The sequence below is a fragment of the Enhygromyxa salina genome, assembly GCF_000737335.2.
Classification (GTDB): domain Bacteria; phylum Myxococcota_A; class Polyangia; order Nannocystales; family Nannocystaceae; genus Plesiocystis; species Plesiocystis salina_C.
In genome coordinates this window covers 1-57,671 of the sequence record NZ_JMCC02000025.1, presented here as the reverse complement: position 1 = coordinate 57,671, position 57,671 = coordinate 1, and the positions used below count along the sequence as shown (strand labels likewise).

The window sequence follows — 57,671 nt, the reverse complement described above, 5'->3', positions numbered from 1 at the left end:
CGAGGATCAGGTGACGGCTGGGCTCGTGCCGGCGCAGCCGGTGCAGCAACAGGGTCTGGCCGGGCTGGGTGGCCTCGGCGTAGGACAGCGCCGTCGCGGCCGCGTCGGCCTCGATCTCGGTCAGCGCGAGCCCGGTCCCCCCTTCTTCATACAGATGCCGCACCCGCGCGATCAACCTGCGTGGCTCGACGGCGCCGTCGAGCGATTCGCGGGTCGCGAGCGGTGGACAGTCGGGTCCAAGCTCGGCCCGCAACCACGCGTGGGTGGCCGGCGGCGCCAAGATCTCGCGGGGGCTCAGGCGCGCGAGCTCGGCCCGCAGATCGTCGAGGCGTTTGCAGCCCATCACCACGAACTCGCTCGACGAGATGTCGAGGGCCGCCAGCGCGACCGCGAGCGGCTCCGCAGCGGCCTTGGTCTTGGTCTTGGTCTTCGCCGCAGCTGGCGGGGCGCTGTCATCATCGAGCAGACTGGCGCCGCGCGGGCCCGGGATCAGCGACACCAAGTAGTTCGGCTCGCCGCCGCGCAGGTGCTCTTCGTCGAGCAGCGCCCCTGGCGTGACCACCCGAACCACCTCGCGCCGGACGATGTTTGGCCCCTTGCGCTTGCGCGCCTCCTCGGGCGACTCCATCTGCTCGACGATCGCAACCTTGAAGCCACGCTCGACCAAGGTCCGCAGGTACCCACCGATCGCGTGGTAGGGCACGCCCGCCATCGGCACCGGATCTTCGGCGTTCTTGTCGCGGCTGGTGACGACGATGTCGAGCACCGGACCCACCGTCACCGCGTCCTCGAAGAACATCTCGTAGAAGTCCCCCATTCGGAACATCACGATGGCGTCGGGATAGCGGCCCTTGATCGCGAGGAACTGCCGCATCACCGGGCTATCTGCGCTGTTGTGTGGGGCCGGCACGGCGCCCGCGTTGTAGCTTAAAAGCCAACGGGCCCCGTAGGGCCCGTCTCACCAGTTGTTTTTTCCGCGCCTACAGGCTGACGACGTAGGCGATGACCTTCTCGGCCTTCTCGAACGCCTGCTTGGCCTCGAGCGCCTCATCCCACGTGTCGAAGGCCCCAAGCCGGACGCGGTGCCAGCTGCGACCCCGCACGTCGTGGCTCTCGATCCGCACTTCGTGTCCGTTGTGGCGCAGCGTCGCGGCGAGCTTGTCGGCGTCTTCTTGCCGGGAGAACGCCTTCATCTGCAGGGTAAAGCGGCGCGGCCCCTCGGGCTCTGCGCTGGTGCTCGCGCTGGCGCTGGCGTCCTTGGGCTGAGCCGCCTCGGGGGTCGCGTGTGCCAAGGCCTGCTGTTGCTCGGCGATCTTGGCGTCGACCTCGTCGCTCTCGGCCCTGCGCTGCTCGGCGCGGGCCGTGGCAGCAGCGGTGGCGCTGGCTTGGTCTGCGGCCTCGGCTCGCTCGGCCCGGACCTCGGTCTCGTCACGCGGGGGCACCGCAGGATCGCGCGTCGGAGGGATCGCCTCCGCGTCGGACTCGGAGAGCCCGCGCTGGAACGCGAAGCGCTCGTCCTCGGGCGTCTCTTCTTCCTCGAGCAGCGCGAGCGAGTCCTGCCCGCCGATCGCGGCGACCTCTTGGCCCGGCTCCCACTGGATCCGACGGCCGGTCATGACCCCGAGGGCGAACACGAAGCACCCGATCACGGACAGGCCAAAGAACAGGAAGAAGATCTGGCGGTTGTCGAGCGACAGCTCGACCTTGTCCTTCCATTTGTGCATTTCACGCATGTCGTCGCTCCTCATCGTTTCATGGGGCCCTCTACGAGCCCCGAGAGATCTCCTATCGGCCTATGACATTTCGGGACCAAGCACGAAAAACCGGCGAAAGCGGTCGGATGGATCTTGGGGCCGGCCCCGCGAGCGCACAGAAGGACGCGCCCTTGGCAGCGTGCCGAGATCAGTTCGCTGCCCTCGGTGAACCGATCTAGGAAGGTGTCCGCAAGCGGGCGAGAAGCCCTCGCCCGAGCTGAAAACAGCTCGAAGCGCCGCGACTCACTGCATGATTCGCATGGAGGCCGCGGGGTCCCGCAACGGCGGCAGGCTCGACTGCTCGGGCACCTCGCCGTTTGGATCGGTCCCGACCCGAATGATCTCGCGGGTCGCCGGATACTCGAGCTCCCAGCTCTCCTCAGTCTCGACCGCGCCGCCGCGATAGAGCTTGCGGACCCGCTCGATCTTGAAGCCACGCATGCCTCGCTGGGCCACCACTTCGGCGCCCGTGCGCAGGCGCGGGTCGCTGCGGTACACGGTCTCGTACGGCTTGGCCTCGACCAGCGAGCGCTCGAACGCGACCTGGTGGGGCCGCTGCGGACCCAGGATCTCGCCGTGGACCTGGCCTTGGCTGACCGTCATGTGGATCACGACCGGGAACTCGAAGGGGTTGCGCAAGACCAGGTCGATGGTGTCCCACACGACCGTCGCGTCGAGGCCCATGTCGACGTAGCCGCTCGGCCGACTGTGCGGCCGCGCGTGCACGACCTCGAGTCCGGCGAAGAAGCCAGCGCCAAACACCGTGCTCGCGATCTGACAGATCCCGCCACCGACCGAGTCGACGATCTGCCCGCCCGAGATGCCCGGCGCCCACCGGTAGCCGTTCTCGGCGCTGCGCTCACCCACGACTTCGTTGAACGAGAACCGCTCGCCGGGCATCAGCACGTGGCCATCGAGCGCCGCCGCGCCAACCTTCAGGTTGAAGGTGCGATCGGCCGAGCTCGCCTCCATCGAGTAGGGCGTGGAGAAGGTGCCGAGCACGACGCCGACGTCGAGACCGTCGAGGCCCACGTCGGCGAGCTTGGCCGCGAGCGGATCGGCGACCGGAGGTTTGTGGGCGACCGCGAGCTCGATGTGATCGAGCCCGGAGGCCAAGCCGATCGCCACGCTCGACAGTGAGTCGTAGGGCAACAGCGCGGTGCCGCGCGCGGCTGGCAGGACCTTGCGTGCCTCGAGGTCCAAGCGCGTGGGCACCGACATCGTGTCGACGGCTGGTGCGAGCTCGAGCAGCTCGGCGAGCGCGTCGCGGGCGTCGAAGCGCATGCCGATCCGCAGATCGGCCGCGCCCGCCCGCGCGCGGGCCCGCGCGCGGAGGTCGGCGATCAGATCGCCGCTGTGTCCATAGTCCAGCGCCTGATCCACGACCGCCGCAGGATCGGGGACCGCCCCGAGCGCCCGCGCCGTCGTCGTGGTCGTGACCGATCCAGCCGCCAAGGTCATGCTGCGATCGAGCGACCGCTCGCCTGCCGCGGCTGCGATCGCTTCGATCTCCTCGCGGCCGAGCCCGCCGATCTCGTCGCCCGCGAGCAACAGCCCCGGCACGGTTCGATCGCTGGTCTGGCTGCTCTCCCAGGCACCCGCGAGCACCGCCGCCGTCGCCACGCCCGCGGCGAGCATCGTGATCGACTCGGCGCCCGCCAACACGGCCCACCAGCCCCGACGCCGCCGCTGTTGCGGCGTCAGCTCGGGCTCGGGTTCAGGCTCGGGCTCGCGGCTGGGACCTGGATCAGCCTCGGTCCGGCGTTGGCTCCGACGCGCACCGGTCCGCCCGCGGGTCTGCGAGGCGCGAGGCGATCCCGCGACCTTGGCCGGGGCGCCGGTGATGCGGAGGGCGGCTTGTGCGGTCACCGCTTCGCAACCTAGGCAACCCCGGCCCGCACAGCAAAAAATCCAAGATCTCCGCGGGTCGGAGCGTCGCGCCGCCCGCTGGCGCGACGCAGCCGCCGCCAGCCGCTGTTTTGCGCGACCTGGAACCGATGCCGCCGCTCGTGGTCAGGTCGCGGTATGAATCACGCCATGGCCGCGAAGGCACCCGGAGCATATGGCCGAAACGACCCCCGACGCACAGGCGTGATGCTGTGGCTGGCGGTCGTCTCGACAAACCTCATCGGTCTGTTCGCAGCCTTCTACGTGTCCTCGACCCTGCGCGCTGGCGGGGGCAACCCCGACCTGCTGTTCCTCTTCTATTACGGGAGCATGTTGCTCGCGGGCGTGGCCGACGCGATGTGGCTCGACGAGATGCTGTTCAAGGGCTCGTTCCGGCGCAGCTTGCAGGGCAAGACCGGCCGCTTCGCGGGCAAGAACGAAGATGTTGACGAGATGGCGGCCTCGTTGAAGCGCGGCTCGGTCAGCTTCCCGGTCGTGGTCATCGTGTGCGCGGGTCTGACCTACGGCCTGTTCAACCTGGTCAACCGCGGCTTCGACAACTGGTGGAAGGACATCGGCGAGCACGCCCACGTGCTGCGCAGCAACGCCTCCACGACCGCCGAACAGCAACAAGCGATACTCGAACTTTCGCAGCGTATCCGCCCGGAAGTACTACCAATTCTCGAAGAGGCGCTGCTCGACGGTGACCCCGAGGTCGAGGCGTGGGCGGCGTGGGCGATCGGGCGCCACAAGCAAAACGAAGTCATGAACATCAACCGCGTGCCCGCCCTGATCGAGCGGGTTCGCAACGGCGCCCCCCCGGTTCGCCACGAAGCTCTGATCGCGCTCGCCCGACTGCAGCACCAAGCGATCGCCGACGAGGTCCAAGCCGAGCTCGCGGCCGAGCTCGACAGCGGTGAGGCGATCGACCCGCGCCTGATCTGGGGCCTCGGATACCTGCAGGTCGCCGAGTCGCTGCCGGTCCTCGACCGCGCGCTCTACCACCCGGACGAGACCATCCAACGGCTGGCGGCCTGGGCCCTGTCCCAGCATCGCGACAGCGGCAAGGGACGCGAGGCCGCCGATCTCCTCGAGCAGCGACTGCCCGCGGCCCCGATCGCGACCAAGTGCGCGATCGTGCACTCGCTGGGCGTGCTCGCCGACGAGCGGTCCAACCTCGCGCTCATGCACGCCTACGATGGTCTCAGCCCCGAGCAGCGCGAGGTCGTTTGCGAGCGCGTGACTGTGCATGCCTGCCCCGACGGCGAAAATGACCGGGAGGACCTGCTGCTCCCAACCGAGCGCTTCGGCATGAAGACGATGCAGGCCCTGGGGGCCATGCGCGCGACGACCCCGCATATCCGCGAACGAGTCGAGCCGTGGCTCGAAGCCGTGATCGCTGCCCCCGAGACGGCCCCGATCACGCGTGAGTCAGCGCAGTCGCTGCTCAGCGGAATCCGCACGCAACGCGACGACCGGTCGTAGTCGCCCAGGGGTCAGGCCTGCGACCGTCCGCGACGTCGGAGGTTCAGCCCGAGAGACCCAATCGAAAATCGCGTGAGCTGCCGAAGTGGCATATGATGGCGCCGCGTGCTCGCCCCGGGCGCCATCATCGATCCTGAAGACCTGCGGATCCCCGGTGAACAGCCAGGGACACCGATCGTCGTGCTCGAGGATCTAGGTGAGGTCCCCCATGGCCAGCGCTTTCGTGCGCGCCAGGGCAAGAGCCTGTTGTTGCTCACCACCTTGGTGCCCGACGTCGCCATGCAGCGAGAGCTGCACGACCTGCTCAGCTATCGGGTCGTCCAAGCTGGCGAGGTCAGCCACCCGAACCTGCTGCCCACCTATGGGTGCGTGCGGCTGCCGCTTGGCGAAGAGGGCTTCGAGACCCTGTTCATCGTGCGCCCAGATCCTGGCTGCCCAACCTTGCGGCAGTGGCTGCACGAAGTCTGGCAAGCCGGCCACGCCCTCGATCCCCTCAACGCCGTGGCGATCACCGTGCAGATCTGCGAGGCGCTCGCGGTGCTCCACGAGAAGTTCCCGCACGGCTACGTCACCGCTGACAACGTGTTCATGTACCCAACGGGGGGCATGCCGCAGGCGCTGCTGTCGGGCACTGGCGAGGGCTCGCTGCTGCCCTTCGCGCCCGGCTTCGATCGATTCGCCGAGGCGGGATACCTGCCGCAGGCCGGCCCCGAGATGTCGGCGCCGCCCGACGAGCCCCGGGTCGAGACCGACGTGCTCGGGTGCGCAGCGCTGGTGCTGGAGATCCTGACCGGCCAACCGCTCGAGTCGGACATGCTGCTCGATCGCTTTGGGCTGCCGGTTCGACTGCAGCGGATCCTCGAGGTCGCGAGCCGGCCGGATCCCGAGGAGCGGCCGCAAGACATCCTCATGTTCTCGCGTCGGCTGCAGGCGGCGGTTGGGCTCGGCGAAGATCCAACCGAACCCGCGGCGGTGCTCGAGCCCGTCCATCACGGTGACCACGCCGATCCGCGCTATCCCGCGGTCCGTGCCCACGCGTGGCGTCCACCGCCGCCCGCCCCTCCACCTTGGGCCGCGCAGGACGCTGGCCCCAATCAGGGATCGGGCGCGTGGAACGTTGGCGCGCCAACGCCGGGCTCGGGCGCGTGGCACCACCAATCGATCCAAGGCGCGCCTGGCTCGGCGCCGGGTTCCGGGGCGTGGAACCGACCAGTCCCACCCAGCGCGCCACCACCAATCGCCGTCTCGCCGCCGCGCCAGAGCTCATCGTCGTGGCAGGCGACGGGGCAGCCGGGCTCGGATCCGCAGCCCACGGGGCCGGCATTTGGTCGCAATTTTCCCATGCCCGCGCCAGCTGGGCCAGCGCCGCCCGTTGGGCCAGCGCCGCCCGTTGGGCCCGGCCCGAGCACGGCCGAGGCCATGTCGCTGCCGGGCTACAACGCCGACAATTCGGCCCGCGGGGGCGGCCGCGCCCAGTCGCTTGGCGCCAGCGCGCCGCCTCCGGCCCCGCCAACACCGCCCGTCAGCGCTCCGCCAACGCCGGTGATCGTGGCCCCCGGGCCGCATCAGTCGTCGATCTTCAAGAAGTCGCACTCGGTCTCGATCATGATGCCTGCCCCCGACGGCAGCATGATGGCGCCGCTCAGTCGCGGCCCGGCGGACTTCGTGATCCTGCGGCACGGCAAACGCCACGGCCCCTATGACCTCGCGCAGCTCGAGCGACTGATCCCAATGGGGAAGCTGCGCAGCGTCGACTCGATCGAAGTTCAGAGCAACGGTGGCCAGACCCTCGCCGTCGACCTGCCTGGCCTTCGGCCGCTGTTCGAAGCCCGCGCCCTGGCCGAAGAGGCCAATAACCCCCGGGTACCTGCGATCTCGCCGGTCATGGTGGCGGAACCAGAGCGCAGCCGCGGCGCGCTGTGGACGGTGATCGGGCTGCTCGCGGTTGGCTTGGTCGCCGCCGCCGTCATGCTCGCGCTTCGGTGAACGGCCGCGGGCCATTCACCCCTGATCACATCAGATAGTTCACAGGTGATAGTAGTCGTGAGGCCCGTAGCCGCTCACGGGGATCAGCACGGCGCCCGTGTCGATCACGGCCGGGACAGCCCCAGAGAGCGGCACGATCGCCCAGCCCCGGCCGGTCCCGAACAAGGGCACGTCGACCTCGAGCTTGCCGAAGCTGAAGCGCTCCCAGTGATCGGCGCCCGCCAAGCCAAGCGCGCTGCTGGGCCGCGCGCGCACCAGCACGAAGCGCGCGTCTGGATCGCGCGACTGCAGGCTCAGCGCGGCGCTGGTTCGAGCGCGCATCTCCGAGTCGCGATCCGCCTGCAGAGAGAGCCGTGCCCGGACCGGCGCCGCTGGACGGCGGATGATCCGCAGCGCCAGCGCGGTCGAAGCTCGGACCCGCGGGGATGGATCAGCGAACAGCGCTTCGAACAGGGGATCTTCGCCAAATCGCGCGAGCGCCAACGCAGCGCAAGCGCGGACGTCGGCGAGGTGCGCAGCCGCGAGCTGGCGCAGCTCCGCGCGAACCTGATCGGCGTGGCGGGTCCCCGCTGCGCGACCGAGCGCCAGCGTCGACATGCAGCGCGACTCACCGCTGTTGCCGGGATCGTGGGCCCAGCTGGCGACGCGACCCCAGATCACGGTGCTGGCGGCGTCGTCGAGGATCGGCTCGGGGGCCAGCGCCAACGCCGTGAGCCAGGGCCGGACTTGATCGGCGGCCGCCGCCCGATCCAGGTGCCACGCCAGCGCGCCAGCCATCCACGCTGGCGCGGCCTCGGCCAGCGCCGCGCCGAACAGCACGGCCTCGGGATCGCCGAGCCGCTCGAACCATGCCTCGCGATCGTCGATCGCCGGCAGCTCGAGCGGGGCGGACTCGACGTCGAGGCTGTCACCGCCGTCGGCCAAGCGCGGGGTTGGCTCGAGACGGCGAGCCGCGAGCAGGCGCTGGACCTCCAGCGCGATGTCAGGCTCGAGCCCGCGCTCGGTCGCCGCGGCGAGCTGCGCGACGGCACGATCACCCAGCCACAGCAACGCCTGGCTCGCAGGCTCGCGCAGCTCGGGGTCCCGCATGCGATCGACGAGGCCCGCGATCAGCTCGGGGTCGGGATCAGGTCGGCCACCGATCGCCTTGGCGACGTCCGGGCGCCGAACGTTTCGCGGGGGCGCGTCGAGCAGATCGAGCAGCTGAAGATCGATCTCGCGACCGGGCAAGCGGGCGAGCGCGGTCACGGCCGCTGACCCAAACACCGGGTTGGCGGGGTTGTCGAGCGCGCGCCGCAGCGATGGGGCCGTCCTCGCGTCGGCCATCTGGCCAAGGCTGACGGCCGCGGCGGTCGCGACGTCCGCGTCGATGTCGTCGAGCAGCCGGACCAGGGCCAGCGCCCCCTCCCCTGGCCCCATGCGCCCAAGGCTGCGCGCCGCGGTTCGACGCACGCGGGCCGAGATGTCGCCGAGCTGGGCGACCAGCTCTCGCCGGGCCTCGACGGCGCGCTCGGGCCCCAGCGGCGCGTCGACCAACAACATGATCGCCTGTTCGCGGATCAGATCGTTTGGATCCCGCATCGCGTCGTAGACGAGATCGAGGTGGGCGGGCGTGGGATCTCGACTGAGCAGCTGCAGCGCCAGCAGCCGCACGCTGCCCTCGCCCTCCTCCCACATCTGCTCGGCTTCATCGACACACGCGAGCAAGTGTCGTGTCGCGCACAGCTGCAGCGCGAGCTTGCGAATTTCCGGCGAGGGATCGGTGAGCGCCAGCTCGAGGTCGGGCAAGATGACCTCCGTCGCGTAGTCCTCGAGCTCCGCCAGCGCCGCGATCCTGGCGCTCTCGCTCGTGATCGTCGGATCCCGCAGGGGCTGGGCGATGCGATCGATCTCCGTCGGCCACACCGGGTAGCGCCCGTCAGGTGGCTCGGTGGCCGCAGCTTCCGAGGCCAGGGGCAACGACGCGATGATCAGCGCGGGTAGTCGGGCTTTCATGGCAAGGCTTGGCCCTCGAAGGGCTCGAAAACTACCATGGTCTGACGGGTTTCAGGCCGGGTGCCAGCTCCTCGCCTGCTCACCCGGTGGCACAGCTGTCTGAATTTTTGGTGACCACGCTTGGCAGCGAGGCATCGCCAGCGCCACGCTCGAAAACCGTACATGCTTGCGACTTTATGTAGCGATGGTCGGTGCGGGTTCCCAAAGATCTCGTAAATACATTGAAATTATTATGTTTTATCGAGTGGCTGGCGACATGCATTTCAGCCCTGCATGACCGCCGCTACCGCCAACGAGTTCGTCGCCCTGACCAATCCCCACCTCCCCCGCCTGTTTCGGATCGGCATGCGGCTGACCCACCAGCCCGCCGAGTCTCAGGATCTGGTCCAAGAAGCGCTGAGCAAGGCATGGGCGAACTGGCATCGATTCGAGCAGTCCGGCAGCGTTGGCGCTTGGCTCTCGCGGATCCTGGTCAACACCTTCATCTCCCGCCACCGCCACCAGCGGGTCGTGGACACCACCGCCGTTCGCCCCGACATCCTGACCCACCTCTACGACGCCAACCGCCTCGACGAGGCCGCGGCGCCCGAGGGCAGCTGGCACAGCAACCACTTCTCGGACGAGGTGCTCGAGGCCCTGTCCGAGCTCCCGGCCCAGTACCGCCAGGTCGTCGACCTCGTCGATGTCCAAGGTCTCGCCTACAAAGAGGCAGCCGACGAGATCGGCTGCCCGCTCGGCACCGTGATGAGCCGTCTGCACCGGGCCCGCAAGCTGCTGCGCGAGCAGCTGAGCGACTATGCGACCAACTACGGCTTGGGCCTGGCCGCCGCCGCCTGAGCCCGGGCGTGGACCCGTCCCGCACGCGGCGGTGTGCGGTGGACGGTGAACCACGCGCGAGGTAGATCGAAGCGCGCGGTGACCAGCGAACAATCCAGCGAGTCCTCGAGCATGTCGCTCGGCCAACGACGATGGCGCTCCCGGTTGGGAGTGGTCGTGTTGACCTCGAGCTTGATGGCGGGGAGCGGCTGCAAGTCCCAACCCAGCCAGGATGAAGCCGCCAAGCTCGAGCCTGCACCCACGTTCGAGACCAAGAACCTCGCGGGCGACGACGTCAGCCTCGCAGATCTAAAGGGCCACGTCGTGCTGCTCAACGTGTGGGCGACCTGGTGCGACCCTTGCGTCCGCGAGCTGCCCGAGCTCGCGCGCATGCACGAGAGCCTGCAGCACAGGCAGTTCACGGTCATCGGGCTCAACACCGACGTACGCAGCAAGCTCGCCGCGGTCCGGACCATGGTCGCCCGCCACGATCTGCCGTTTCCGATCTGGCTCGACTTCGAGAGCAAGTCCCAAGTCGCCCTCGAGCTGCGCGGCTACCCAACCTCGTTCCTGATCGATCGCCAGGGCAACATTCGCTGGAAGCGCGAGGGCGAGATCACGAAGAACGACCCGGAGCTCGGCGCCGTGCTCGAGACCGTTCTGGCCGAGTGAACTGTTATCAGCTCGGGCGAACTGTTTTCAGCTCGGGCGAGGGCTTCTCGCCCGCTTGCGGACGCCCTCGTCGACTGGTTCACCGCGGGCAGCGAACTGTTTCAGCTCGGGCGAACTGTTTTCAGCTCGGGCGAGGGCTTCTCGCCTGCTTGCGGACGCCCTCGTCGACTGGTTCACCGCGGGCAGCGAACTGTTTTCAGCTCGGGCGAGGGCTTCTACGAAGCGGGCTCAGCCAGGATCGGGGACCGGAAACCCAGTCGGGCGCGCGGGCTCGGCCCGTGGCTCACCGGTGGCCTCGCGACCTTCGTCGACGCGCGAGGTCAACGGCCGACGCTTCTCGAACGGACCGAGCGGCCGATCGGCGATCAGCTCGGCGACCTCGTTGGCGTCGAGGACTTCGCGCTCGATCAGCGCGTTGGCGATCCGGGCGAGCGCCGCGTAGTTGTCCTCGAGCAGCTTGCGGGCGCGCTTGTACTGATCCGTGACGATCCGGTGCACTTCGTCGTCGATCGCGCGCGCGGTCGCCTCGGAGTAGTTCTGCGGTCGCTGGATGTCGCGGCCCAGGAACGGCTCGGAGTCTTCGCGGCCGAAGGTGATCGGGCCAAGCCGATCGCTCATGCCCCACTCACAGACCATCTTGCGGGCGATCTCGGACGACTTGGACAGGTCGTTCCCGGCCCCGGTGCTCTTGAGCCCGTTGAACTCGATCTCTTCAGCGATCCGGCCGCCAAGGCTGACGGCGATGATCCCCGTCGCGTTGTTCTGATCGTAGGAGAGCTTGTCCTGCTCGGGCAGGAAGTGGGTCACGCCGAGCGCCCGACCCCGCGGGATGATCGTGACCTTGTGGATCGGATCGACGGTGCCGGCGGGCAACAGCGCCGCGACCAAGGTGTGTCCGGCCTCGTGCCAGGCGGTGATCTTCCGCTCCGCGTGCGAGACGTAGGCGCTCTTGCGCTCCGCCCCCATCATGACCTTGTCGCGGGCGTGGTCGAAGTCGCCGTGCAGGACCCGATCGCGGTTGCAGCGGGCCGCGAACAAGGCCGCCTCGTTGACCAGGTTCTCGAGATCCGCGCCTGAGAAGCCCGGGGTGCCGCGGGCGATCGAGTTGAGCTCGACGTCATCGCCAAGCGGGACCTTGCGGGTGTGGACCGAGAGGATCGCCTCGCGGCCGCGGACATCGGGCAACCCCACGACGATCCGACGATCGAAGCGGCCCGGTCGCAGCAGGGCCGGGTCCAGCACATCTGGCCGGTTGGTCGCCGCCACCAGGATCACGCCGTCGTTGCCCTCGAAGCCGTCCATTTCCACGAGCAGCTGGTTGAGGGTCTGCTCGCGCTCGTCGTGACCGCCGCCGAGCCCGGCGCCGCGGTGGCGACCGACCGCGTCGATCTCGTCGATGAAGATGATGCAAGGCGCGTTTTTCTTGCCCTGCTCGAACAGGTCACGCACCCGGCTGGCCCCGACGCCGACGAACATCTCGACGAAGTCCGAGCCCGAGATCGAGAAGAACGCGACCCCAGCCTCGCCGGCGATCGCCCGCGCGAGCAGGGTCTTGCCGGTGCCGGGCGGGCCCATCAGCAGCACGCCCTTGGGGATCCGACCGCCGACCCGCATGTATTTTCGGGTGTCGCGCAGGAAGTCGATGATCTCTTCGACCTCCTCGCGGGCTTCTTCGATGCCGGCGACGTCCTTGAAGGTGACCTTTTGTTGGTGCTCGTTGAGCAGCCGGGCCTTGGACTTGCCAAAGCTCATCGCCTTGCCGCCGCCGGCCTGCATCTGGCGCATGAACATGATCATCACGGCGACGATCAGCAGCACCGGCAGCCACATCATGGCGATCTGGAAGAACACGCCGTCATCTTCGGGCTCGACCTTGTACTGGACCCCGTGGGTCTCGAGCAGCGTGTAGAGCTCGTCGGTGGCGGGCGCCACGACCTTGACCTCGGCGTCATCGCGCTCGTAGGTGATGTTGACGTGGCTGGGGTGGACCTCGAGCTCGACCGAGGTCGAGGTCTTGGCGGCGTTGAGCTCGTCGGCTTCGACCTGGGCCCGAAATTCCGTGTAGGTGATCGGGTTTGCCTTGTTGCTGTTGTTGAACAAGTTGGCCAACAACAGCACGGCCACGATCAGGCCGAGCCAAACGAGGAGAGTCTTGGTCTGCTGCTTCACGTCGGTTGCTTCCGAGTGTCCGTCGCGGGTGCTCGCGGTCCGCAGGTGCGTCATAGCGCACTAGTGCCCAGACCTGCCGGAGGCCTCCGAAGCTGCGGAAATGACAGTCTGCCGCGGCCTGAACCGTCCGACTGACCGTTCAGGCCAGGATAGCCCTCGGCCCGGGAGGGGTCAATGGTTCGCGGTACCCCGTTCTGTCCCGCGCTGCGAGGCATGAACGCCTTTTTTCCCGATCTCGATCCGACAGCCCGGCCGCAAGTCCCAGCCCCTGGGAGCCGGACTTGGGGTCCCAGGCCCCCCAGCGAGGGAACGAGACACGGCCACCGACGCGATATCCATGGCCTCGATGACGCGCCGCCGGAGCCCCGTGAGATCGACCCCGCTGAGCTCACACACACGTCGCAGGGCACGCGTCCTCACCGCCCGCGGCAGCGTGTGGAACTGCCCGAGATCCCACCCGCCGTCCACGGACCGTCGCTCGACCTCGGCGCTGGCCCACTCGACCAGGGCAAGCTCGGCGTCCTCGGCCTGGCGCGCGAGCCCCAGCAGCGCGAACTCGACCTGAGGATTTTGCTCGCGCAGACGCGGGAGCACCAGCTCTCGCAGCCACACCCGCAGGGCTCGCGTGTCGGCGTTGGTCGGATCGTCGACGAAGCCCAGGCCAAGCTGCGCGCACAGCTGCTTGGTCTGGGCGCGGCTCAACCCCAACAGCGGACGCAGCCACGGGCCTTCGTGAGCGGCCATCGCCGCCAGCCCCTCGAGCCCCGCCCCCCGCGTCAGGTGCATCAACATGGTCTCCGCCTGATCGGTCGCGGTGTGGCCCAACACGATCGCCTGTGCCCCACAGCGCGCCGCTTGCTGCTCCAGCGCCAAGCGGCGGGCGACGCGAGCGCGCTCAGGCACCCCTACCCCAGGCTCGAGCTCGACGCGCGTACGCAAGCACACGAGCCCCAGCTGCGCGGCGAGCCCGGCGACGAAGTCCCCCTCGGCCGCGGACTCGGGCCGCAGCCCGTGGTCGACGTGCCCAACCGTCAGCTCCAGCCCTTCGCTGCGTCGCAGCAGCATCAGTAGCCCAAGCGCAGCCACCGAGTCCCGCCCCCCCGAGCACCCGACCAACAGCCGACGCCCCCCACCACCCGATCCAAACGCCTCGCGGAGAGCGCCGCGCACGACGCCAAGCGCCCCGGCGATCTCAGGACTGTGCGGCGGCGCATCAACGTCCAACACAGGGGCTATTCTAGCACCCCGGTCTTCCTCAAGACCCCCACACATCAGACCCCCACATCCACCTTGACCCTTCGCCGGCTGCAGTCGGCGAGGTCCAAGGTGGGTGTGGGGGTCAAAAGGAACCCTTATCCTCTCGCGCGTGAGCACCCCCGAGATCCGCGAGACCGAGCGCCCAGGCTTCGCGCACGAGCAGGCGCAGCTCGTCGTCGACGAGCCGATGAGCCTCGAAGGCCGCGACGACGCCGAGCAAGTGGTCCGAGCCTTGCCCGTGCAGAGCTTCGTGACGGTCGCCCGCAAGCTGCGTGACGAACATCGCCTCGATCTGTTGTTGCCCCACGCGAGCGCGGAGCAGATCACGGGGCTGTTCGATCTCGACGCGTGGGAGCGCGATCGTCTGGCGATCGCCCGCGCCCGCGAGTGGCTCGACCGGATCGTGAACGCCTACCGCGACGCCGCGGTCGAGCGCGGCCGGCTGTCGGATCTGATCTACGACACGGATCCAGAGATGTGGATCTTGGCCAACGCGCCCGCGACCGCGATCGCGGATCTCGACGAGCCAGACAACGACGAGCATCGCCAGCAAGTGCTCGAGGACATGGCCTCGCTGCGCACCTGGGAGACACCCGACGGGCACTACGTCGTGGGCGTGCCCGACAACGAGCTGGGCAACATGACCTTGCGGGTGTTGTTCGCGGTCTACGACGACAGCCTCACGGAGGGCCGCAAGCTGATCAGCGCGATCAAGTGGAGCGTCCACTCCGAGGTCGAAGAAGAGCTGCTGCGCTGGCGCAAGGGCCGGCTCGCCGACCTCGGATTCCCGGAGTGGGACGAGGCCATGCGGCTGTTCACGCCGCTCGCTCGCGACGCGGTGAGCGGGCGCCGGGACGACGAGCAGGCCGCCGCCGCGCACATCCCCGAGCAACCGCAGCGGCTCGGCAAGCCCCGCGACTCCCTGCCCCCCGCGAGCTTGGGCGTCGCGCGGGACCTGCTGCGTCGGGTCATGCAGCGGCTCGACGATGACGAGTACGACCTGCGCCTGCGCGAGTTCTTGTTGCTCGCCAACGAGCTGATGGCCGCGCAGCGGTTCGAGCCCGGCGACGAGTCCCTGCAAGAGCGGGCCGTCGCGCAAGCCCAGGCGACCCTCAACCTCGCCTGTGAGCTGCTGCTGGCTGCCGAGCCCCAGTCCGATCCCGAGGGCTTCATCGCCGCACGCATCGCCACCGTCGGGCTCCGCAAGCTGTTTCGGTTTGGCTACTCACCGCTCGCCAAGCTGCGCAAGGCCGCGCTCGCGCTGCATCGCGACGGCCGGGTGTCGCTGGCGACCGTGGGCTCGCTGCTCGATCGACCGTGGGGACCCGCGCTGGCCACTCTGTCGCCCTGGTACCCAGAGCTCCCCGTCGACGGCAAGGCCAAGAGTCGGCCGCTGCGCAACTTGGCCGACCTCGCCCAAGCGACCGCGCTGGTCGGTGAGGCGGGCGCGCTGGCCCAGCTGGCGTTCGCGGATCAGGGCCTGGCGATCGACCCCGTGTGGATCACCCGCGTCGATGAGCCCGATCGCCTCCACCTTGGCGACCTCGTGCGCACCGCGATCGTGTGCGCGCAGCTGCCAGGCTCGAGCACCGCGGGGGGCCTGCGACCGCTCGGTCCGGCGGATCTGCGCTGGGCCGCCGACAACCTGGTCGACGACAACGGGCGCTTGGTCGCCAGCGTTGGCGAGACTGTGCGATCCAAGCTCGCGGCGGTCGGGGCAGCGGATCGCGCCGAGGCCCTGGCCGGGGTGTTGTTGCCGCGCCTGATCATGGAGCTCGCTGGCCTCGAGCTGCGCGAGGATGGCGAGCCTGATCTGACCAAGGTCGGCGGGCTGCTCACGATCCAGCAGGTCGGCGTGTGGCTGCAGACCACGATCGGGCCCTGAGCTGCGCGAGCTCGGCCCTACTCGCGCGCCCGCAGAGCATTGAGCGCGGCGTTGCGCTCCGCGATCCGCAAGCTTCGCCCCTCGCCTTCGCCGAGCACCTCGACCTCTCCGCCCGCTTCATCGCGCAGCTCCACGCGCGCGCGCCAGTGCGGAGTCTCGGGCGGCGGTGGGTCGCCAACCGGGACGTAGACCGGCGTCTGCTTGCGCTCGGCCTGGATCAGCTGTTGGAGGCGCGACTTGGGGTCGACCCCGTCCTCGGGCGCGAGGTTGCGCAGCCGTTCGCCGAACAGCTGCTCGAACACCGCCGCCGCGGCGAGCGTGGGATCGGCTCCGGCTTCGCGCGCGTCCAGAAACACCGCGCCCAGCACCGCCTCGAGCGCGTCGGCCAGGGTTCCAGAGCGCGTCCGGGCGCCGCGCTGCTCGTCGCCGCGACCCAAGAACAGCCACCGGCCCAGATCGATGTCGGCCGCCGCCCGAGCCAGCGATCGCTCGGACACCACCGATGCACGAAGTCGCGTCAGCGGCCCCTCATCGAGCTGTGGGAATCGCCGCCAGAGCGTGTCGGCGGCGACGAGATCGAGCACCGCGTCGCCGAAGAATTCCAGGCACGAGTTGCTCGGCCAGCCCGCGTCGCGGTTCTCGTTCGCCCACGAACCCACGGTCAGCGCCACGCGCAACAGCGCCGGCCGGGTGAACGCGTGGCCAAGCGCCGCGCCCAGCGGCGCGAGGGCAGCCATTTCTGCAGCGACCACGCCGTCGTCCGAGCGCGGCAGCCCACGCAGCACCTCCGGCAAGGCCGAACTCACCATGCGAGGTTATCACGGGCACCCCACGGGCGAACACCAGCGAAGACAAGCCGCCGGGGACCGCGCTATAAGTGGCGCTCCGGTTCCGACGCGCCATGAAAGACAACATCCTCACCATCACCGATCTTCTGCTCGGAGCCGCCTACGCCGACAAGCGGCTGGAGGGCAACGAGACCGCGAAGATCCGCAGCTTGCTCGCCAAGCTGATCGGCACCACGACCTTCCCCGCCGCCGTCGAGGCCCGCTTCAAAGACTTCTCGCCAGCCGCGTTCAACATCGAGAAAGCCGCGGGCAACCTGGCGGGCTTGGGCAGCGAGCGCCGCAAGGTGCTCGAGATGATCGCCGCCGTCAGCGAGTCGGACGAAGAGATCGATCTCTCGGAGGATCGCTACCTCCGCCGCGCCGCAGAGGCGATGGGGTTGGCCGCCAAGGACTTCCGGGATCTGGTCGTCGACTTCCAAGAGGTCGACGAGCTCGAAGGCATCCTCGCCGACACGCTCGGGATCTAAACCTTCCCGATCCAGCCGCCGCCGAGCACTTGGTCGCCGACGTAGACGACGGCGGCCTGGCCGGGGGCGACGGCGCGGACGGGTGTGTCGAAGCGGACCCGGGCCTGGTTGGCTTCGAACTCGACGATCGCGGGGTGCGGGGCGCCGCGATGGCGTACTTGAACGTGGGCGACCAGGCCCTCGGATTCGTCGATGTCGGCGAGGCGACGGAAGTCGTTGACGATCACGGTTTGAACGTCGAGTTCGTCTGCGTCCCCAACGATGACCGTGCGCGACTCGGGGAGCACGCGCAGGACGTAGCGGGGGCGGTCGGCGCTGATGCCGAGGCCGCGACGTTGGCCGATCGTGACGCGATGTATGCCGCGGTGTTCGCCGAGTAGGTTGCCGGCGCTGTCGCGGACTTCGCCGGGCTCGAGCGCGGCGAGATCGAGGCCGAGCTCGCGCGCGCGCGACTCGACGACCTCACCGTGGTCACCGCCAGGCACGAAGCACAGCTCTTGGCTGTCGGCGGCGTCGGCGTTGGGCATCCCCAGGGCGCGGGCCTTGGCGCGGACGAGCTGCTTGGTCCACGTCCCCAGCGGGAACTCGACGACGTCGAGCAGCGCCCGATCCATGGCGAACAAGAAGTAGCTCTGATCCTTACTTGGATCGGCGGCCCGCAGCAGCGCGCCAGACTCGATCCTCGCGTAGTGGCCGGTCACCAGGCGCTCGGCCCCCAGCGCCCGCGCGCGCGCCAGCAACGGGCCAAACTTGACCTGCTCGTTGCAGCGCGCGCAGGGGTTGGGGGTGCGGCCTGCCGCGTACTCCCGCGCGAAGTCGTCGATCACGGCGGCGCTGAAGCGGGCGCGCTCGTCCACGGTGTAGTGCGGGATCCCAAGCTGATCGCAGGCCCGGCGCGCGAGATCGATCTCTGCCGGCGAACAACAGGTCCCACCACGGCCGCGTCGCTCCTGGGTCCCGGCGTCGTACAGGGCCATCGTCAGGCCGACGACCTCGTGACCCGCTTCGACCATCAAGGCCGCCGCGATCGACGAGTCGACGCCGCCCGACATCGCAACCACGACGCGCATCAGTTCGCGCCCCCGCGCTTGGGTGCGTGCGCACGCACCCGCTCGACGATGCTGGGCAAGCAGTCGAGCAGCGCGGTGACCTGCGCCGCGCTGCTGTCCTTGCCAAGTGACAGGCGCAGGGCCGAGGCGGCGAGCGCCGGATCGGCCCCGAGCGCCAGCAACACCTTGCTGCCCGCTAGCTTGCCGCTGTTGCAGGCCGACCCGGTTGACACGGCGATGCCCTCGAGATCGAAGTTGATCAGCAGCAGCTCGCCGCTACAGCCGGGGATCGAGGCCAAGACCGTGTTGCCCAGGGTGTGCTCGGGATCGCCGTGGATCACCACGTCGGGCACCCGCTCGCGCAGCCCGATCAACAGTTGCTCGCGCAGCGGGACGAAGCTCGCGCGGCGCTGGTCGAGCTCGCGGGCGACGAGACCGGCGGCGACGCCGAACCCGTGGATCGCCGGGACCGCCTCGGTCCCGACCCGACGCCCGCGCTCTTGCGAGCCGCCGATCCACAGTGAATCGAGCTCGTGATGTTGGCGGTGGATCAACGCGCCGACGCCCTTGGGCCCGTGGATCTTGTGGCTCGACACGCTCATGAGATCCAGGTCCCAAGCGCTGAAGTCGACCGCGATCTTGCCGAACGCTTGGACCGCGTCGCTGTGGATCACGATCGGTCGATCGACCCCCGCACGGATCGCCGCGACCAAGCCCGCGATGTCGCAACGATTGCCGAGCTCGTGGTTGGCGGCGGCGATCGACACCACGCCCAGCTCCGGCGCGGCGACGAGCGCCTCGACAACGCGCGCTGGATCGACGCGACCGCAGCGATCCACCGCCACGAACACCCGCGAGGTCCCCTCGCTCTCGAGCCGCTCGCCAGCGCCGAGCACCGCGGGGTGCTCGATCACCGTTGACAGCAGCCCGTGGGCTCGGCCCGCCCGGCGCAGGGCTCGGCAGGTCCCGAGCAACGCCAGCGCGTCGGCCTCGGTCCCACCGCTCGTGAAGGTGACTTGGAGCGGCTCGGCACCGACCGCGCCCGCGAGCTCGCGCCGGGCCTGCTCGACGACCGCCCGTGCTGCACGTCCGCGTCCGTGAACACTCGACGGGTTGCCGTCGAGCGCGGGGTCACCAAGCAGCTCGATCATCGCGCCCCGGACCCGCGGATCGAGCGGTGTGGTCGCGTTGTGGTCAAAGTCGATCACGGCGGAGGCGTATAGCACGAGCGCCCCTAGCACGACTGCGCGTTTGGCCAGCGCGGTCGGCGTTGACGCGGGGCCACGCCACGAACGATGATTCAACTACGCACAGATGAGCGTGCTCGGAACCATGATGCTGAGGGCTGGCCTCCTCTCGGAGAGCCAGGTCGCCGCTGCAAACCAGCAAGCGGCCGCGAAGTCCAGCTCGCACGTGGACGCGATCCTCGAGCTCGGGCTCGCGGACGAAGACACGCTCGTCGCGTTTCTCGCCAGCAAGCTGATGATCCCCCGGGTCCGCTCGTCGTTGCTCGAGCGCGTCGACGCCCAGACGATCGCACGCTTGTCACCGGTGCTCGCGTGGGACTTCAAGTGCGTGCCGGTCAGCTTCGATGAGATCGGCAACCTGACCGTGGCGATGTCGGATCCAACCGACGAGCGCGCGATCGAGGCGCTCACCCAACAGGGCGGGACCTACCTGGTGCGGGCGGTCGGATCCGCGTCGGATCTGCGCCGCGCGCTCGACCGACACTACGGACCCGAGCATCGCGTTCGTGAGCAGGCAGCCGCGAGGACGAACGTGAGTGAGTCGGATCGAGCGACCGAACTCGCTCTCGAGCCGGTCCGCGCGCCGAGCTCCAACGGCGCTGCGCAGCAGGCCCCGGTCGCACCGCAGGCACCGGTCGCACCGCAGGCCCCGGTCGCACCGCAGGCACCGGTCGCGCCGTATATGAGTGTTGGCATGAATGTCGGCACGAGCGTCGGCATGATCCCGGACGATGACGACGACGCCGTCCCGATCCGGCACAGCCACGCCGTCGCAGAAGAGATCAACAGCGGTCCCCTCGAACAGGCCGATGACCCCGAGGCTGCGCACCACCACGCGCCGGTCGTCGCCGCGCCCCCAGCCGCGGCGCCCTACCTCGCACCACCGGCCCAGGTCCCCGCTCCTGCCGCTGCCGCGCCGCCGGTTCAGACCCCTTACGTCGCCAGCCCGCCGGTCGAGCAGAGCCAAGCTGACGACACCCACGAGCGGCCCACCGTGGTCGAGACTCAGAGCGCTCCCCTAGGGGTACGCGGGCCCCGGCGCCCCCGCGCTCACACCCCGTGGAATCCACCGCTCGCGGGCTACACCAGCGAACCGACTCCGCTGTCCCCAGAGGCCTTCGCCCAAATTCTTCCAACCCTCGAGACCGTCAACGATCGCGACGAGGTCACCACCTTGTTGCTCGATTTCCTTGGCGCTGGTTTCAACCGGGTCATCTTGTTCGTGCACAGCCACAGTGAGCTGCGGGGCCTCGACGCGCGCGGCAAAGATCTGCTGGTCGAGGCTGTCCGCCAGGTGCGGATCCCAAGCACCGGCCAGTCGATGTTCGCCACGGTGCTCGAGCGCGGCACGCCTTACTTCGGCCCCGCGCCCAGCGACAGCAAGATCGATCTGGCCTTCTCGCAGGCGCTCGGCGGCATCAAGGGCAACGTGCTGTTGCTGCCGATCACCCTCGGCACCAAGGTCCCCCTGTTGTTGTGGGCGCACGGCACCAGCCACCCGGTCGACCCTGGCTCGATCAACGAGCTCAGCTCGGGCGTCAGCACGGCGATCCTGCGGATTATCTCTGCGGCACGCCGGGGTTGAGAGCGGCTCGCCGCTCTCAAACCCGCTCACACCGGGACGCCTGATTTTGCGCAGGCGCCCACGTAGGCCTTGGTGTACTTGCTCGGCAGCTCGCGCCCGAGCTTGGCCCCGATCTCCACGGAGATCGCCGGCAGCCGATCGAGCTCCACCCCGGAGCGAATGCCCATGCCATCGAGCAAGTACACGACGTCTTCGGTCGCCACGTTGCCGGAGGCGCCCGGCGCATAGGGGCACCCACCAAGTCCGCCGAGCGAGCTGTCGATCGTGCGAATCCCGAGCTGCAGCGCGACGGTCGTGTTGGCCAGCGCGGTCCCGCGGGTGTCGTGGAAGTGCACCGCCAGCTGATCGTAGCTCAGCCCAGCGCCCAACAGCCCTTGCAAGATGCCCGCGACCTGCCGCGGCGTTCCAACCCCGATCGTGTCGCCAAGGCTCAGCTCGTACACGCCCAGATCGACGAGCGCCTTCGAGACGTACTCCACGTTCTCGTAGGGGACCTGGTCCTCGTAGGGGCAGCCGTACACGCACGACACGTACCCCCGCACGGCCATGCCGCGATCCATCGCCTCGCGCACGACCTCCGCATAGGTCTCGAGCGCCTTGTGGGTGCTCTTGTTGATGTTCTTGCGGTTATGGGTCTCCGACGCGGCCATGAAGATCGCGATCTCGTCCATGCCCGCGCGCGTCGCCGAGTCGAGCCCGCGCATGTTGGGAACCAGCGCGCTGTAGCGAACCCCCTCGCGTCGTCGCAGGCGCGTTGCAACCTCCATGTGATCCGCCAGTGCCGGGATCCAGCGCGGATTGACGAAGCTGGTGATCTCGATCCGGCGGATCCCCGCGTCGACCAAGCTCTCGATCATCGCCAGCTTGGTCTCGACCGGGAGCACGGTCTTCTCGTTTTGCAGACCATCGCGCGGGCCCACCTCATAGATGTCGACGTCGTGGGGGAGCGCGTCGAACATGTGGGAGAACCAGTCGCGCGAGCTGGAGGCGCCGGCCGCGTCGCCACGGTCAACCTGCTCCCTGCCCTGTGACTGGGTTGGGGCCTGGGCAGGGGCCTGGGTGTGGGCCTGGGACACGCGCTGGGCGTGTAGAGGAGTTTGGGTCTCGCTCACGTGCGCTCGTTCGAGTGTACAGCGAATGCCGTCGGAGGTTTCAGATGCCAGCCAAGGGGCCGCGGCGCAATCCCTCACGCCACCGCAGAGTGTGGGGGGTCACTCCGGCGCGCCTGGCCGCGCGAGCTCGAAGCGCCCGGCCGTGGTCGTGTAGCTGCTTCCACCAAGCCGCCCAACGGCGCCCAGCCGACCCGCATCGATCGGCAGCAAGTGCCCGCGCTCGTCACGCTGGACCAGATCATCAGCTAGCCAGACGTGCACGACCTCCGCGACCACCAGCGTCGACGACGGCGTCCCGAGCTTGGTCGCCCCCAGCGGGATCGCGTGGGTCAGCCGGCACTCGACCCCCCCAAGCGCCGCCGCAACCCTTGCCGGCGAGACCGCGACCGCCGGCGCCGCCTCCACCCCGCACGCATCCCACTCACTGATCTCCGCCGGGTAGTCCGCCGAGCTCGCGTTCATCGCCTCGGCGAGCGGCAAGCTGACGTGGCTGATCGTCAGCTCGCCGGTCGCGAGGATGTTGGCCAGCGTGTGCTTCGGTCGCCCCCCCTGCCAGCTGATCCCAAGCACGATCGTCGGCGGGCTCGAGCACACAGCTTGAAAATACGAGAACGGCGCCAGGTTGCGCCCCCCTTCCCCATCCACGGTCGACACCCAAGCGATCGGCCGCGGCGCCACCAGATCAGTCATCAACCGATAGCTGTCACGGGCCGACAGTTCAGCAGCAGAAACCTCGAAGCCAGGCACGCCCAACCCGTATCACAGATCCCCGCCCCCCCTCCAAGCCCCGAGCCACCAACCATCCACAACCAACACGTTGTTGGCGACCCATCCACCCACGCCAGATGCCCAGACAAGAGCCCCATCCAAGCCACAAACCGACCAAACATCCACAACCAACACGTTGTTGGCGACCCATCCACCCGCGGCAGATGCCCAGACAAGCCCCATCCAAGCCACAAGCCGACCAAACATCCACAACCAACACGTTGTTGGCGACCCATCCACTCGCGGCAGATGCCCAGACAAGAGCCCCCTCACCAGGGGGCCACACATGCGCCCGCATACAGCCAACCCCTCGGGAGCGAGCGCAGCGAGTGACCTGCGTAGTGCGAAAGCGGCTGTGGGGGTAAAAGAAAGGAGAGCCCCCTTCCAGGGGGCCACACATACGATCGCGCACAGCTAGCCCATTGGGAGCGAGCGCAGCGAGTGACCTGCGTAGTGCGAAACCCTCTGTGGGGGTAAAAGAAAGGAGAGCCCCCTTCCAGGGGGCCACACATGCGCCCGCATACAGCCTGCCCCTCGGGAGCGAGCGCAGCGAGTGACCTGCGTAGTGCGAAACCCCATGTGGGGGTAAAAGCTAGTACCGGCGCTTGCTGAGCTCGACCAGGGTCTGATTGAGCGACTCACGAGTATGTCGCTCACGACGTTCGTCACCATCGTGCTCGCCCAGCAACACCTCGAGCGCGTGCTTGGCCTTGTGCTTCTCCGTCGCGGCCAAGTCGAACTCCGGCAGCTCGTCTTGCTTGAGCAGCTCGAGCAGGGTGTCGATGCCCTTGCGGACCGTCTCTTTTTGCTGCCGGTAGTAGTCCTCGCGCATCCGCGAGAAGTAGTCGGCGAAGATCACCGGATAGTCGGGATCCTCGTGGGGATGCGAGAGCGCCCACGCGCCGATCCGGGCCAGGATGTCCTGGCGAAACCCGTCTTTGGCGTGGGGATCCATCGCCTTCTCGAGCTCGCGCATGAATTTTTCGTCGGGGTCGGCGAGCTTTCCGGTCAGCTCGTCGAACATCCGCTCGCGCTTGACGAAGTGGCTCGCGTGGATGACGTACTTGCGAAACAGATCCAGGTAGCGATCTTCGTGGACCAGGCCGAGCGCCTCGCGGACCTCTCGATCCGAGAGGTCGAGCCAGCGCTCGTACGCAAACTCGGTGATCGAGCCCTCACCGTCGAGGTGATGAAAGCCAGACTCCGTCTGCGCGAGGTGCATCCAGCCATGGTGCACGGCGTCGCCCAGAAACTCGCGCAGCTCCTCGAACAACGCCGGCACGGTCACGGTGCGCCCGTTGTCGCCGCGCTGCAGCCCCGCGCCCGCGCCCACGCCCGAGTCGGATCCAGACTCCGATCCCAGCTTGGAAGCCGCCGCCAGCAGCACGTTCTTGAGGTCGCGGACGCTCGCGCCAAAGCTGCCTTCGTAGTCGCCAAGGATGTGCTCGGCGCCCTGGCTCTTGGCGACCGCGTGCTCGAATCGCTCGGCGTACATGGTGGGCACCGCGGCCAGCAGCTCGCGCGCCTCTTCGCTGGACAGGCCCGAGGGCACCCGGCCGTAGGCGTACAGATCTGCCTTCTCCAGCGGACCGATCCGCTTCATGGCGTCGGTGATCTTGCGCGAGTACTTGGCAAGATCGGGCTGCCGCAGCCGGGTCATCACGCCCCACAGGGCGAGGATCCGGGGCACGTGCGGGGCAATGTGAACGCCGCGGAGCAGATCGCCGACCTGCTCTTGATAGATCTTTCGCTCGACCCGGTAGTCGAGCAGGTACGGCACGGAGATCAGATCCAAGCGAGCCCGAAAGCTCTGGTACTCCGCGGCTCGCCGCGCGCGGAACTCGAGCAGGTTGATGTCGTTGGCCGACCCCGTGAACACCACGTCGAGCCCCAGCAGCAGGTGGTCCAGGACCACGTGCGCGCTCTCGGTTGCCGTGAGCAGGTACTTGTAGTGCTCGTAGGGGCGCTTGAGCAGATCCGAAAAGCTGATGACCCCGCGCTGCGCGTCGACCAGGTCACCCTGGGTGCCGTACAGCACCTGGCCCGCGACCGAAGCTGGCAGGTGCGAGAACGCCTTGTCACCGGTCACGGGAAACGAGCGCGCATCGACAGCCTGCTTGGGCTCGACGTCGACGAGGCCGCATCGGTAGGTGCGGCTCAGGTGGAGGCGCTCGATCTGCACGTGCTGGTAGACCTTGCGCAGATCACCTTGGTAGCCGGCCAGCAGCGCGTCGAAGATCTTGCGGTTGCGGGCCGAGAGATCGCCGTTGCGGATCGTGTAGGGAACCACGAACTCGGGGTCGTCGGCGAACACCTCGCGCAGCAGCTCCTGGCGCGACGCCCGGGGCACCAAGAAGATCGGGTGGTCTTTGTTCTCGTCGGTCAGCCGCGCCTGGATCACGTCGCCGTTGAGGCGGGCGAAGCTCTCTTCGCCAAGGATCTCGCGCAGTGGCGCGGCGCCGAAGCCGATCCCGCTGCCGCCCTTCTCGCGGGTTGGAAACACCCACGCGAACCGATACATGATGCCCGCGTCGGTGTGAGAGTAGGCCTCGAGCCCAGCTTGCAGGCACTCGAGCAGCGTGCTCTTGGCGCTGCCGTTGGGCCCGTGCAAGAGCACCAGCGAGTCGATCCGCCCGAGCCGACAGTAGCCGTCGAGGACCTCGTACAGCTCGTTTTGCCCGCGCTCTTGCCCGACCAAGCGTGGACCGTCATCGAAGCTGCGATCGAACAGATTGAACCGATTGACCGTGCCCTGCGGGGTCCGGACCTGCGACCGACCGAAGTAGTCGAGGGCATCGCGGACGTACTGCGCGCTGTTGCGGGCGTGGATCCGCGGCTCGGCCAAGAGCAGCTCGAACCACTCGTCGAAGCTGAGGATCCGCCCGGTCGAGGCGAAGTCCTTGGCGACGACTTCGGCGAGCTTGGCGAGGCGCTCGGACGCGGGGGGGCGGCTCGGATCAGACATGGCTCATTCTCGACCCGCCGGCCTGGGCCGGACGGAGGCCAACCATAGCAGCTCTACGGCAGCTCTGGCTGACCCGGCCCGCTCACTTGACGGCGACTTGAAACTCGAGCGTCTCGGTCTTGGGCACGCAGGCCGTATCTTGACATACGGCAAACTTGAGCTCGCCAGTGAAGGTCTTGTCGCCCGCCTCGGAGGGGGTGAACTTGACGGCGAACTCGCAGTTTTCCTCGTCGAACTTGACCGCGTCGTCCTTGCCGAGCTTGGGCTTGGCGACCACCACACCGGCGGGCGCCGTGACCTGCAGCTTGGTCGGGTACTCCAGGTTCATGTGCCAGGTCTCGCTGGGGATCACGCGAATGCTGACCTGGCCCTCTTCGCCGACCTTGCCCTCGGCCGGATCGATCTGCAGGGCGTACTGCTTGTTGTCGCCCGCTGCGTCGCCCGCCGCGGTCCCCACCTTCTGGTCCCCATCGACCGGCTGGCCCTCGACCGCGGCCGGGTCACCCTCGGGCTTGGCGGTCGGGTTGGCGGCCTGCTTGGAGTCGCCATCTTTGCCCTTGGCGGCCCCGTCGCCGGCATTGCTGGCGCACGCGGGCAGCATCACGCCAACGAGGGCAAACAGCGAGAGGGACGAACAGACACGGAACAGCTTCGACTTGGACATGATGGCTCGAGCTCGGGTGGAGGGACGCAGAGTAGAACTCACAGCCGATCGAATCGCAACCGCACCGCTTTTGTTACCTCACCACGAATAATATCGGATCGCAGCTCGACTGGCGCAAGCACCGCGGACGACGATGGCGGCGGCTCGGCACGCACCTCGACGTCGCCAGCCGGAATCCCCTCTACGATCCACTCGCCGCGTCCGTTGCTGCGGGTCGACCCCAGCAGCTCGCCGCGCGTCGAGCGAATTTCGATCGTCGCGCTCGCGACCGGGTCGCCAACGTCGTCGTCGATCGTGCCGCTGATCGACCCGCCTTCGACCAACTCGACCGTGACGCGCACGAGCGCGGCCCCGTCGCGCCTGAGCTCGACGGTCTTGGCGACCCAACCGGCAGCGCGCAGCTCGAGCTGCGCGGACTCACCGACGAGCTGGGTCAAGCTCGCGGTCCCCTGCTTGTCGGTTGTTGCTTGGGCGTGCCCCGCGACCAGCTCGACGCCGGCGATCGGATCCCCGCGGACCGCCGAGCGCACCAACACGGTCGCCGCCCACCCCGCGTCGAGCACGATCTCGTGGCGCAGGCCCGCGCGCTCGTCAACGACCGCGTCACTCGATGCTGGCACGTGCCCGCCATGGCTGAAGTCGATCTGGACCCGGCCCGGCGCGAGCTGGTCAAACCCATACAGCCCGCGCGCGTCGGTCCAGGTGATCAACGAGGCCGACAGACCATCGAGCGGGCGCAGCTCGACCTCGACGTCGGCGATCGGCTGGTTGTTGCCGTCGACGACCCGGCCTTCGAACCGGCCGTTCGCGGGTGAGAGCTCGACCTCGAGATCCATGGGCGCGTCACCGAGCTCGACCTCGACTTGCTTGGGGATCATGCCCACGCCGCGCAACACCAGGCGCTGATCACCGCGGCGAAACCCAGCATCGAACACGCCACGATCGTCGGTGGTCAGGATCATTCCGTCGCCAAGATCAATCTGGATCCCGACGAGCGGCTGGCCATTGGCGCTGCGCACCACCCCCGTCAGCGGCACGCCCTCGCGCAGCCGCAGCTTCAAGCCGGCGTGGACCTCACCCGAGCGCAGCTCCAGGGTCGTGACCGCCGACCCGGCGTGCTCGCCGTGCCTCGCCCAGATCCGATAGGAGCCGGGCAGCAGCGAGTCAACCTCGAAGCGCCCGTGCTCGTCGGTCACGATCACGCCGATCCCCCCTTCGTCCTCGTCCTCGGCGAACAAGGGGATGTCCAGGACCGCGCCCTGGGTCACGCCGAGGCTGCCGTCGCTCGCACCGATCGCGGCCGCGAACATCCGTCGCCGCGAGTCGCCCTCGCCAACCGAGAACGCGACGTCGCTGTCGAGCAGCACCTCGGCGCCGGCTACAGGGCGATCGTCCTCGTCGACCACGACGCCCTCGAGCTTGGCCGGACGGATCAGCACCACGACCTGCTCGGCGCCCTCGAACCCCTGCATCCCGACCTCGACCTCGACCGCCTCTGGTGGCAGGTAGCCGTCCGCGTCGGCGTGGACGAAGTACGGGCCCGGGACCACCGGGCCGACCTGGGCGCGCCCGTCCGGATCGGTCTCGGCCGTCTTTTGCAGCATCCCGATCTGGCTGTAGCCAAGGGTGACGCGGGCCCCGGAGATCGGTTCGCCGTCGGGATCGACGACCCGCACGGGCACCCGAAACGCGGGCACCAGCGCCAGGCTGACCCGCAGATCCGGGGTGATGTTCTCGAGCGGCACCGAGGCAAACTCGGCCCCGCCGGGTTCGCTGGCGGGCACCGTGACTTCGACCCCGTAGATCCCGTCGGCGAGCTGCTCGAAGATGAAGCTGCCGTCAGCGGCGAGCGAACGCTCGACCGCCGGCCACACCGACGAGCCCTCGAGCCGTACGACCGCGCGGGCGATCAGCTCGGGCGTGGCCACGACCGCCCCCTCGAGATCGATCAATTCGTCGAGCACCATCAACACCGCGTCTTCGGGCGAGATGGCCTCGACCACCGACAGCGCGTAGCCGGGCTTGATCCCGCGCAAGCTCAGCGGGCCGTAGGGCACCGTCGTGAACTCGAACCGGCCCTGCTCGTCGCTGACGGTTCGCCATGGGATCGGCTCGTCCATGGTTGGACGCGGAAGCGCCTGGACCTGCACGTTGGCGAGCGGATCGCCGCGCGCGTCAACGGTCTGACCGCTGACGACGTGGCCTTCTCCGAGCGCGACGGTGACGAGCTCGATCGTGTGGACGCCGTCAACGACCTGTTCCCCCTTCGCCCCGACCGGGGCGTCGACTTGGGCCTCGACCAGCCCGCGAAGGTGACCAGCCACGAGGATCTCGACGTGCACGACCCCGGTCACCCCAGGCGCGAGCTCGAGCGAATAGTCCCCGTTCGCGGCGCAGGTCACCTCGCTCCCGACCAACTTCCCGGCCTGCCACGCCCGGACGCGGCAGTCCTTGGTGCCGGGCGGCTCGAGTTTCCACGCCGGAACCTCGGCGAGCATTGCTGCGAGCTCGGGATCGGCCAGCGATGCCGCGCTCGGCTTCGCGGGCGCCCCCGCCCCCTCGGCGTCGTCCTCGTCGAGCGCTATCTCGAGCCGCACCGCCCCGCGGATCACCGTTTGATGGGTTGGTTGGCCCGCCGCTTCGAGCTCGGGGGACGCGTCGGCGGACGCAACGCTGCCGATCATCGGCTCGGATCGGTCACACCTCGATGTCAGCACCGCCGCAACGATGAGCAGGATGATTGTGAACAGCGCCGCGCCGACACCAGAGCGCGATCCGGCGGTCTGATCTGCGGTCGGTGACGTGTCTGGCGATCCCGCGCAGTCGCGCGCAATCTCGCTCCCACCGGGCACACGCGCAGATTTAGCGAGCTCCTTTTGCTCGACTCGATCGGCGCTGGGTTCGAGACCGCCCGGCGGCTCCGGCTCTGAGGACACCGGCGCACCCTACCAACCCCTGAGGCTCAGCGGCATCCCCCGCTCACCGTCCGCGGCTGGGGTGACGACACACCCTCGCTGGCGGCCATTGCAGCCAACGAATCATCACATGCGTACGAATGCCACACCCCCGACATCCCAAAATTCCACGCTGCGGCGAAGCGCCCGCTTCACTCCAAAGTCCCTCGTGTGGGTGCTACTCGACGCTTGCGGTCCAGCGGGCGCCGCGCCGATTCATGACTACAGTCTCACCAAAGGTCACAACGCAGTCGAGTTTATGTCCAGAGTTACAGTGGAGCTGTGGTATTGAACAGATCCGATGGGTGCCGTACTTCGAGCTGTTAACGGTCATGGCGGGCGCCCCACGCCCGCTTGCGACCACGACAGCTTGGCGCAGGTCATGCTGGCCAACAGGTACGAAATCATTGGGCGGGTTGGCCACGGCGCGACGGGTACGGTCTACCGGGCCCACGACCACATCCTCGATCGCCCCGTCGCCATCAAGCTGCTGCAGCCGGGCGAGCTGGCGGTGGCGGAGCGCGAGGCCCAGGTGCTGGCCAAGGTCGCACACCGCAACGTCGTGACAATTCATGACTTTGGGCATGATCCTGGGCACGGGCTTGGGCACGGGCTCGGCCATGAGCTCGGCCATGGGTCGAGCGAGGCGAGCGGGCATCGCTACTTGGTGCTCGAGCTGCTCGAAGGCGTGGACTTTCGCGCGTGGCTGAGTCGGCGCCCCCCGTCTGCGCAGATCATCGAGCGCTTCATCGAGGCCGGCCGCGGCCTGAACGCCGCCCACCAGGCCGGCTTGGTCCACCGTGACTTCAAGCCCAGCAACGTGATCCTCACGGACGAAGGCCGGGTGGTGGTGATCGACTTTGGTCTGGCCCGCCACCTCGTCAGCCTCGACGAGGAGGTCGAGCCGTGCCGGTTCGCAGAGGGCACGCTCGCCTACATGGCGCCCGAGCGCCTCGCGGGTCACGACAATGACGAGCGCAGCGATCAGTTCTCGTTTTGTGTGGCCCTGTGGGAGGCCCTCGCTGGCACCAATCCATTCGTTGGCGACGACCCGCTCGCTCGCTACCGGTCGATCCGCGCCGGGCGGGCGCACTTGAAGGGTCGAGTGGGCATGCATGCCCAGCAGGTCCCCCGTCACATCATCGAGGCCCTCGAGCGCGGCATGGAGTTCGACAGCGCCGGTCGCTTCTCCACCCTGGGCGAGCTGCTCGGGGCGCTCGACCGCCCGGCCCCCGCCAACCATCGACCTGGCCGGCGTCCGCTCCTGACAGCGTTGGCGATCGGGGCAGCGTTTGCGCTGGGCTGGGGCTTCGTCCCCGAGGCTCCCACCGTCGACGTGGCCCACTCGAGCTTGGATCCGCGGGCCGACTTTGCGCTCACGATCCTCGAGTCTGCCCGCAAGCGCGCCGCCGACGGTGACGCCCGCTCGGCCCTCAACGACCTCCTCTACGCGGCTGAGCTCATCACCGCCGCGGGCGAGACCGGGCCCGAGTTCTGCGTCTTTGGCGGCATGATCCCCGACGTGGCGGATCTGATGGTCGAACAGGGCGGGCTCAACGAGGCGCGCATGGCCTACGCCATCGCGATCTCGTTTGCCAAGCCGTGCGAGAACATCTCCAAGACGGACCTCTTGGCCCGCCGCGAGTCGGCGCGTGCGAAGTCTGCTATTTAAGCCGCTGCGCTTGATTTGGCTAGGCCGCTGCGCTTGCTTGGGCTAGCCCTCGGAGCACTCCCAGTCGCCATCCTCGCCCTCGGTGGCGATCTGGCCGTCGGGGCACCAGACGGCGATTTGATCGGGCGGGCAGATCGCCGAGGTCTCGAAGCAGCCACCGCTGCTGGGGTCACAACACATGGCGCCAGGCTCACCCGGCGGATCGCCGGGCGCCTTGGAGAGGCAGTAGCCACGGTCACACGCGTCGTCGAGCGGGATGTAGGCCAGCACCTCGTTGGTGTTGGGATCGATGACCTCACCGGTCTTGACCCACGCGGCGAACTCGGACGAGCTGCATCCCCCTGGCCCCATCAACGTGATGGTGTTCTGGCCGTAGCAGACGTCTGCGTTGAGGACCGGCGCCGTAGCGGGGGCGTACTCGCACGCGAACGGGGCCGTCGTACACAAGTACCGGTACTGGCTGGCCTCGGACTCTACCTGTGAACCGAGCACTGCCACAAATCCAACGACCGCGGCCAGGGCAACTTTGACAACTCCACTTCGACGCTCCATGCGAATGACACTACATGCATTCACTGATCTTGTCCTGTCTTAGTTGCGCTGAAGTGTAACTTTTATTCAGACGCCCACGAATAGCATTCGTTTGGCGTTTGAACGTGCTTCATGCGAGATTCCGGCTTCGTGCCGCGATCGCGGCCCGGCCGCCATTCGCTAACAGCGACCGAAACACGTGGTCTTATGCCCCATTGTGGCGTTTTGAATGTCGCCGAGCGCTGCTCGTTTTTGCGAGTACAGCAATCTTGACACAGTCCCAAAAGGCCACATCCGCAGCTCGTAGTATGTCGAATGACATGCGCTCAAAGGTGGTATTTGAGATCGCAGAACATGGGCATACGCCCACTGTGGCGAAGCACCCCATTGGCTCGCGCTCGGTTCGCATTGAACTCATTGCCTCGCGCACGATTGGCCAACTGGACACTTACTGTTCCAAAGATCAATTCACGACGACGCGCGGGCGAGGCTGCTCGCTCGCCCGCTCGCGGGCGCGTTGGTAGACTGGTCGCCCGTGGGCAGCGAACTCTTCGAACTCACCCGAACGGTCGCACCCGCCGATATCGACCAGCTCGGACACGTCGGAAACCTCGAGTATCTAGGCTGGCTGCTCGAGGCAGCCGAGGCCCACTCGGCTGCGGTCGGGTTGACGTGGGCCCGCTATCAGGAGCTCGGCGGCGTGTTTGTGGTTCGCCGACACGAGTTCGACTACCTCGCCGCGGCGCTCGAGGGTGACCGGCTGCGGGTGCGCACCTGGATCTCGAGCACCGCGCGGGCGAGCTCCACGCGCAAGTACGAGATTCACCGCGACGCCACCTGCGTGCTTCGTGGGGTCACCACGTGGGCGTTCATCCGACTCGACACCGGGCGGCCGTGCCGAATCCCCGAGCCCGTGCTGTCTGCGTTCGGGATCGAGACCCCCAGCCACACCCCCACCTGAGTCTGGGGTCAGGTCCACTGACGTGCGAGCAGCACGGCCACCACGACGGCGAGCGCGACGGCCACGAGCCCGAGCAGCTTCCACCAGTCGATCGGGGCGTCACCCACGACCTCGCCGGTCTGACCGTTGATCAAGAAGCGCCACGGCCGATCGCGGAACCGGAACACGCCAATATGGACAGGCACCATCAACAAGCGGACGTCGCGGTCGTCGACCACAGCGCTGACCTTGGCGCTGACCATGCCCTGTGACCGCATGAGTCGGCGGCGGTGTTCGCTGGCGAGCTCGCGATGAGCCCGCACGCGCGCGCCCTGCTGGGTCAGCGCGGGCGGCTCCCAGATCACGCTTGCGTTCGTGCTCATGCTCGCGGCATCGCTCGACGTTGGCGCCTGCGTCCAGGCCACGGCAGCGTGCTCATCGAAGGGTCGCAGCGCGGACAGCTCGGCCTGGCTGAGCCCGGCCGAGGCCGGCACCATGACCGAGAGATCGACGTGGTCCACCCCGGCGATCGGCGTCTTGCCCGAGCGGGTGCTGGCTCGGCGAAGACCCGCGAAGTGGGTCTCGAGCCGCGAGTGGAACCGCCACGCGGGCAGCATCACGGGTTGGACCGTGATCTTCGCCGAACGCAGCGCCTTGGGCCGCAGCCACGAGCTCGCGGCCCAGGCACGAAACCGTGCATCTGCCGTGGCCGGCGACACCATTGAAGGTAGGCAGGCATCGGGCACCGGCAGCGGCTCGCTGGCCGCGTGGACCTCGAGCGCGATCGTGCCGCAGAACAGGCACGCCGCCCCGACCTGCGCGGCGTCCCAGACCACCGACCCGCCGCACGCGAGACATCGCAGTAGATCGCTCATCCTGCCCAAGCTCCCAGCCAGCGCCCGAGCAGCGCGACAACGCCGACGAGCGTCAGGATCGCCAGCACCAGCGCCGCGACCTTCTGCTTTGACACCGGCACCCGACCGACGACCCGACCTGTCTGACCGTTGACCACCAAGCGCACGACCCGCTCGCCGTGCCGCGCCGTGGCGATCCACACCGGCAACAGCACGAGCCGCCGCGACTTCACGTCGATCTCGCTGGAGATCCAATCTACCCGGTTGGTGTCGCCTGGCAGCAGCTCGCGCTGAATTCGAAACGCCTCCGCGTCGCGCAGCTCGTCGCGGGCCGTGTGCTCGGCGTCGATCTCGTCGATCGTCGGCAGCTCGGCCTCGAAGCCCGAGAGCAAGCGCGGATCATAGCGGGTCGCCCATCCCAGATCGAAAGGACCGAGCGCGTTGGCCTCGCGCTCGGGCAGCCCGACCGAAGCCGAGACCACGTGATCTTCGACCTGCCGCGCCGCCGATCCCCGCAGCGGGAACCACTCGGTCTCGCGAACCCGTCGGGTCTTGGTGGTGCCGTTGGGGTCCTTGTAGGACTCTTCCCGATACCAGTAGACACCGACCTTGGCCCGGTACTCGCTGCGCACGACGCCCTCGTAGACCCAAAACGGGACGAGCACCCCACGCAGTCCACGGCGGCGCAGTCGAAGGTCACGAAGCTCGCGCGGCGCGAACCGGCGACCGTCGAGATAGGCACGCAACGCGTCGAGGGCGGCCCGCTCGGGCACGCGAAACGGGACGATCGAGTGGAACGCCGTGGCTGCCCGAGCCTCGTCGACCATCGGCGAGTCGCAGTAGCTGCAGGCCGTGCTGAGCGCGGGGCCGTCAAACCATGACGACGCGCCGCAGCCGGTGCACTGCCGGATCATCGCGCTCGCCTGCCCGGCCACGATCACAGTCTACGCGCTGCGCTCGCCGGACTTAACCAGTGTTTTCAGCTCGGGCGAGAGGGCTTCTCGCCCGCTTGCGAACTCATTTTGCGAGCCGGGGTTCGGCTGCCTCGACCCGGGCGCGCACCTCATCGACGAGGTCGAGCGCCTGCTTCTCACCGATCCCGGTTGGCGCGAGGTGGCGGTACGCGTCGGCGACCCTGTGCCACGGAAACGCCTTGAGATCGACGCGTCCCAGCCACGCCGTCGCGGTCATCAGGCCCCGCACGATCGCCTCGTCGGTCACGATCGCGGCCATGGTCTGCGGCGCAGTCCGGAGCGCGAGGTTGATCTGCTGGCGTTGGCCGCTGTCGACCTCGACCGCGCCGATCGAGGCGGCGAGCACCTTGAGCACCTGGGGCGACGCGATCGTGTCGCAGTAGTCGCGCCACACCGCATCCGGAATTGGACCGGGCAAATTGAACGAAACCATGAGGTCGCCCACGACCGTCCAGTGCTTGGCTTCGAGTTTAATCATGTCCTCGGGGCCCGACCGAGTGTACATGCCGCGTGCGCACCGCCGAACTACGACGAGTGACGCGTCACGCGACCGCGATCACGTCGATCTCGACCAGGGCCCCCTTGGGCAGGGCCGCGACCTGGATCGTCGCCCGGGCGGGGTGTGAGCCGGGCTCGAAGCGCTGGCCGTAGATCCCGTCGACGGTGGCGAAGTCGCCCATGTCCGCCAGGTAGATCGTTGCACGGGCCACGTTGGCGAGGCTCATGTCCGCGGCCGCGAGCACGGCCGCGAGGTTGTCTAGGACCTGGGTGGTCTGCTGAGCGACGTCGCCAGGGATCCCCAGCTCCGGCTTGCCGGGGACCAAGCCGATCTGGCCCGAGGCATAGAGTGTTCGCGTCGCGCCCGATGCGACGATCGCCTGGTTGTAGTTCCCCACCGCCGCAGGGGCCCGCTCGGTGCTGATGACTTCGCGCTTGAACTCACTCACGCGGGCAGGATCGCCTGGGTCAAGCGTGCTTGCAAGCACCGTCGAAGCTTGCTAGAAGCCCGGTCCCGTCAACGGGCACGTAACTCAGTTGGTAGAGTGCCACCTTCACACGGTGGAAGTCACAGGTTCAAGTCCTGTCGCGCCCAACCCCAAACGACCAGCCAGGCCAGGCATGCCTAGCTGGTCGTTTTCAATTCTGCTTCCCAAAAAAACCGAGCCGCTAAGGTGCCGCGGCCCCACCCCATCCCACGATGAACCGCGCGACGTCGCCCCACAGCCGGGCAAAGTCGGGATGCCGAAACCCGCACCCCGTCGCGACCCAGTCCATGTGCGGCGGATCGTGCTGCCGATCATCGAAGTAGCCGATCACATCGTGGTGATCTGCCCGCGCCACGTGGATCACGGATCCATGAACCTGCGAGCGGGTCGGCACCAGGCCATCGTTGGCGCGGGTGTCCGGGATCTTCCCGTAGATCCGCTGCAGCGCCGCGCTCTGGGTGTCGGTTGGGGCCCCGAAGCTGTCGGGATCCTGGGTCGCGCACAGGCGGTACAGCCCCTGGTAGAGCAGATGGCTGACCTGGGCGATCGGGTTCATGCCCAGCTCCACGGTCCCGCGCAGACGCGGCGGACGGGCGCGGGTCAGCACGCTGGCGTAGCGGACCCCCGAGTTGCCGCGGACCCGCTGATCAAACCCAGACATCGCTTCGGGACGCAGCTGATGCAGCAAGCTCTGGTCGGCTCGCACGGCGGTGAAGAACTCTTCGATCGGCCGCACGCGCTCGCTCGAGAGCGGATCGGCGAGCAGCGAGTAGACCCGGTCGAGCGCCGACTCGCGCAGCATGATCAGCTCGTCGATCCGGCTGACGAGCCGCCCAAGCGTCATCGCGCTGGCGACCGGACGCCCGGCGAAGCGCAGGCCCTGCACGCTCAGCAGCGCGAACAGACGCAGGAGCTTCTGGCCCTCGAGGCGCACGAGGTAGTCGGCCAGCGGCGTGCCCTGGTGCGGGGTCGAGACCGTGGTCAAGCTGCGCACGCGGGCGCGCAAGCCGTCGAGCTCCGGCAGGCTGCCAGGGCTCAGCAACACCCGCGCGTCGAGACCGCCCGTGGAGTGACCGACCAGGTGGATCGAAGAGCCATCGGCGGGCACCCGCTCGCTGATTCGCTCGCCAAGGTAGCGGGCCCGGTTCTCGATCGAGGCGGTCGGGAGCGTGTCCAGAGCGTGGACGCGGGCCGCCACCCCAAGCTCGGCCAAGCGATCGCGCAACAGCTGCTTGACCCCCGTGAAGTAGGGCAAGCCAGCGATGGTCTGGAACCCAAAGAAGCCGGGTACGAGAAACACCTGGGCGGTCGAACTCACCTGCCACGGTTGTACCCGAGTGCACCCGTTCGCCGAAAAGCAGCGACCCGCCAGCAGCGTGCTGGCGGGTCGCAAAATGGTTCGCGTCTTGCGGAGAATCCCGACTTTCCTTGTCGGGTCGTGAGAAGTCGAAGGGCGCGGGGCGGCGCCGGAGCACCGCGTCGACTGTGTGTCGACCGCAGTGACCTTGTACCTTCGGCCACTCACACTCGGCAAGAAAAATTTGATAACAGCGGAATTGTTGCATGTCGCCCCACGCTGTCCCAAGTCTCCTCTGGTTTGAGTGCCAACGCGGATTCATCGCACGAATTGCCGGCACATTGGGGGCCGAAAGCCTCACTTATATGGCTACGTGGGCCTCATATCGTTGATTGCGTGAGATTTAATCAGATCTACCCCCAGCGCTTTCATTAGTGATCGCCGGATCATCGAGTGCAGCGATCGCTCGCGTCACGGTCCGGTCGCCAAGGCGCCCACTACAGTCCTGCTGTAATCCATGATCGCGCACGCAGCGTGGGTTTGTCCGCAGTCCGGTCTGCGGAGGGTCCCGTCCCACGCTACGCCGGCCGCTCAGCCTTCGTCGAGATCCAGCGAGGCCGAGTTGATGCAGAAGCGGACGCCGGTCGGCGCGGGTCCGTCTTCAAACGCATGGCCGAGGTGGGCGTCGCAGCGGCCGCACAGCACCTCGGTGCGGACCATGCCGTGGCTGGCGTCGGTCCGCGTGGCCACCGGCGCGCCTGGCTCGGGCTGGGTGAAGCTGGGCCACCCGCTGCCCGAGTCGTACTTGTGGTCGGACGAGAACAGCGTCGCCCCGCAGCACACGCACCGATAGGTGCCGGCGGTCTTGGTGTTCCAGTAGCGGCCAGTGAAGGCGCGCTCGGTCCCGGCCTCGCGTGTCACTTGGTACTGCTCGGGGGTCAGCTGCTCACGCCACTGCGCCGCGTCCTTGACGACGCGATCGGGGCTCGACGGTGGTTTGGATTGCTCGCTCACGTGGTGTCGCTCCTGTGTCGTGCGAGCGTGACACAGGTCGAGCGATCCGTCGCGCGACAGGTGGCGCGCACACCGACGTGGTCGCGTTCTCGCCTGGGAACACGAAGCCGCGGATCACACGATAAAGTGACAACAATTGTCGTCGGGGCAAAACGCATCACCCGGTTTGATCACGAAGGTCGATCGATGCCAGCGCTCGGCTCAGGCGGGGGTTTTCGCCGGCTTGCGGACGTTTGTGCGGACTGACGCCTTGGCCTGCAGCGATGATTCGGGCCTATACTGGGGACGCTGATGGTGATGGCCAGCCACGAACAGCGAGCGCCCGTGCGCGCTCGCCATGCCCCCGCAGAGTTGGACCTCGCCCCAGACCGACCCACGCCAGATCCAGACGAGCCAAGCGCGACCGTGTTGTCGGTCGGTGTCCAGGTCGATCGCTATCGGATCATCGAGGTGATCGGCACAGGCGGCATTGGAGTGGTCTACGCCGCCTTCGATGAAGCGCTCGGTCGCAAGGTGGCGCTCAAGCTGCTGCGCCCCAACTCTCGGAACCCGCGCCGGCTCGAACGTCGCCGGGCGCGATTGATCCGCGAAGCCCAAGCGCTCGCGCGCCTGTCCCATCCCAACGTGGTCCCGGTCTATGAGGTCGGGATGTTCGAGGATCGGGTGTTCCTCGCCATGGAGTACGTCGAGGGCGCGACGATGCGCCGCTGGCTGCGTCGATCCCGGCGCAGCCCGCAAGAGATCCTCGACAAGTACCTGCAGGCTGGGCGCGGGCTGGCGGCGGCGCACCACGCCGACATCGTCCACCGTGACTTCAAGCCGGACAACGTGCTGGTGGGGATCGACGAGCGGGTTCGCGTGCTCGACTTCGGCCTCGCCGCGCCGGTCCCCGAGGCCCTCGCCACCGGCCGCTACGCGACCCTGGGCGCGCTGGATCAGAGCACCGCCGAGATCCCGACGGTGGGGGCCTCGATGTCCTCGATGTCGTCACTCGTCACGGGCCACGGCAAGATCATCGGCACCCCCGCCTATATGGCGCCCGAGCAGTCGCGCGGCGAGCCAACCGACGCGCGCGCAGATCAATACAGCTTCTGCGTTGCGCTGTGGGAGGCCCTGTTTGGCCAGCGCCCCCAGGGGGCAGCCGCGGTGTCCGGACGCGACCGCCTGCCACCAGGCGGATCAGCGAGCGGCGCCAACGGATCGGAGGCGCACGTGCCCATGGTCGTTCGGCGCGCGCTCGAGCGAGGCCTGAGCGGCGCGCCCGAAGACCGCTTCCCCGACATGAACAGCCTGCTCTCGGCGCTGTCAGATCGGTCCTCGGGGTGGTCGTGGGAGTCAACGATGGGGCGCCGGGCGCTCGCGGGCGGGCTGTTCACGATCATCGGCGCGGGTGCGATCGCCCTGTTGCTGGGCACGCTCTCCCCTAGCGACGCCGAGCTGTGTCCACGCGAAGCTCGCGCGCTCGCGGGGGTCTGGGATCAGGGCGTGCGTGAAAGAGTCCACGCGCAGCTGAGCGCGCTCGATCGTCCCCACGCAAACGCGACCCGCAACAAGATCGAGCGCGAGCTCGATCGATGGGCAAACCGCTGGCTCTCGGCCCGCGCGGACACCTGCGAGGCCACCAAGATCCGCGCCGAGCAGTCGCTGGTGCTGTTCGACGTGCGCATGGCTTGCCTGGATCGGCAAGTCCACTCGCTCGCGGCCGTGACCCAGAGTCTTGGCAATGATCCGCTCGATCCCCTGACGATCCACGAGAACGAGGAGCGGCTCGAAGCGGCGCTCGCGGCCGTGTTGCAATTGCCGGCGCCCGAGCGCTGCGCACGTTCGGCGCTGATCAGCGGCGGCGCGCTGATGTACGAGGATCCAAGCCAGGATGATCCGCTCGAGCAGCAGCGCCAACAGCTCGCACGCGCGCGCAGCTTGCTCGAGCTTGGCAACCACCAGCAGGCGCTCACGCTCGTGGATCAGGCGCTCACGCTCGTGGATGACACGCTCCCGCTCATGGACGATGGCTCGCAGCCATCGCTTGCCGAGGCCGCGCTCTTGCGTGGGCAGATCCTCGCCGCGTCCAACAACCTCGAGGGCGCGGAGCAGGACCTGCGACGCGCGGTGTTCATGGCCCAAGCCAGCGCCCATGACACGGTCAGCGTCGAAGCCTGCGCCGCGCTCACGCAGCTGCTCGTCGACCGCGGCCAAGTCGACGCCGCCAGTGACTGGTACGAGCTGGGCCACGCGACTCTGGCGCGGATCGGCGCAGATCCCTACCTCGAGGCCGCCCTGCGGTCTGCAGGCGCGCGCCTGGCTCGGGCCCGCGGACAGCACCGCGTCGCGCTCGCGGATCAACGGCGGGTGCTCGAGATCCGCGAGCGACTGCACGGGCGTGACCACGTGGAGGTCGCCAAGATCCTGGTCGAGCTGGCGGTCACCCACACCGCGCTCGAGCGCTACGCGGAGGCCCAGGCCGACATCGAGCGGGCCCTGAAGATCACGACCGCCGAGTTTGGCCTCACCCACCCCGAAGTGGGGCTGATCTACACCCGCTACGCCGCGCTGGATCGCGCCCGCGGGGCTGAGCGCGAGGCCCTCTCCAAGCAGCTCGATGCCTTGGCCATGTTCGAGATCGCTCACGGCAAGGCGCACCCGCGCGTCGCCACGACCTACGCCGCGATCGCGGCGACCCAGCTCGCGCTCGGTGAGCCTGCGCGCGCACTCATGGCGCTCGAGCAGGCGCAGCGCATCACCGTCGTGCTCGTGGATGACGGAGACGTCTCGCTAGCGCCGCTGCTCGTCGACCTTGGCCGCCAGCTCCACGCCGCCGAACAGCTGACCGCCGAGGCCAGCGCCCGCTCGGCGGCTCGCAGGCCGTCAGGTTGACCAGGTCCCGCGCAGGTATGCGCGGTCGGGTGTCCGCACCCGCTCGTTGAGGCTCACGCCCACCGGCTGCACGCCAAGGAAGAAGCCCAAGGCCGCGCCCGCGCCGAGCATCGAGACCCAATCGAACAGCGGCGGCCACAGGGCGGCGACCGTGCACGCTGCAGCGACCGCGATCGCGCCAAGGATGAACGCGACGATCAGCCAGCACTTGCGAGCCAGCCAGCGGCGCGGGTCGATCGCAGACAGCAACAGTTGGCCGGCGACCCCAGGCTCGATCCGCCAGCTCCCGGCGTGCGTGTTTTCAGCTCGGGCGAGGGCTTCTCGCCCGCTTGCGGACGCCTTCGTAGACTGGTTCACTGCGGGCAGCGAGCTCCAGCTGCCCGCGATCCAGACCTGCTGCCCGGTGGTGAGCTCGACTTGCACCGCCCGCTGAAACCCCTTGGCGCGGCGGGCCTCCGGTTCGGCCCGGGTGACCTGCTCGCTCGAGCTGGGCGCCGCCACTTTTGCCCGGGTGGCGAGGTCCGGCCAGACGAGCGCGGCGTCACTCGCGACAGCCCCAAGCTCGACGCGCGCGCCATCACCAAGCTCGAGCGCGCCGCCGTGGATCTCGCTGCGGTGCGCGGCGTCGCTGAAGTACAGCGTTCCGTCGCCCTTGCCGCGCCCGACCTGCTCGACGACGTTGCGGGCCAGCGTGTTCGCGGGCCCGTCGCCGCGCACGACGGTCGCGCGCATCAGTCCGACGACCCCCTCGCGCGGGCTGGTCAACGGACGCAGCAAGCGGCGGAGCCGGACCAGGTCGCGCAGATCCTGGCCCGCGGCCGCGGCGATCAGGAGCACGTGGATCCAAAACACCGCCAGCGCGAGCGCGGCCATGATCGGGCGAGCGAGTTCGAACACGGGTCAGCTCACCGCCAGCGTCGACTCTGCGAGCGCGCTGTCGTCTGCCGCGGCGCGTCGCGCCTCGCGTGGCGCGAGGCTGTCATCCTGGGCCGCCGGCGCGTCTGCCTGAGCCCCGATCGCCGGTCGCAGGGGATGCAGAAGGTAGGTCCGCAGCAGGTACCAAACCATGCTGCGCTCATCGAGGCGCGGATCCATGCGCGGCACGACCTCGCGTTGATGGGCCGGCGCGAGCTCGGACCAGTGCATGCCCGCGCGGTTGTGGTGGATCGTGTGATAGCCGTTGTTGCACATGATCCAGTTGAAGCCGCGGCCCACGAAATTGCGCGAGTGATTCCACTCGCTGTCCACGACGGCGCCGTCGTGCTGGATCAGGTTGATCCGCAAGATGCAGCGCGCGCCGTAGAGCTGCGGGATGACGACGAAGAACAGCGCCGTCCAAAAGTCGATCACGAACAACAGACCGGTCAGCCCAAACGCGAACGCGGTCTCGAGCCGGTACTGGTTGACGAAGGTGGGGTGGCGGCTGCTCGCGGCCCAGCGCTGGACCCCCGCGAAGGTCCGCGGCCCCGCGACGTTGGGGAAGTGCAGCAGGTTGAGCAGGTTCCAGCGAAACCGGACGTGCTCGGGCGCCGCCCAGTCGAGGTCGCCGTCGTCGTCGAAGTGGTGGTGGACCAGGTTGTGCGCGGGGATGTTGGCCGAGGCCGGGTACAGCGCGCCAAAGCTGAGGATCGCGCGCCACAGCAGGTTGAGCCGCTTGCTGTGGAACACGCCCTGGTGCATGTGATTGTGGATCACCACCGAGTTGAGGAAGCTGAAGTAGCAGGCCCCGGCGAACACGAACACGTTGCGAGCCGCGGGCACGAAGAACATCGCGCCGAGCAGCCCCCAGTAGACCGCGACGATCCCGATCTGCCGCCACTCCTCGCGGCGGCGGACCAAGAAGGTCCCCGGCATCGCTGCGATCTCGCTGGCCGCCACGATCGGGACTTATCAGATCCGCGGCCGCGGCCGCTGGGTCGATCCAGCCCGCGAGAGCGAGCCAGCTCACGATCTGCGCAGGCTCGCTGGGGCCAATCACGCACGCTGTCGACGGCTCCCGGTCGCTGTGATATCCACGCGAGAGGATCCCGTGACCGCACTCGCCGCAGCTCTCACTACGCAGCCCTCGGTCCGTTTCCGTCAGCGGCGGGCGTTCTACCTGCTCTACGACGGCACGTATCTATTGATGACGTCGGTCGTCCTGACGTTGATGCTCCTCGCCGGCTGGCAGGGCGCCGTGCGGGAGTTTCATTGGTGGTACCTGCTGCTGCTGCCCCTCGCGATCCAAGCGCAGATCCTGTGCAGTGTGTTCATCCACAACTGCAGCCACGGCAACTTTCCAAAGCCAATCAACCGGCTGGTCGGCGAGCTGTGTGGGATCGTGGTGCTGACCCGCTACGCGAGCTGGGAGATCATCCACCGTCGGCACCACAAGTACTCCGACGACGTCGATCAGGATCCCCACCCGATCACGCCAGACGGTCCCGGCTACTGGGCGTTCTTGCGCAAGACGATCGTCAACGTGGAGATCCAGCTGCAGCGGCAGTTCTTCGAGCTGCACGGCGGCGACACCCCAGAGAATCGCAAGTTCGAGCGGCGTCGGGCGTACACCAGCTACGCCACCAACATCGTGCTGATCGCCTGCTGGTACGTGTTGCTTGGGCCGATCGGCTTCTTCGTGTTCTTCGTGCCGGCCTCGGTGATCGGCTTCTTTCACCTGATCCACTTCAACTGGTCGACCCACAACGCGGCGAAGCCCGAGCAGGGCTTCTTCCCGGTCAACCTCGACCATGGGTACTACTGGGTGGGCAACCGGATCTGGTTTGGCATCTACTATCACGGGTACCACCACAAGCAGGCCAACCTGTTCAACCCGATGCGCTACGAGGCCCACCAGCGGGCCCGCGCGGCGCGACTGGGCTTGGCGGATCAGCCTGATCCTGCTGGCTGATCTGGCGGGCTGATCGCGCTGGCTGATCAGGCGGGCTGAGTTGGCACCCGGGCCAGCGCCCACGTCGCCAAGACTCCGGCGAGCCCAAAGCCGATCGCCAGCAACAGCATCACGGGGCGCTGTCCATGGCTGTCGACGGCCCAGCCGACCGCGGGACCGACGGCCAGGAACGCCAGCCGGAACACCATGCTGCGCAGCGAGATGAAGCCGGCGCGATCACGGCTGGGCACCAGGCGCTGCTCGCGATGACTGAGCACCGGATGTTGCAGCCCTCGCATGGCCGTGAGGCAGTAGTAAAAGCCCACGCCCCACAGCGTGTGCGAGAGCCCAAGGCCCAGATACCCGGCGACGACGAGCCCGGTGCACAGCGCGGTGATCAGCGCAGCCGAGCGCGATCCGAACAAGCGATGGCTCAGCAACGCCGCGATCGCCACACAAAAGTTGGCGATCGCCCACATGGGCCCAAGCCAGGTCTCGGGCATGCCAGCGTCCACCGCGTACAGCTGCACGGTCCACACCGGCACGAACGAGGCCAGCCCCAGCACGACCACCGCCAAGAACACGGCGCGCAGCTCGGGGTTCTCGCGGGCGACGTGACGCAGCATCGATCGGATCTGGCCGAAGCTGTCGCCAAACCCGGGCTGCTCGCGGTGCGGCTCGACCAGCGCGACCGCAAACACCAGCCCAAGCGCCGAGGCCCCAGCCTGGGCCAAGAACGGCAGGTGCACCGCGATCGCAAACAACAAGCCAGCGACCAACGCCGCGCTCCCCTCGGCGAGCTGTCCGTAGAAGGTTTGACGGCCCGACCAGCGCGCGAACTCGTGCTCGCGTCCGTCGGCCAGCAGGGTCTCGTAGAGCAGCGCCGTGTCGCAGCCCGAGATCATCGCCATGCCCACGCCAAGCAGCAGCTCGGCGGCCGCGACTTGGGCCCAGCTGGTCGCGTAGCCGTAGATCGGCCAGGCGATCGTCCACAGCACGAACGCGATGATCAGACAGCGGCGGTAGCCAATGCGATCGGCCAGGTAGCCCGAGGGAAACTCGAACACCACCATGCCGACGCCAAACACGCCTTGCAGCAGCATGATCTGCGTGACGCCGAACTCGACCTGGCGAACCAGGAACACCGACAGGATCGCCATCGGAAACAGCGCCATTTGCATGGCACGCAGTCCGCACAGCAGCGCCAAGTTGCGCCGCAGACGTGGGTCAGGCCCGTCGTCCTGAGCGCTTTTGCCCGCGATCGATCCGTCGCCGCTGGTGCCCCGGTTCACGGGCGCAGACTAATCTGGGATCGACCCCCTATGTGGATTTGCACTGTCCCAAAGATCAATTCATGGTAAAAACACCTGGGTCCCAACGCCCCATTGGGGCAAAATTCCTCACGAGTCTCACATGAGCGCACCCCAAACCCCGGCGGTCCTCGACAACACCAAGCCACTGCCACGCCTGGGTGGGGTCCCGCGGGTCCGGGGCAACTCTCCGCTCGGTGCGCTCGGGGAGCTCATGCGTGATCAGTTCGGGGCCCTGCGTCGCTGGCAACGCGAGTACGGCGGGGTGTTCGAGATCCAGATCGGCCCCACGTCCTTCGTTGTCGCCGCCGATGCCAACGCGGCGTCCGAGATGTTGATCGAACACGGCAGCGTGTTCACGCGCGAGGGCCCGCTCTACGCCGCGATGGAGCCGCTGTTTGGCGACAACAGCATGCTCTCGTCCGAGGGCCCAGTCTGGCGAAGTCGCCGTCAGGCCGCGCAGCCACAGCTTCGACAGCGGGCCGTCGCGGCCATGGCCGACCGAGTCCATGGGTCGCTCGAGCAGGTCCTGCAAGAGCTGACGCCGGGCGCCTGCGACGTCTACCGCTTCAGCGGGCGGATCAGCATGAGCGTGGCGTTGTCGGTGGTGTTCGGACACTCGGTGGTGCGTCAGCAGTTCGAGGAGCTCGGCGCGGCGGTCGACTACGCGGTCGGCCGGATCGCGCTGGGCTGGGTCGCGAGTCGCCTGCCCCGTTGGGTGCCGATGCCCGGAGGCCGCCGGCTGCGGCGCGAGCTCGCGGTCATCGACGACATGCTCCGGTCGCTCGTGCAGACCCGCGTCCAAAGCGGCGAGTTTGGCGACGATCTGTTCGGGATGCTGCTGCACATGCAGGATCCCGACAGCGGCAGCGGGCTCAGCATCGCCGACATCCGCAACGAGAGCGTCGCGCTGATGGTCGCCGGCTACGAGACCACGGCCAACGCGATCGCCTGGTCCCTGCATGAGCTCGCGCGTGATCGGTCGCTGCTCGAACGCGTCCGCGCCGAGGCCGACGCGCACCTCGACAGCGGGTCTCCGCTCGCCAACCCCAAGGCGCTCGCGTGCACGCGCCGGGTGTTCATGGAGTCGATGCGCATGTACCCCAGCGGGATCTGGCTGCCCCGCAACGCCGCGGTCAAGGGCGAGCTGTGTGGCTACCCGATCGCGGCTGGCACCCCGGTGCTGTGCTCGCCCTACTTGGTCCACCACGATCCGCACGCGTGGACCGACCCCGAGCGCTTCGACCCCGAGCGCTTCAAAGAGGGCTCGGACCAACCCCGGGCCCGCCACGCGTACATGCCGTTTGGGCTTGGCCAGCACATGTGCATTGGCCAGCACCTCGCGATGCTCGAAGGCACGCTGGCGCTCGCGCGGCTGGTCCAACGCTGGGATCTCGCGCCGATCCCGGGGCGCGAGCCGGTCATGAAGATCTCCACGACGATGAGCACCAAGGACGGCATCTGGCTGCAGCTGTCGCCGCGCGAGTAAGCTGGGCGCGTATGGCTCGGCCACAGCTCGAGGCTGCGCTCCGCCACGACCCGCATGACGAGCACGCGTGGTCCGTGTTCGGGGACTTGCTGGCCGCCGAAGGCGACAGCCGCGGCGAACTGATCGCGCTCGAGCAGCGCGCCGCCGCGTGCGAGCGACCGTTCGAGCGATCGGTGCTCGAGCACCGCGCCGCCGAGCTGTTCGAGCGTGACCACCGGCGCTGGCTCGGCCCCGCCGCCGAAGCGGGGCTCGAGCTGACATGGGTCCGCGGGTTCGTGACCAAGGCCGTGATCAACCGGCGCCATGGCCCCGCGCTCGAGGCCCTGCTCGCCACACCGACCGCCGCGCTGCTGGGCAGGGTCGAGTGCGTCGCGCCGCGCAGCCTGGGTCCGATCGCCAAAGCGCTGACCGACCGTCCGATCACGGCGTTGGGCGTGCGGCTCTCGCAAGGAAGCCGGCCGTTCGGATCGCTCGAGCAACTCGAGGCGCTCGCGCAGCTCGTCGAGCTGGAGATCGAAGGCGGCGCGATGCCTGGGCTCGCCGCGCTCGCCAACCTGCCTCGGTTGCGGCGCCTGAGCCTGCGCCGATTCGCTGGGGATTTGACGGGGCTCGAGCGTGGGTTCGCCAAGCTGCGCAGCCTCGATCTGTCGGCGCGCGCCAACGTCCCGGGGTTGGGCCCCGACGCCCTGCAGCCGCTCGCGCAGCTCGAGCAACTGCGCGAGTTGGTGCTCAGCGACGGCGGCTGGGAGCGTCTCGAGCCGCTCGCTGGCCTGCGCGCGATCACGCGGCTGGATCTACGCAGCACCGATGTCAGCGACCTCGCGCCGCTCGCCGCGATGGTGGAGATGCGCGAGCTGGATCTGAGCGGGTGCACCCACCTGACCAACATCGAGCCGCTCACGGCGATGACCCAGCTCGAGCGGCTTGCGATCGGCTACACCCGCGTCCGCCAGCTGGGTGCGCTCCGCGGGCTGCAGGCGCTGCGAACCGTCGAGCTGGCGGGCACCCCTGTCCACGATCTGAGCCCGCTGTTCGAGCTGCCGAAGCTGCGCAAGGTTGGCGTCGCTGCCTGCGAGGTCGACTCGATCCAGCCGCTGCTGGATCGCGCCGTGATGATCGCCGGGCTGCGGACACCCGAGCCGTCTTGGCGGGACCTGGCCGAGGGTCTGCTCAACGAGTCGTAGTGCCCGGCCCCGCGGGCTGCTAGGTTGGGTCATGGCGCGCCTCCCTTGCTTGCTGTTCGTGGTTCCACTCCTGACGCTCGCTGGTTGTGCCAACAACTCCGGCGACGGCGAGACAACCAACGCGAGCGAGACCAGCGGCGACGGTGATGGCGACGGCGATCCTGGCGACGGCGACGGCGACGGCGACGGCGATCCTGGCCCCACCCCCGCGCAGGTCGAGGGCTGCGACGGCGCGAGCTTCTATGAGGTCCCCGCCGATCCAGCCGCGCGAGGACCCTGGGCGGTCGGAGCCAAGACCGTCGTCGTCGACGGCCTGACCACCGAGATCTGGTACCCCGCCAAGTGGGGCAGCGAGGCCGCGGTCGAGCCGGTCACCTACGACATCCGCTACGCGCTACCGGAGTCCGAGCAAGCCAAGATCACGGACGAAAAGAACCCGCTGCCGCTGTGTGACTGCTACCCAGAGCTCCCGATCGACGCCGACAACGGCCCGTTCCCGGTGGTCGTGTTCATCCACGGTACGGCGTCGTGGCGCAGCCAATCGCTGACCCAGGTCACGCACTGGGCCAGCCGCGGGTTCGTGGTCGTGAGCTCGGATCACCCCGGCTTGTGGCTGCGCGACACCTTGGCGCTGGTCTGCCAGCAGCCTGGCGCGTCGCAGGACCTCAGCGGCGACACCGACGCAGTGTTGGGCGCGCTGGCCAGCCCCAGCGGCGAGCTGGCGTTCCTCGCTGGCCGGCTCGACATGTCCCGCGTCGGCATTGCTGGCCACAGCGCTGGCGGCAACGCGGCCGCCAACCAAGCCAACAAGCCCGGGGTCCGCGTGTCGATCCCAATGGCCTCGGGCCAGGCCGTCAACGGCACCCCCGCGCTCGAGTCCTCGCTGTTGCTCGGTGGCCTCGCCGACGGCGTCGTCAGCTATTCGAACACCCAGAGCGGCTACGAGGGCTCGCCCACGCCCAAGCGCCTGGTCGGGATCGAGAACGCCGGCCACCTGGTGTTCTCGGACATCTGCGAGCTGACCAACGCCGACGGCCAAGACATCCTCGAGGTCGCGGTCGAGGCAGGCGTGTGTGGTGCCGAGCTGGCCGGCTTCTTGTTCGACTGCAACCCCGAATTCATCGACGCCGCCTTGTCGATCCCGCTCGTCAACCACGCGACGACCGCCGTGCTCGAGCAAGTCCTCAAGTGCAGCCAGACCCCCGATCCCTTCGCGGGCTTCGCCGACCGCCCAGGCGTCGCCGAGTACCAGCAAGACCTGTAGTCGCCGCCATGTCCCCGGCCGGCTCGCGGTTTGCCGGAGCCAGCTGCTTCGCTTGCTGCGCTCCCTCGTGGGGCCGGTAGACTCCCCCGCATGGCCACCCTCGTTCAGGCGCAGACCGGACACCGCCAGCCGCTTCACGCTCAAACCATTGTCGGCCGCTCTGGCAAGTGCGAGCTGAACCTCCCCAACCCAAACATCTCGGCCGAGCACGCGATCATATGGTGGGACGGCGCGTCGTGGTGGGTCCGTGATCTCGAGAGCCGCAATGGGACCGCGGTCAACGGTCGGCCGCTAACGACCGAGCCAGTGCGCCTCGAGATCGGGATGACCCTGGAGTTCGCGCAGCAGCTCGCGTGGGTGGTCGAGTCGATCTCGGGCCCGAGTCTTCGGGCGCCGTCGGGCCCCGAGCACGCGTTTGGGATCCCCCATGACGCGGAGGCCGTGGCGACGGGGCCCCATCAGGTGCCGGTGGGCGCGTCATCGATCCCGATCCCCCGCGCGGTCAACATCACCAAGCCCAGCCGTGTGGCCACCGAGGCCGAGCAGCTGCGTCGCCTGCTGGTGTCCAACGTGCGCATCATCGAGAACCCGGGCGCCTGCTACGACGTCGTGTTCGATCTCAGCTGGCGTCAGCCGTTTCGCTACGGCAACTTCTGGAACGCCGCGTGGGTGTTTCTCAAGTACAACCCGGCCGAGGTGGCGAGCGTGGCGGACGAGCATTCGCTGGTTCAACGGCTCGTCAACGACAACGCAGAGGGTCGCGCGGGCGCGAGCAAGCTGGCTCGGGCCAAGGCCTCGGCGGGCCGGGTGTTCGACCTGCTGGCGAACCGGCCGTCGGACAAGTCGGCGGCTGGCGATCCCAAGCACGACCTCAACCTCGACCTCGCCCAGAGCTTCATCGATCGGGTCGAGCCGGCCGCGCCCTCGCGCGAGATCAGGCTCGAGCGCAGCATGATCGAGCAAGGTCCCGAGCTCGAGGTCGAGACCGGGTTTGCGTTCTTGACCGTCAACGACGACGCCCCCGCGACGCTGACCTCGTACACACGCTGGCTGCACATGAAGGTGTCGCCGGACTCGCACGACCACATCCAGCGCAGCGGCGTGGTCATCTCACCTTCCGAGGACGGCCTGGGGGTGTTCATTCACCTCGACTCGGACCGCGCGACGGCCAGCGGTCCGCCGGTGCTGCTGCGAGATCTTCGGCTGCGCACGACCTCGCCCTGCGACGGCGTGCCCCTCAAGATCTGGGTTGGCGCGCTCGAGATGGTGTTGGTGCCCGAGGGCGAGTTTCACCTTGGCGACCCCAACGGCCCCGACGGACCGACCGCGTGCTTCTACCGCAGCGGCGCCGTGGGCGACGACAAGAGCTTCGTGGTGCGCTCGGAAGCCGCGATCCCCGTTGGCCACGGACCCGGCGAGCTGTGCTGGGACAACCGCCACCAGATGGGCGAACACGACGACATCCCGGCCCCGTTCCCCAAGGGGCACAACGCGTTTTACATCCTCAAGCACCAGGTCACGCAGGGCGAGTACTGCGAGTTCCTCAACCACCTGCAGTCGCACCAGCTGACGATCCGCTACCCCTACGGCGGCCAGGGCGACTACCGCTACACCGTGTTCAAGACAACCACGCGCACCCGGGTGTGCACGCGCCCCGAGCGGGCCTGCAACTGGGTCGCGTGGGCCGACGCCGCCGCCTATATGTGGTGGGCCGGGCTGCGGCCAATGACCGAATTCGAGTACGAGAAGGCCTGCCGCGGGACCGAGCGCCCGGTCGCCGACGAGTTCGCGTGGGGCTCGACCACGCTGTTCGAGTCCAACGTGATCGTGGGTGACGAGAGCCGGGCGCCGATCGTGCAGGGCAACGCCAACATCGGCGGGCCGCTGCGACACTTCGCTGGCGGCGACGGCGGCCAGGGCCCGGTCCCCGACGACGCGTTCCGCGTGACCGGCTTTGCCCCCGCGGCCGAGGCCACCTACCCGATCGATCGCCGCCGCGAGAGCTACACCTGGCGCGAGGAGACGGGCGGCTCGTTCTACGGCGTGATGGGCCTGACGGGTAACCTATGGGAGTACGTGATCACCGCGGGGCTGGACCATGGGCGCCGGTACGTCGGTGACTACGGAACCGGCGATCTGGATCCCAAGACCGGAGCCCCCAACGCCCCCAACTCGTGGCCCGGCCAAGATCACATGGGCGTCGGCTTTCGCGGCGGATCTTGGTACACGATCGTCGAGTCTGGACAGGTCGCCAACCGGCGGTTCGGCTCGGGGCTGATCGGCTTCGCCGACCGCAGCCACGACACGGGCATCCGCGCGGTTCGGCACGCACCTCGTCCACGCCGCCCCCCCACCAGGCGATAGCAACCCATGGGCAAGAACTCCAAGAAACCCCGACCCTCCCCGCCCTTCGTCGCCGGCCTGATCGACAGTCACTGTCACCTCGACTACGCGCCGATGAGCGACGACCTCGAGGCCACCTTGGCCCGCGCGCGCGCGGCTGGGGTCGAGCAATGCGTTCACATCGGCTGCAGCCCGGACACGATGGCCGGCGCCGTCACCCTCGCCCGCGCGCATCCGCAGGTGTTCGCCAGCGTCGGCATTCACCCGCACGAGGCCCGGCACCTCGACGACGCGCTGCTCGCCGAGATCGAGCAGCTCGCGGCCGCCGATGAGGTCGTGGCGATCGGCGAGACCGGGCTGGACTACCACTACGACCTGTCCCCGCGCGCGGCCCAGCTGCAGGGCTTCGCCCGCCAGGTCGAGCTGGCCAAGCGCCTCGATCTTCCGCTCGTGCTGCATATCCGTGACGCCCACGCCGACGCGTGGGCCCTGCTCGCGGATCACCCCCCGCGCGACAACCCTGGGGTCGTGCACTGCTTCACGGGCACCGCCGCGGAGGCCGAGCGATGGCTCGAGCTTGGCTGGCACATCTCGTTCTCGGGGATCGCCACGTTCAAGACCGCCGCCGAGCTGCGTCGGGCTGCAGCGCGGGTCCCCGACGATCGGATCATGCTCGAGACCGATGCCCCCTACCTGGCCCCCGAGCCGCTGCGGGGCCGCAAGAACGAGCCAGCCAACGTCGCGTTCACCTGCGTCGCGCTGGCGCAGCTGCGGGATCAGACGCCCACGCAGCTGGCCAAGCTGGCCGCCGACAACACCCGCAGGCTGCTGCGACTGCCGGTTGCTTCTGTCTAGATCGCTTTCAGCTCGGGCGAGGGCTTCTCGCCCGCTTGCGGACGCCTTCGTGGACTGGTTCACCGTGGGCAGCGAACTCTCCCTGATAGACACCGCTGCTGGGCCCGCTACCATCGCGTGGATGGCGACATCCAAACTTGCAATGGAACTTGCAGCCCTGAGCCTGCCCGCGCTCGCCCTGGTCACTGGGCTGGCCGTCAGTCGCACCGCACAGGCGGTCCCGCTCGTCGATCGGATCGACAGCGCGCTCGCTCCCCAAGCCTGCAATGGCCAGGGCTGCTGGACCAATCACCTGCGCGTCACGGATCTCGACGGCGACGGCGACCTCGACATCTTGCTGGCCAACTACGCCGACTTCTTCAGCGGCGACGCCAGCCCGCAGCCGCTGGTGCTCTACATCAACGACGGCAGCGGCAACTTCACCAACAATTCCGCCGCCGCGCTCGGCAACTACGCTGGCAACGTGCGCATGGTCGCGGTCGGCGACGTCGACGGTGACGGGGCCCCCGATCTCTACGCCCCCGATGGAGCCGGCGGCCCCCACGTGTTGTTCATGAACGACGGCGCGGGTGTGTTCACCGACGAGGCGGACCTGCGCCTGCCCAACAGCTACCCGATGGGCGCCGCGGCCCGGATGGGCGACGTCGACGGCGACGGCGACCTCGACATCTTCGCGGCCGACGGCTACGCCAGCGATGGGCCGCCATTTGGCCACATCTACATCAATGACGGCACCGGCATGTTCGAGGAGCTCGCCGGGGCGATCCCAGCGTCGATCAGCGGCAGCGACATCGACGAGGTCGAGTTCTTCGACGCAGATCGCGACTTCGACCTCGATCTAATCGTCAACGCCCACACCGGCGGGACCGGGGCCCTGTGGCTCAACGACGGCAGCGGCACCTTCACCAGCCAGACCTCGATCGACCCGCCCGCGACCAGCAACTTTCACTACAACGTCGCGCCCTGCGACGTCGACGGCGACGGCGATCTCGACCTGTGGATCGACAACATTGGCGGCGGGTTCACCGAGCAGCTGCTGATCAACGACGGCGCCGGCAACTTCAGCGACGAGACCGGCGCGCGCGTGACCGGCAACCCGGGCGAGGACGACAACGGGGTCATCTGCGTCGACATCGACGACGACGGCGACTTCGACGGCGTCGTGATCTCGCTTGGGACCCCCGAGCGCCTGCTCGAGAACGACGGCAACGGCAACTTCACCCACGTCGCCAACTCGTTCCCCGGCCCGACCGACTGCAGCCTGTGGGGTGAGTTCGGCGATCTGAACGGCGACGATCGTCTGGATCTGGTCACGGGCCAGGGCGAGTGCAGCTCCTCCGACGAGGTCTACCTCGGCAACGACATGATGCCGGTCGACAGCCAGGCCCCGCAGATCATCGCCGTCAACGCCCCGAGCTCGGCCCCCGCCAACCAAGTCGTCGTTGCCCACCTCGCGGTCAGCGATCGTACCGTGACCGACGAAGGCCCGCGCCTGCGCCGAGCCTTCGCCCGCATCGATCCAAGCGGCGCCGCGACCGAGGTCAGCGGCTGGTTCATCGGCGGTGATCTGTTCCGGGTCGAGCTCCCCGGCGCCGGCTCGGGCCCGATCGAGTTCGAGCTGTGCGCCGAAGATCAGGCCGGCAACATCGGCTGCTCTGCCGCGCAAACCTACGAGATCGGTGGGGACCCCGGCGACGGCGACGGTGACCCTGGCGACGGTGATGGCGACCCCGGCGACGGCGACGGCGACCCCGGTGACGGCGACGGCGACACCCTCGAGACCGGCGACGAGACCGCGGGCACGGGCCTCCCAGCCGACGACGACGGCGCGGCGACCGGCTGCGCCTGCTCCCAAGCGCCGGGCACCCCCAGCCGCGCCCCCGCGTGGACCGCCCTCTCGCTGCTCGCCCTGGGCTTGGTCCGCCGCCGCAAGTAGCACCGCGCTCCGCGCTCCCGGCCCAGCTTGACGAGCCACTTCCCCTCCACCATCATCCGCCCCCCCGGCACCCCTGCGAACCCCGTCGCGCTCATGCGACCCCCGCACGTGCCCAGCCAAACGAAGGAGGCACCCATGAGTCACCAAATGGGATTGCTTACCAAGAAGCTCGGCATGACCGAGTACTACAACGAAGAAGGCGATCGGATCCCGGTCACCGTCCTGCTCGCCAAGGGCAACATCGTCCTCGGCCACCGCACGATCGAGCGCGATGGCTACAGCGCGATCCAGCTGGCCTTCGACGATCAGAAGCCCAGCCGCCTGACCAAGCCCAAGCTTGGCCAGTTCAAGAAGATCGAAGCCACGCCCAAGCGCAAGATCAAAGAGTTCCGGGTCGCCCCCGAGATCGTCGCCGCGCACCCGATCGGCAGCGAGATCGCGCTCGAGTTGTTCGAGGTTGGCCAGCTGATCGACGCAACCGGCACCAGCAAGGGCAAGGGCTTCCAGGGCGTCATGAAGCGCCACCACATGCGTGGTGAGAAGCGGACCCACGGCCAGCACGAGGTCTACCGCCACGGTGGATCGATCGGTTGTCGCCTGACCCCCGGCCGCGTGCTCAAGGGCAAGCGGATGGCCGGCCAGATGGGCAACACAACCGTCACCGTGCAGAACCTGAAGATCGCCAAGGTCCTGCCAGAGAAGGGCCTGATCCTCGTTCACGGTCCGGTTCCCGGCAGCAAAAACGGCTACGTCCAGCTCCGACACGCGGTCAAGTCCGCGATCCGAGCCCGCCACGCCAAGGGCTGAAAGGGCCGCTGTCGTGGCCACAAGGAAGGGCCTCGGCGACAAGCGGGCACGACATGACCCGGCGTACCTCCGCGCAAAGCGAGAGCAGTACGCCGGGCGTGCAATTTACAAGCTCGAAGAGATCGACAAGCGGTTTCGGCTGATCAAGCCAGGCACGCAGCTGCTCGACCTTGGCTGTTGGCCGGGCGCGTGGCTGCAGTACGCCGTGCAAAAAGCTGGGACCGAGGCCACGTTGGTGGGCGTCGATCTCAAGGCCGTCGAGATCGCCCTGCCCGCCAACGTGCACACGATCGTCGGCGACGTCACCAAGCTCAACCTTGGTCGCTTCGTCGATCGCTTTGGTCGCTTCGATCTCGTGCTGAGCGACATGGCGCCCAACACCACGGGCAACAAAGACTTCGACATCCCGACCAGCGAGGATCTGTTCTTGTCTGCGCTCGACATCGCGTCGGCGAGCTTGCGGATCGGCGGGCACTTCTGCGCGAAGGTGTTTCAAGGCGGTCGCTTCGCCGATCTCCTGCACGAGGTCGAGTCGCGGTTCCAGCAGGGGCGCGCGTACAGGTGCGAGAACACCCGCAAGGCCAGCCGCGAGCAGTACATCATCGGTCGCGGGCTCAAGGCCACGACCGCCCGCGCGCACGCCCCCACGACTGATACAGATCCGGCCCCCGCCGACGACTGAGCCCACGAAAAAGCCCAGCTGCTAGAGCTGGGCTTTTTCCGCCCCCTGACAGGACATGGGGCGTGGTGGCTGCGGTTCCGCGTGGCGTCTGAGCTCGTCCATGAGCAGCGAGCCAGCGGGCCGCTGCGACTTTCAAACGAGCACGGACAGAGCGTCTTGATGGAGCCGAGCGCGAGGCGAGCGGCCCGACTTGGCGCGGACCCGGGGGATCGGAGCATCTTCTTGAGCGCGTTTGCGGTTGCGGGCAGAGCGGCGAAACAGCATGTCGGCGATGAAGAACATTTTTTTACCTTCCGTGGCGTACCGGGATGATCCCCGAGTTCAGGGATACTGTACGAGTCCCAACGGAACAGGTCAACAGTAATAGTGGAAAAATTCTAGGGTCACGGATTTGATCCTGCTGGACTGGAAGCGATCGAGGTTGGGCCAAAGACCTCACACATGCGGCCCAACCCGTCCAGATGCCAGACTGGGGGCTGATGTCACATGTATGACCACCAACTCACCCCGCGCTTGGAGATCCTGCGAGAGCGAATCCGAGCATCGAACGCGTTCCAGTAGGACTGGAATGACGTCGAGGGTTCTGGAACGACAATTCCACTTCTGCTGTAAAGTGCGAACGACCGAGCTCACTCGCGCCGAATTCGCTAGGATCGCTCGAATGCTCGCGCTCGACACGCTCTGCCTGCTTGGGGCGCTGATCGCCGCGACCCTCGAGCCCGCTGCGTGCCCCTCGTTTCCGACCGATCCGGCGCAGCTCGTGCCGAGCACGGCGACGGCGGTGTTGGGGATCGACGTGGACGGCTTCGCGAAGACCTCGACGGGCAAGGCCCTCCTCCCTGCCCTGCGCGCGGATCTACAGCTGTCCGAGGCCCTCGAGATCCTCGACGACTGCCAGCTCGCGCTCGAGCGCACCTATGCGGTGACGCTGGCCCGGGACCCAACCGACGGTCGGTTCGCGGTCGTCCAGGCCCGCGGAGTCGCCACCAAGGCGACCTTGGACTGCCTGGCGGCGGAGCTGCGCGCCCGCAACGGCGGCACCACCCCCTGGACTGTCGAGCCCCAGACCTGCGCCACCAGCTTGGTGTTCGGCGATGGCTCGCGCGCATGGGTCATCAACGACTACACGCTCGTGTGGGCCCGCGGCGGCTTCGTCGATCCCGTCGCGGCCCGACTCGAAGGCCGCGAGCCGCTCGCGTTACCGGCCAGCCTCACCCGCGAATTTGGCCGCTTGGATCGCAGCGGTCACGTGTGGCTGGCCGCGCACCTCGACGACGACGATCGGCGCACGCTGCCAGGCGCCTGGGCCGACGAGGCGACGTCGATCACCGCCGCGCTCGATCTTTCCGAGGGCTTGCGCGCGACCTTCTCGGTGTCGGCCGCCAGCGTGACCGCGCTCGCCAACCTGCGCGAGCTGACGATCGCCGGGCTCCTCGACCTCGCCAATCGACTCGACGAGTACGGCGTGGAGCACCGCCTGCGCGAGCGGGCCCGACTGGGGATCATCGATGGCGTGGTCGGGGCGGAGATCGTCCTCGATGAAGCTGAACTGCGATCGATCCGGGCGAAGATCGGCGAGCGCGTGGTGGGTCGGGGGCCGCTCTAGCCTAAATCGGGCACTCGGAGGGTGGGGTGACGGCGGGCTCCGAGGGTCCCTCGGAGGGTGGAGGTGACGGCGGGCAGCCCGGCGGTCTCCGAGGGTCTCGGAGGGTTGGGGTGACGGCGGGCTCCGAGGGTCCCTCGGAGGGTGGAGGTGACGGCGGGCAGCCCGGCGGTCTCCGAGGGTCCCTCGGAGCGAAACCACTCACCGCTGGCATGTGGCGTGTCGGTCTTCTGGTAGTACGAGTGACCGGCACCGCTTCGATTGGGTCTAATACGCCGTGAATTTTCGCTCCGAGGGACCCTCGGAGCCCTGGTTGCCGGGCCGTCGTGTTGCAACCGGTGGCTCCGCTGCGATCCGAGGGGGCGAACCTTTGAGACTTCGCTGGCCGTGGTGAACGGGTCTACGGAGGCGTCGGCGAGCGGGCGCGTTCGTGGACTGGTTCATCCTGCGGGCAGCGAAGACGCTTGCGAAACGATTTGTTGCTGGTCGCTCCGCTGCAATCCAGGGCGGGCGAGAGTGCATGCTCGATGATCACGTAGTTCTCCAGCACCAACCCCGATGAGACGGTCGGGAGCCCGGCGGAGAGCCCGGCGGGGTCCGAGGGTCCCTCGGAGCGAAACCA

Annotated in this window: 45 protein-coding genes and 1 tRNA gene (1 of these 46 running past the window's edge); 21 read left to right on the top strand and 25 right to left on the bottom strand. The window is 68.3% G+C overall.

Annotated elements, in window-relative coordinates:
* The 3 genes from mutS to DB30_RS11160 all read right to left on the bottom strand — a co-directional run.
* A protein-coding gene (gene mutS, locus DB30_RS11170; protein WP_146658505.1) for a DNA mismatch repair protein MutS crosses the window boundary here: on the bottom strand, positions 1–910 show its beginning. It extends 1,877 nt beyond the left edge of the window; 910 of the gene's 2,787 nt are visible here — the first part of the coding sequence; the start codon lies at positions 908–910; its stop codon lies off the left edge, out of view.
* A 70-nt stretch (positions 911–980) separates the two neighbouring features.
* Complete coding sequence (locus tag DB30_RS11165) at positions 981–1,733, bottom strand: SPOR domain-containing protein (protein ID WP_146658504.1); 753 nt, start codon at positions 1,731–1,733, stop codon at positions 981–983.
* 264 nt (positions 1,734–1,997) lie between these two features.
* Positions 1,998–3,623, bottom strand: coding sequence for a VanW family protein (locus DB30_RS11160; RefSeq protein WP_052548384.1), 1,626 nt, complete (start codon positions 3,621–3,623; stop codon positions 1,998–2,000).
* 168 nt (positions 3,624–3,791) lie between these two features.
* On the opposite strand from DB30_RS11160, the gene DB30_RS11155 reads away from it, so the two are divergent.
* Positions 3,792–5,126: a HEAT repeat domain-containing protein gene (locus DB30_RS11155; RefSeq protein ID WP_165703707.1), complete on the top strand. Its 1,335-nt coding sequence runs from the start codon at positions 3,792–3,794 to the stop codon at positions 5,124–5,126.
* A gap of 105 nt (positions 5,127–5,231) precedes the next feature.
* Positions 5,232–7,112 carry a hypothetical protein gene (locus DB30_RS11150; RefSeq protein WP_052548382.1) on the top strand — a complete coding sequence of 627 codons (1,881 nt, stop codon included), beginning with the start codon at positions 5,232–5,234 and terminating at the stop codon, positions 7,110–7,112.
* A gap of 39 nt (positions 7,113–7,151) precedes the next feature.
* Here the strand turns inward: DB30_RS11150 and DB30_RS11145 are convergent, their stop codons facing one another.
* Positions 7,152–9,107: a HEAT repeat domain-containing protein gene (locus DB30_RS11145; RefSeq protein WP_052548381.1), complete on the bottom strand. Its 1,956-nt coding sequence runs from the start codon at positions 9,105–9,107 to the stop codon at positions 7,152–7,154.
* A 273-nt stretch (positions 9,108–9,380) separates the two neighbouring features.
* On the opposite strand from DB30_RS11145, the gene DB30_RS11140 reads away from it, so the two are divergent.
* Complete coding sequence (locus DB30_RS11140) at positions 9,381–9,944, top strand: sigma-70 family RNA polymerase sigma factor (RefSeq protein WP_052548380.1); 564 nt, start codon at positions 9,381–9,383, stop codon at positions 9,942–9,944.
* Between the two features lie 156 nt (positions 9,945–10,100).
* Positions 10,101–10,595 carry a TlpA family protein disulfide reductase gene (locus tag DB30_RS11135; protein WP_165703706.1) on the top strand — a complete coding sequence of 165 codons (495 nt, stop codon included), beginning with the start codon at positions 10,101–10,103 and terminating at the stop codon, positions 10,593–10,595.
* 228 nt (positions 10,596–10,823) lie between these two features.
* Here DB30_RS11135 and ftsH read toward each other — a convergent pair whose 3' ends face one another.
* Positions 10,824–12,764, bottom strand: coding sequence for an ATP-dependent zinc metalloprotease FtsH (gene ftsH, locus DB30_RS11130; protein ID WP_052548402.1), 1,941 nt, complete (start codon positions 12,762–12,764; stop codon positions 10,824–10,826).
* A 171-nt stretch (positions 12,765–12,935) separates the two neighbouring features.
* The gene (gene tilS / locus DB30_RS11125) at positions 12,936–13,991 is read right to left on the bottom strand and encodes a tRNA lysidine(34) synthetase TilS (RefSeq protein ID WP_165703705.1); all 1,056 of its coding nucleotides are present in this window, start codon (positions 13,989–13,991) and stop codon (positions 12,936–12,938) included.
* A gap of 139 nt (positions 13,992–14,130) precedes the next feature.
* Between tilS and DB30_RS11120 the strand changes: the two genes are divergently transcribed.
* Entirely contained in the window at positions 14,131–15,906 is a 1,776-nt protein-coding gene (locus DB30_RS11120) for a DUF6178 family protein (RefSeq protein ID WP_052548376.1), read from the top strand.
* 17 nt (positions 15,907–15,923) lie between these two features.
* On the opposite strand, the gene DB30_RS11115 is transcribed toward DB30_RS11120, so the two are convergent.
* Positions 15,924–16,712 carry a ribonuclease III family protein gene (locus DB30_RS11115; RefSeq protein ID WP_205632960.1) on the bottom strand — a complete coding sequence of 263 codons (789 nt, stop codon included), beginning with the start codon at positions 16,710–16,712 and terminating at the stop codon, positions 15,924–15,926.
* 95 nt (positions 16,713–16,807) lie between these two features.
* On the opposite strand from DB30_RS11115, the gene DB30_RS11110 reads away from it, so the two are divergent.
* On the top strand, positions 16,808–17,221 hold the full coding sequence (locus tag DB30_RS11110) for a TerB family tellurite resistance protein (RefSeq protein ID WP_052548374.1): 414 nt from the start codon (positions 16,808–16,810) through the stop codon (positions 17,219–17,221).
* Here the strand turns inward: DB30_RS11110 and mnmA are convergent.
* Together mnmA and DB30_RS11100 are read right to left on the bottom strand one after the other, a co-directional pair.
* Complete coding sequence (gene mnmA, locus DB30_RS11105; protein WP_052548373.1) at positions 17,218–18,291, bottom strand: tRNA 2-thiouridine(34) synthase MnmA; 1,074 nt, start codon at positions 18,289–18,291, stop codon at positions 17,218–17,220. The two genes, DB30_RS11110 and mnmA, sit on opposite strands and share 4 nt — an antisense overlap.
* Positions 18,291–19,478 (bottom strand): cysteine desulfurase family protein, encoded by a 1,188-nt coding sequence (locus tag DB30_RS11100; RefSeq protein ID WP_052548372.1) that lies wholly within the window; start codon positions 19,476–19,478, stop codon positions 18,291–18,293. The genes mnmA and DB30_RS11100 overlap by 1 nt, the downstream gene beginning before the upstream one ends.
* Positions 19,479–19,584: 106 nt before the next feature.
* On the opposite strand from DB30_RS11100, the gene DB30_RS42755 reads away from it, so the two are divergent.
* Positions 19,585–21,102, top strand: coding sequence for a GspE/PulE/PilB domain-containing protein (locus DB30_RS42755; protein ID WP_052548371.1), 1,518 nt, complete (start codon positions 19,585–19,587; stop codon positions 21,100–21,102).
* Between the two features lie 26 nt (positions 21,103–21,128).
* Here DB30_RS42755 and DB30_RS11090 read toward each other — a convergent pair whose 3' ends face one another.
* From DB30_RS11090 to DB30_RS11070, 5 genes are all read right to left on the bottom strand, one after another.
* Positions 21,129–22,061 carry a hydroxymethylglutaryl-CoA lyase gene (locus DB30_RS11090; protein WP_052548370.1) on the bottom strand — a complete coding sequence of 311 codons (933 nt, stop codon included), beginning with the start codon at positions 22,059–22,061 and terminating at the stop codon, positions 21,129–21,131.
* Between the two features lie 252 nt (positions 22,062–22,313).
* Positions 22,314–22,904, bottom strand: coding sequence for a flavin reductase family protein (locus DB30_RS11085; protein WP_146658499.1), 591 nt, complete (start codon positions 22,902–22,904; stop codon positions 22,314–22,316).
* Between the two features lie 670 nt (positions 22,905–23,574).
* Entirely contained in the window at positions 23,575–25,947 is a 2,373-nt protein-coding gene (locus DB30_RS11080; protein ID WP_052548368.1) for a serine protein kinase, read from the bottom strand.
* An 82-nt stretch (positions 25,948–26,029) separates the two neighbouring features.
* Entirely contained in the window at positions 26,030–26,611 is a 582-nt protein-coding gene (locus tag DB30_RS11075) for a protein-disulfide reductase DsbD family protein (RefSeq protein ID WP_052548367.1), read from the bottom strand.
* Between the two features lie 38 nt (positions 26,612–26,649).
* The gene (locus DB30_RS11070) at positions 26,650–29,547 is read right to left on the bottom strand and encodes an MSCRAMM family protein (RefSeq protein ID WP_146658498.1); all 2,898 of its coding nucleotides are present in this window, start codon (positions 29,545–29,547) and stop codon (positions 26,650–26,652) included.
* 400 nt (positions 29,548–29,947) lie between these two features.
* Here DB30_RS11070 and DB30_RS11065 point away from each other — a divergent pair, with 400 nt between their 5' ends.
* A complete protein-coding gene (locus tag DB30_RS11065) occupies positions 29,948–31,237 on the top strand; it encodes a serine/threonine-protein kinase (RefSeq protein ID WP_165703704.1) in 1,290 nt (429 codons plus the stop codon).
* A 42-nt stretch (positions 31,238–31,279) separates the two neighbouring features.
* Here DB30_RS11065 and DB30_RS11060 read toward each other — a convergent pair whose 3' ends face one another.
* A complete protein-coding gene (locus DB30_RS11060) occupies positions 31,280–31,729 on the bottom strand; it encodes a hypothetical protein (RefSeq protein ID WP_052548364.1) in 450 nt (149 codons plus the stop codon).
* A gap of 574 nt (positions 31,730–32,303) precedes the next feature.
* Between DB30_RS11060 and DB30_RS11055 the strand changes: the two genes are divergently transcribed.
* Positions 32,304–32,729 carry an acyl-CoA thioesterase gene (locus tag DB30_RS11055; RefSeq protein ID WP_052548363.1) on the top strand — a complete coding sequence of 142 codons (426 nt, stop codon included), beginning with the start codon at positions 32,304–32,306 and terminating at the stop codon, positions 32,727–32,729.
* A gap of 8 nt (positions 32,730–32,737) precedes the next feature.
* Here the strand turns inward: DB30_RS11055 and DB30_RS11050 are convergent, their stop codons facing one another.
* From DB30_RS11050 to DB30_RS11035, 4 genes are all read right to left on the bottom strand, one after another.
* Entirely contained in the window at positions 32,738–33,583 is an 846-nt protein-coding gene (locus tag DB30_RS11050; RefSeq protein ID WP_052548362.1) for a hypothetical protein, read from the bottom strand.
* Positions 33,580–34,497: a hypothetical protein gene (locus DB30_RS11045; RefSeq protein ID WP_146658495.1), complete on the bottom strand. Its 918-nt coding sequence runs from the start codon at positions 34,495–34,497 to the stop codon at positions 33,580–33,582. The genes DB30_RS11050 and DB30_RS11045 overlap by 4 nt, the downstream gene beginning before the upstream one ends.
* A gap of 82 nt (positions 34,498–34,579) precedes the next feature.
* Entirely contained in the window at positions 34,580–35,041 is a 462-nt protein-coding gene (locus tag DB30_RS11040; protein ID WP_052548360.1) for a hypothetical protein, read from the bottom strand.
* 37 nt (positions 35,042–35,078) lie between these two features.
* Positions 35,079–35,483 carry a Rid family detoxifying hydrolase gene (locus DB30_RS11035; RefSeq protein WP_052548359.1) on the bottom strand — a complete coding sequence of 135 codons (405 nt, stop codon included), beginning with the start codon at positions 35,481–35,483 and terminating at the stop codon, positions 35,079–35,081.
* Positions 35,484–35,556: 73 nt separating this feature from the next.
* Here DB30_RS11035 and DB30_RS11030 point away from each other — a divergent pair.
* Positions 35,557–35,629: transfer RNA gene (locus DB30_RS11030), tRNA-Val, on the top strand.
* A 74-nt stretch (positions 35,630–35,703) separates the two neighbouring features.
* Here DB30_RS11030 and DB30_RS11025 read toward each other — a convergent pair.
* Entirely contained in the window at positions 35,704–36,840 is a 1,137-nt protein-coding gene (locus DB30_RS11025) for an esterase/lipase family protein (RefSeq protein WP_146658494.1), read from the bottom strand.
* A 570-nt stretch (positions 36,841–37,410) separates the two neighbouring features.
* Positions 37,411–37,833 carry a peptide-methionine (R)-S-oxide reductase MsrB gene (msrB, locus tag DB30_RS11020; RefSeq protein WP_052548357.1) on the bottom strand — a complete coding sequence of 141 codons (423 nt, stop codon included), beginning with the start codon at positions 37,831–37,833 and terminating at the stop codon, positions 37,411–37,413.
* Between the two features lie 297 nt (positions 37,834–38,130).
* Here msrB and DB30_RS11015 point away from each other — a divergent pair, with 297 nt between their 5' ends.
* Positions 38,131–40,707, top strand: a complete 2,577-nt coding sequence (locus tag DB30_RS11015; protein ID WP_165703703.1) for a serine/threonine-protein kinase — start codon at positions 38,131–38,133, stop codon at positions 40,705–40,707.
* On the opposite strand, the gene DB30_RS11010 is transcribed toward DB30_RS11015, so the two are convergent.
* Both DB30_RS11010 and DB30_RS11005 read right to left on the bottom strand, forming a co-directional pair.
* A complete protein-coding gene (locus DB30_RS11010; protein WP_052548355.1) occupies positions 40,699–41,604 on the bottom strand; it encodes a hypothetical protein in 906 nt (301 codons plus the stop codon). The genes DB30_RS11015 and DB30_RS11010 overlap by 9 nt on opposite strands.
* 3 nt (positions 41,605–41,607) lie before the next feature.
* Positions 41,608–42,585 (bottom strand): fatty acid desaturase, encoded by a 978-nt coding sequence (locus DB30_RS11005; protein WP_240480210.1) that lies wholly within the window; start codon positions 42,583–42,585, stop codon positions 41,608–41,610.
* Positions 42,586–42,736: 151 nt separating this feature from the next.
* On the opposite strand from DB30_RS11005, the gene DB30_RS11000 reads away from it, so the two are divergent.
* Complete coding sequence (locus DB30_RS11000; RefSeq protein WP_240480209.1) at positions 42,737–43,597, top strand: fatty acid desaturase family protein; 861 nt, start codon at positions 42,737–42,739, stop codon at positions 43,595–43,597.
* A 26-nt stretch (positions 43,598–43,623) separates the two neighbouring features.
* Here the strand turns inward: DB30_RS11000 and DB30_RS10995 are convergent, their stop codons facing one another.
* Positions 43,624–44,868 (bottom strand): MFS transporter, encoded by a 1,245-nt coding sequence (locus tag DB30_RS10995; protein WP_052548353.1) that lies wholly within the window; start codon positions 44,866–44,868, stop codon positions 43,624–43,626.
* A gap of 121 nt (positions 44,869–44,989) precedes the next feature.
* Here DB30_RS10995 and DB30_RS10990 point away from each other — a divergent pair, with 121 nt between their 5' ends.
* The 9 genes from DB30_RS10990 (at position 44,990) to DB30_RS10950 (ending at position 57,052) form a co-directional block, all read left to right on the top strand.
* Positions 44,990–46,375: a cytochrome P450 gene (locus tag DB30_RS10990; RefSeq protein WP_052548352.1), complete on the top strand. Its 1,386-nt coding sequence runs from the start codon at positions 44,990–44,992 to the stop codon at positions 46,373–46,375.
* 11 nt (positions 46,376–46,386) lie between these two features.
* Complete coding sequence (locus tag DB30_RS10985) at positions 46,387–47,559, top strand: leucine-rich repeat domain-containing protein (RefSeq protein ID WP_052548351.1); 1,173 nt, start codon at positions 46,387–46,389, stop codon at positions 47,557–47,559.
* Positions 47,560–47,590: 31 nt separating this feature from the next.
* A complete protein-coding gene (locus DB30_RS10980; RefSeq protein ID WP_052548350.1) occupies positions 47,591–48,823 on the top strand; it encodes an alpha/beta hydrolase family protein in 1,233 nt (410 codons plus the stop codon).
* A gap of 90 nt (positions 48,824–48,913) precedes the next feature.
* Positions 48,914–51,187, top strand: coding sequence for an FHA domain-containing protein (locus DB30_RS10975; protein ID WP_052548349.1), 2,274 nt, complete (start codon positions 48,914–48,916; stop codon positions 51,185–51,187).
* A 6-nt stretch (positions 51,188–51,193) separates the two neighbouring features.
* Complete coding sequence (locus DB30_RS10970) at positions 51,194–52,021, top strand: TatD family hydrolase (RefSeq protein ID WP_052548348.1); 828 nt, start codon at positions 51,194–51,196, stop codon at positions 52,019–52,021.
* Between the two features lie 121 nt (positions 52,022–52,142).
* Complete coding sequence (locus tag DB30_RS10965; protein WP_146658492.1) at positions 52,143–53,957, top strand: FG-GAP-like repeat-containing protein; 1,815 nt, start codon at positions 52,143–52,145, stop codon at positions 53,955–53,957.
* Between the two features lie 147 nt (positions 53,958–54,104).
* A complete protein-coding gene (rplC, locus tag DB30_RS10960) occupies positions 54,105–54,764 on the top strand; it encodes a 50S ribosomal protein L3 (RefSeq protein ID WP_240480208.1) in 660 nt (219 codons plus the stop codon).
* A gap of 13 nt (positions 54,765–54,777) precedes the next feature.
* Positions 54,778–55,446 carry an SAM-dependent methyltransferase gene (locus tag DB30_RS10955; protein ID WP_052548345.1) on the top strand — a complete coding sequence of 223 codons (669 nt, stop codon included), beginning with the start codon at positions 54,778–54,780 and terminating at the stop codon, positions 55,444–55,446.
* A gap of 661 nt (positions 55,447–56,107) precedes the next feature.
* Positions 56,108–57,052 carry a hypothetical protein gene (locus DB30_RS10950; RefSeq protein WP_052548344.1) on the top strand — a complete coding sequence of 315 codons (945 nt, stop codon included), beginning with the start codon at positions 56,108–56,110 and terminating at the stop codon, positions 57,050–57,052.
* Between the two features lie 397 nt (positions 57,053–57,449).
* Here the strand turns inward: DB30_RS10950 and DB30_RS41350 are convergent.
* Positions 57,450–57,671: hypothetical protein (locus tag DB30_RS41350; RefSeq protein WP_205632959.1), on the bottom strand; the 222-nt coding region annotated here is incomplete at its 5' end.

Coding starts and splice junctions, on each gene's coding strand:
- DB30_RS42755 (WP_052548371.1), top strand. CDS start 19,585: ATGAGCGTGCTCGGAACCATGATGCTGAGGGCTGGCCTCCTCTCGGAG.
- DB30_RS11145 (WP_052548381.1), bottom strand. CDS start 9,107: ATGAAAGCCCGACTACCCGCGCTGATCATCGCGTCGTTGCCCCTGGCC.
- DB30_RS10980 (WP_052548350.1), top strand. CDS start 47,591: ATGGCGCGCCTCCCTTGCTTGCTGTTCGTGGTTCCACTCCTGACGCTC.
- DB30_RS10990 (WP_052548352.1), top strand. CDS start 44,990: ATGAGCGCACCCCAAACCCCGGCGGTCCTCGACAACACCAAGCCACTG.
- DB30_RS11110 (WP_052548374.1), top strand. CDS start 16,808: ATGAAAGACAACATCCTCACCATCACCGATCTTCTGCTCGGAGCCGCC.
- DB30_RS11065 (WP_165703704.1), top strand. CDS start 29,948: ATGCTGGCCAACAGGTACGAAATCATTGGGCGGGTTGGCCACGGCGCG.
- DB30_RS10975 (WP_052548349.1), top strand. CDS start 48,914: ATGGCCACCCTCGTTCAGGCGCAGACCGGACACCGCCAGCCGCTTCAC.
- DB30_RS10950 (WP_052548344.1), top strand. CDS start 56,108: ATGCTCGCGCTCGACACGCTCTGCCTGCTTGGGGCGCTGATCGCCGCG.
- DB30_RS11080 (WP_052548368.1), bottom strand. CDS start 25,947: ATGTCTGATCCGAGCCGCCCCCCCGCGTCCGAGCGCCTCGCCAAGCTC.
- DB30_RS10970 (WP_052548348.1), top strand. CDS start 51,194: ATGGGCAAGAACTCCAAGAAACCCCGACCCTCCCCGCCCTTCGTCGCC.
- DB30_RS11090 (WP_052548370.1), bottom strand. CDS start 22,061: ATGTTCGACGCGCTCCCCCACGACGTCGACATCTATGAGGTGGGCCCG.
- DB30_RS11015 (WP_165703703.1), top strand. CDS start 38,131: ATGGCCAGCCACGAACAGCGAGCGCCCGTGCGCGCTCGCCATGCCCCC.
- rplC (WP_240480208.1), top strand. CDS start 54,105: ATGGGATTGCTTACCAAGAAGCTCGGCATGACCGAGTACTACAACGAA.
- DB30_RS11140 (WP_052548380.1), top strand. CDS start 9,381: ATGACCGCCGCTACCGCCAACGAGTTCGTCGCCCTGACCAATCCCCAC.
- DB30_RS11075 (WP_052548367.1), bottom strand. CDS start 26,611: ATGTCCAAGTCGAAGCTGTTCCGTGTCTGTTCGTCCCTCTCGCTGTTT.
- DB30_RS11155 (WP_165703707.1), top strand. CDS start 3,792: ATGGCCGCGAAGGCACCCGGAGCATATGGCCGAAACGACCCCCGACGC.
- DB30_RS10985 (WP_052548351.1), top strand. CDS start 46,387: ATGGCTCGGCCACAGCTCGAGGCTGCGCTCCGCCACGACCCGCATGAC.
- DB30_RS11165 (WP_146658504.1), bottom strand. CDS start 1,733: ATGCGTGAAATGCACAAATGGAAGGACAAGGTCGAGCTGTCGCTCGAC.
- mnmA (WP_052548373.1), bottom strand. CDS start 18,291: ATGCGCGTCGTGGTTGCGATGTCGGGCGGCGTCGACTCGTCGATCGCG.
- DB30_RS10965 (WP_146658492.1), top strand. CDS start 52,143: ATGGCGACATCCAAACTTGCAATGGAACTTGCAGCCCTGAGCCTGCCC.
- DB30_RS11085 (WP_146658499.1), bottom strand. CDS start 22,904: ATGACTGATCTGGTGGCGCCGCGGCCGATCGCTTGGGTGTCGACCGTG.
- DB30_RS11050 (WP_052548362.1), bottom strand. CDS start 33,583: ATGAGCGATCTACTGCGATGTCTCGCGTGCGGCGGGTCGGTGGTCTGG.
- DB30_RS11040 (WP_052548360.1), bottom strand. CDS start 35,041: ATGTACACTCGGTCGGGCCCCGAGGACATGATTAAACTCGAAGCCAAG.